Genomic DNA, 57671 nt, shown 5'->3' with positions numbered 1-57671 from the left:
TATCTTTGTCGAGCGCGATACTCACGTCGCGGCGTTGATTCGTGACAACCTCGCTACCCTCGGTGCGTCCCAGGGGCAGGTAGAGACCGCCGATGCACAGGCATTTCTGGCACGGCAAGGCCAGCCTGTCGACCTTGTCTTTCTCGATCCGCCCTTCCACCAGGGTTTGGCAGCCCCTTGCTGTACCGCCCTGGAAGCGGGCGGTTGGCTGGCCAGCGATGCGATGATCTACCTGGAAACCGAGCAGAGCCTAACGCCAACGGTACCGGCTAACTGGCAGCTATACCGAGAAACCCAGGCGGGCGAAAGTATTGCCAGGCTCTATCAACGCGTCCCCGCCTAAAGCGCTTGCCGCCGCCTTGCAGCGGCGTTACGCTCGCCTAACCGGATACACTTTTCTTATCACTCTTTTTTATTCCCATCGCGGCGGGCCATCGCCTGCCGCTAGTTACCGGAGGTAGGCATGAGCCTTGAGCTTTTCAATCAATTAGAACAGAAAGTCACCGACACCGTTGAGGCGTTGGAGATGATGAAGCTGGAAAACGAAGAGTTACGCAACGAGAACGCTCAGCTCAAACAGGAGCGCGAAGAGTGGGAGCGCCGTTTACAGGGCGTACTCAGCAAGTTCGACGGCATGGATACCAGCAGCGACGCTTAATCCAACTTCAGCGACATTAACAGCGCATCCTCCCGCCCGGTCGCGCCGTTAGCGGCCGGGTAGTACCCCTTCCGACAGCCATCCTCTTCAAACCCCGCCTGCCGATACAGCGCAATAGCCCGCTGGTTACCGGCGCGCACCTCCAGCAGTAGCCGCTCCGCTTGCCACCGTTTCGCCACCGCAACCGCTTCATTAAGCAGCCGCTGGCCTATCCCCTGCCCTTGGCGGGCGGGCAGCACGCCGATGGCCTGCAGCTCTGCGTCAAACGGCAGTTTAGCCACCAGTGCATAGCCCTCTAGCGCAGCTTCCTGCCAGTCGCCCACTACCCAAGCCTGCCCATCGGCCAGCGCTTCGTCCAACTGCTGCGGGCTTGCCCCGCTGTGTGCGGCGGCTTCTACGTCGTGTAGCTGAGCCCTATGCTCCACGCTAAGCCTACTGATCATCACTACCCCACTGCTTACCCAAGGCAACCAGCCGTGGCCATAGCGCGCGTTTAGCGCTGGCCTGCTGGGTCAGTGACGCCAAGGCAGGGCCTTGCCATACCGGCAGCTCCAGGGTTTGACTCTGCCCGTTGGCAACCGCCAGCACCCGCGCAAAGGGGGAAGTTAGCGCGGCCTCTTCCGATCCCCACCAGAGCACTTTCTCCAACTGCCAGCCTTGGCGACTGGAGATACCAGCGATAAACGCCGCGACGCCTTCCTGGGCCTCTTCTAGGGGTTCTTCCGGGGTGAACGCAGTCACCATGGGCGGCCATTTGAAGTAGGTCACTGCTGGCAATGCACCGCTGAGTACGCCCGCCGCCCGCAATATATTGGCGAGTAGCTGTTGTTCAACTGGCGTCATTTCCCCTTCACAAACGTTAAGCCAGCGCCCGCCTATGCACAGGCAGGAGAGGCTAAAATCAAGCGGCTTAACGGGTTCGGCGGGAAGCGAACGGGGCTCGGGGGCTGTGCTCGTTTCCAACGGCGGCTCAGGGGCAGGTGTGTTACCCAGTAGCGCCTTGATGGCCGAGGGTGAAGCCGCTGGGGAAGAGGTGCCTGGTTCACCAGCGCCGGGCTGACTGTGCAGTCGCGGTGCTGGGGCGTCGTCCAGCAGCGCATGCAACCGCTCCCGAGGGGGTGTTTTGGCCGGTGTTTCTTCCCACTCGCAGGCTTCCGTCGGGCGGGCGTTGGGCAGCTGATAACGGGATGCCCAGGCGGTAATGCCCATGGCATCCAGGTAGTGCCGGCGAATAACCTCTGGGGTCACTGGCCGCCGCCACGGCAGTTAGGAGAACTTGGGCGCTCACCGCCCCGTGCCTGCCACTCTTTGGGTGTGTAGAGGTGCAGCGCCAGGGCGTGCACCGGACCGGACAGTTCATCAGCCAGCAGAGCGTAAATTTGTTGGTGGCGCTTGACCGGCATCATGCCATCGAAGCTATCGCTTACCAGCGTCACTTTGAAGTGAGTTTCAGAGTTGGCCGGTACATTGTGCATGTGGCTCTCGTTTTCGACCTGGAGCACCTCGGGGGCTAGTGCCGCCAATTTCTGCTCTATCTGTGTCTGTATCGCCATGGGACTCTCCTTCAGTCAGCAACCGGCTTATTGTACGCCCTTACTTCCCAACAGACGATGCCCGCCGCTCATCCAGCGCCCGCTGGGCGAGCGACACCCGCGACAGGCTCACCAGCAGTGCCAACACGGTAGTGCCCGCACCTAGCCAGAGCGTGACCTGAATTGGCGAGCCCAGTGCCAGCGCCGCTCCTACCAGTGCGACACCAAACGACTGCCCCACCGTGCGTGTGGTACTCATCACCCCAGACACGTTGGCACTGCGCTCCGGCGGTAGGCTGCCCATCATTTCGCGGTTATTCGGCGGCTGAAAAAGCCCGAACCCGATTCCGCACAGCGCCGTGCGCCACAGGCTACCCGCCACGCCGGTGCTCTCATCCACCAATGCCAGTGCGACCAGGCCAATCGTCAGCAGTATCAGCCCGGCACTGGACAGCAGGCTGGGATTAACCCGATCCGCCAACCGCCCTGCCAGCGGCCCCACCAGCATGATCGCCAGCGGCCACGGCGTGAATAGCCAAGCGGTTTCCAGCGGCGAAAAGCCCATCTGCTCCTGGTAGAAAAACGATAGCGCCACAAAAGTGAGTCCCTGGCCGATAAACGCCAGGCCAGATGCCGAGACCGCCAGCGTAAAGCGCTTCTCGGCAAACACACTCAGCGGCAGCAGCGGGTAAGGCGCGCGGCGCTGGCGATGAATAAACAGCGCGCAGGCCCCTACCGCTAATATTGCCCAGCCGCCGCTTTGCCAGAGTGGTGCAGCGTGGCCGACGGCATCCATGGCAATAAAAAAACTCGCCAGCATCAGCATGGAGTAGAGCGCCCCCAGCGTATCGAAGCTGCCCTGGCGAGGCGTCTCCCGTGGCAGCGCCCGGCTAGCCAGCCAGAGCGAGCACACTCCAAGGGGCACGTTAAGCGCAAACAGCCACGGCCACTCCACAAACGAGAGGATAACCCCGCTTAACGTGGGGCCTGCGGCATAGCCACCCGCTACCACGAGGGCACTGAGGCCAAGCGCGCTGCCTAACAAGCGGGAAGGAAAAATAGCGCGATAGAGCGACGGCCCAATGGAGAGCGTCGCCGCCGCCCCCAAACCTTGCAGCGCGCGAAACACCAGCAACGTTTCTAAATTGCGCGACAGCGCTGCCCCCAGCGCGGCCGCCACAAACGTCCCAAGGCCAAACAAATAGAGCCGCCTGCGGGTAACTAGCTCGCTGATACCGGCAAACACTAGCAGGAAGGCGGCGCATACCACTTGAAACAGGTTGGTAACCCATACCGCCCTGGAGGCCGGCACATTCAGATCGGCGGCAATGGTGGGCAGGGCGAGGTTGATCATGGTGGTATCGACCACCGCCATCAACGTGCCGGTGACCAGCGCCAACACGGCGAGCAGGCGCTCAGGCCCTGGCAGCCCATCGTCGCCGGGGCGGGTTTCAAACAGTCGCATGGTAGTGAATTCCTAAACAGACCCCTTACAAACGGCGAAACCGGCCGAAGCCGGTTTCACTGTGCGCTTACGCTAAAATAGTAGCACGCTAATCTTGTTCGTTGTCGAGCAGCAGCGCGTCGTCAACATCCGAGATTTCCAGGGCGGTCTCGTCGTCCAGGTCAATGGCCAAGTAACTGTGCTCCACGCGCAGGAAGTCCTGGAATAGCGACCAATCTAATTTTTCTGGCCACTGGCGCTCATCCTCTTCCCAGGCGCGCAGCTCGGTCTCCAGGATCTCCACATGGCGCTCGCGGACAAACGTCTCTAACGCCTCGGGCGTGTCCATCTCGGGGATCAGGTATACCGTACTTTCACGTTCGACGTCGTCCAGGGTCAGGTCGTCGTCTCCCAGGGTGGGTTCGAGCGCATTGATCCAGTCCACAAAGGTCTGGGTCGGCCTGACGCTCAGGGCAGAGCGATTTAGCAGTTTCATGGGATTCTCCTCGCCGTCGAAACGTGGACCATTATGGGCGCTAAATCGCGCCCTTACCAACTTTTCGTCCGCTACCGCTTGGTTGAGCGTTAATCCACCTCGGGGCGCATGGCCGGAAACAGCAGTACATCACGAATGGAGGGGCTGTCGGTAAACAGCATTACCAAACGGTCAATACCGATGCCCTCGCCCGCCGTGGGCGGCAGGCCGTACTCCAGCGCACGCACGTAGTCGGCATCGTAATACATGGCTTCCAGGTCACCGGCGTCTTTCTCGGCGGCCTGCTCGCGGAAGCGCTCTGCCTGGTCTTCGGCGTCGTTTAGCTCCGAGAAGCCGTTGGCAATCTCGCGGCCACCGACGAAGAACTCAAAGCGATCGGTCACGAAGGGGTCCGCATCGTTACGACGTGCCAGCGGGCTGACTTCTGCCGGGTATTCAGTGATGAACGTGGGCTGGTCCAGTTTGTGTTCCGCCACTTCTTCAAAGATCTCGGTTTGAACTTTACCCAGCCCCCAGCTCTCTTTGACCTTAATGCCCAGTTTTTCCGCTAAGCCACGGGCAGCATCCAGCGACGCCAGGTCAGCGTCGGTAATACCGTCGCCATGCTCAAGAATTGCTTGACGTAAGGTCAAGCGCTTGAAGGGCTGGCCGAAGTCGTAGCTGGCCCCCTGGTACGTGATCGTAGTGGTACCCAGCACTTCCTGCGCCGCTGTGCGCAGCATGGCTTCGGTCATGTCCAGCAGGTCGCGGTAATCCGCGTAAGCCCAGTAGAACTCCACCATGGTGAACTCGGGGTTGTGCCGTGTGGACAAACCTTCGTTACGGAAGTTGCGGTTGATCTCGAACACTTTCTCGAAACCGCCCACCACTAGGCGTTTCAAATAAAGCTCCGGCGCAATACGCAGATACATATCGATATCCAGCGCATTGTGGTGAGTGATGAACGGACGCGCCGCCGCGCCGCCGGGAATCGGCTGCAGCATCGGCGTTTCCACTTCCATAAAGCCACGGGCTTCAAAGAAGCGACGCATGGAGCTGATCACCGCCGCGCGGGTCTCGAATACCTTACGCGACTGCGGGTTCATGATCAGGTCCACGTAACGCTGGCGGTAGCGCGCTTCTTGATCGGTCAGGCCGTGGAACTTATCCGGCAACGGACGCAAGCTCTTGGTCAGTAGCTGCGCCTCGACCATCATCACGTACAGGTCGCCTTTGCCGGACTTGTGCACCGGACCACGGGCGGCGACGATATCACCGATATCCCAGCCCTTGATGTCTTCCAGTACGTCTTCCGGCAGCCCTTTTTTATCCACGTAAAGCTGGATCTGGCCCGCCACGTCCTGAATCACGATGAAAGGGCCACGCTTACGCATCACGCGCCCGGCCACCGACGCTTGGTGGTTTAGCGCTTCCAGCTCGGCTTTGTCTTTCTCGCCCAGTAGGTTATGCAGCTCAACGGTGAGGCTGTCGCGGCGGAAATCGTTCGGGAAAGCGCTTTTTCCCTGCTCGGCCGCCCGCTCACGGCGGGCCGCTAGCTTGGCACGGCGCTCGGCGATCAGGTGATTTTCGTTATCGAGAGAAGACGCGTCTTGGTTAGCCATCGGGCACCCTATTCATGTTCAAACGCTAAAAAATTACAAACCCTGCTTCAGGCTGGCGACGATAAACTGATCTAAATCCCCGTCGAGCACCTTGTCGCAGTTGCTGGACTGAACGCCGGTACGCAGGTCTTTAATGCGCTGATCATCCAGTACGTAAGAGCGAATTTGGCTACCCCAACCGATATCGGCTTTGGAGTCTTCCGCTTCCTGCTTGGCCGCATTGCGCTTTTGCATCTCAAACTCCCACAGCTTCGCCTTTAACTGTTTCATGGCGAAGTCGCGGTTCGCGTGCTGGCTACGCTGGCTCTGGCACGCCACCACAATGCCGGTCGGCTCGTGGGTGATCCGCACCGCTGAGTCGGTGGTGTTAACGTGCTGACCACCGGCGCCGCTGGAGCGGTAGGTATCCACGCGCAGGTCGGCGGGATTGATCTCGACCTCGAAGGTGTCGTCGATTTCCGGCGACAGAAACACCGATGCAAACGAGGTGTGGCGGCGACCGCCGGAGTCAAACGGGCTTTTACGCACCAAACGGTGAACGCCGGTTTCCGTACGCAGCCAGCCAAAGGCGTGGTCGCCCTGGATATGCAGCGACGCCGATTTGATGCCCGCCACTTCGCCTGGGGAAATTTCGATGATCTCGGTTTTGAAGCCGTGGCTCTCTGCCCAGCGCAGGTACATACGCAGCAGAATATTGGCCCAGTCCTGGGCTTCGGTGCCACCGGACCCCGATTGAATATCCAGGTAGGCGTTGTTCTCGTCCATTTCTCCCGAGAACATACGGCGAAACTCGAGCTTTTCCAGAGCGTCTTGCAGGCCGTTAAGCTCTTTACGCACTTCCTCGACGGTGCCTTCATCCTCTTCCATCTCGGCAAGTTCCAGCAGGTCGCGGCTATCCGCCAGGCCCTGGTCTAGCTCGTCGATGGTCGCCACGATGGCTTCGAGGGAGGCGCGCTCTTTGCCCAGTTTTTGGGCGTAGTCCGGGTCGTTCCAGACATTGGGGTCTTCGAGTTCGCGGGAGACTTCTTCTAGCCGATCTTTACGCTCGGCATAGTCAAAGATACCCCCTAAGAACGTCTGTCCGCTCAGACAGGTCCTTGATCTGGTGATGAATCGGGTTGGTTTCCAACATGGGTCGCTCTAGCCTTGGTCAGTAAATAGCGAAGTCTCGTGCGCGCTATATCGCGGCTTAAAAGAGACAGGCGCCGCTGGGGCGGCTCACGGTTTTGGTGCTAAACACCTGCGCGAGCTACCCCAGCGGCGATATTCTGGCACGCATTGTAACGAAACCCAGCGTAGACCGCACCCACCCTGACAGGCGTTCACCATGTAAGAAACCCGGCCGAAGCCGGGTCAATGGGTCGAAGAACGATCAGTAAGCGCGAGCAGCCGATCAGAACCGATAGGTCAGCTGGGCACCGAAGCCGTGAGCTTGGTTTTTGTAGTCAGCCGAGTAAGTAGCACCACCGACGGCGACACCACCCGTTTGAGCGCTAGCAAGCAGATCTTGACGATCTTGCTCAACAAAAGTGCTGCGCTCGGTCAGATAAGAGTATGCGAAGTCCAACGTTAGGTCTGGAGTCGGACTCCAGCCGGCACCGATAGAGAAGATACGGCGCTCATCAGACGGGATACGCACGCTACGGTCTTGGTCATTGGTAGGAGTGAAGTCCAGCGTTACACCCGCGCGCAGCGCCAAGGTCGGCGTCAGTTGATACTCGCCGCCCGTCGCGAAGGCCCAGGCGTTTGAGTAGTTTTGCTGCTCGTTGGTGATTTCATTGCCCTGGCTACCTAAGATCGAAATTTCCTCAAACTGGCTCCAGCGCACCCAAGAAGCACCAAACATCAGCTTCAAGCGGTCGGTCATCTGCTGGGTCAGCGAGAAGTTAACCGTTTCAGGGGTGGTCAAATCCAGGTTAGCGGTATCAGCACGTACCACGTTGCCCAGCGGGTCTGTCGCGCGGAAGGTGCCTTCCAGTTCATATTCCACCGCAGAGCGGTAGGTCAGGCCCAGCGTTGTTTCTGGCACCGGCTGATAAATGACACCCAGGTTATAGCCCCAGCCGTCATCGTCGCCCTCCACTCGTGAATCCACATCACCGGCGGCATTGAAGGCAGCACTAGTGGGCAATTGACGACGCAGCTCGCCTTCCACCTGGTTATATGTCACACCAATACCCGCCGACCACTGATCGTTAAAACGGTAAGACACGGTTGGCTGGGCGCTCACCACGCGCAGCTCGGTATAGTCACCGAAATAGCGGCCTTGGAAGGTATCTTCATACTCAGTTTTAGAACCAAACGGCGCATAAATACCGAAGCCAAATGCCAGACGCTCATTCACGGGCTGGGCATAAAACGCAAAAGGTATCAGTGTACCCGGCACCATATCGCCATCGTTAGTGCCCGGAATCGCGCCTACCGGCACTTGAACACCTGCCGGAGCGCCGCCTTGGGCAACACCGGCATCCAAGGTGCGGTTCGCCGTGACATTACTAATATCCGTATCGACGCTTAAAAAAGTACCGCCCGCTGTAATCTGTGCACGGTCGAGAAACGACATACCCGCCGGGTTACCGTACACAATCGTGGCGTCGTGTATGTTGGAGCTACGCCCCGCGTGGCCATACCCCTGCCCACTGACGCTCTGCTCGTTGATTTGATATCCGCCTGCGTTGGCTTGGCTAGCAAAGGTAACTGCTGCAACCGCGGCCGCTAGGGTTACTTTCTTGAAGTTATTATGCATTGTGGGCCTCTCTTCCTATGATCCGGCGGACTCAGCCATCCACCTGCGTCGTTATTACACCTCAGTTTTCGCCCAATGACGGGTTCGGTTCAAGTGCAAACGAGCGTTTTATTTTGTTTTTTGCTTATACATTAGTCGCACGACCGTTTTAAATCAGTGTTTTAGTGCTTTCGACTGAGTCGCTCGCGCCTGCTTGACCTATGGGTTACCCAAAGGTTTTACACTGCAGTGTGAACGTTTACCACCAACTGGGGGGAGGTTATGTCGTTAAGCGATTTGAAAGTTGGCGAACTCGCCAAACGCGGTAACGTCACCGCGGAAACCGTCCGCCACTACACCCGAGAAGGGTTGCTATCGCCCCAACGGCACCCTGATAACGGTTACCAGCTCTATTCCGCTGCGGATCTGGAGCGCCTGCACTTTATTCAGCGGGCGCGCAAGCTAGGGTTTAGCGTAGCGGAGATCCGCGACATCCTGGCCCATGCCGACCAGGGCGACTCCCCCTGCCCGCTGGTACGCGACCTGCTTGCCCACCGGCTACCGCAAATACGCGCACGGATTGCCGAGCTGGAAGCGCTCGCCCAGCGTATGGAGCAGGCGTTGGAGAGCTGGCAAGACATGCCCGATGGCACCCCCGACGGCCATAGCCTGTGCCGCTTAATCGAAAGTTTTCCTGAGGAGGCACCATGCAGTCACACCCCCTGCAGTCACAAACGCTAACGCGCACCGTGCCCGGCATGAACTGCCAGGGCTGCGTCAAGCGTATGCGCGAGGCTATTCACACCAAAGATCCGTCGGCCAGTGTGGAGGGGTTTCCCGCCGAGAAGCGCCTAGAGGTCACAAGCTCGCTGGATGGCAACGCGCTAGATAGTGCGCTTAGCGAGGCAGGCTACCCACCCGATGAAGCGCCGAGTGAAGATCCTTTACCTGCCGAGTCGGCCCCAACTTCCGAGGTGGCCGAAGGCCAAAATGCGCCTACTGACGCCCCCCAACAGCGGCTATTGATTAGCGGCATGACCTGTGCGGGCTGCGTGAAAAGCGTTGAGAAAGCACTGGCGAATACCCCTGGGGTGAGTGCTGCGTCTGTGAACTTTGGCACCCACACCGCCCAGGTCACGGGCAGCGCCAAGCGCGAAGCGCTGATTGACGCCGTTGCCGCAGCGGGCTACCACGCTGAACCCATCGTGGATATGCGCGAAGCGGAGCGCACCCGTGAAGCCCAGGAAGCGGCAACCTACCGTCAGCGCCTCAAGGGCAGCATTCTATCGCTTGCCCTTGCGATTCCATTGATGCTGAGCATGTTCGTTTACCATCCGCACCCAATGGGCCTGGGCCGCCTCTATTGGCTAGTAATAGGCCTACTGACCCTGGCTATTTTGGCCTTTCCTGGGCGGCACTTTTTCACCAATGCTTGGAAACAACTCAAGCACCACCAAGCCAACATGGACACCCTGGTGGCCATGGGCACCGGCACCGCCTGGCTCTACTCGATGATGGTAGTGCTCTTCGCCCCCTGGCTACCCGAAGTGGCCCAGGGCATCTACTTTGAAGCCTCCGCCATGGTCGTGGGGCTGATACTTTTAGGCAACGCCATGGAGCTACGCGCCCGTGGCCGTACCAGCAGCGCCCTTAAACGGCTGCTCGACCTGCAGGAGAAAACCGCCCGGGTGATACGCGACGGCGTTGAACAAGAAATCGCGGTGGACGATGTAACGCTGGATGACCATATTCGCGTTCGCCCCGGTGAGCGGCTGCCGGTGGATGGCGTAGTACTCAACGGCCAGAGCTATATCGATGAATCCATGCTCACCGGCGAACCGGTGCCCGTGCATAAAACAGCGGACGATGACGTAAGCGCGGGCACGGTGAACGGTAACGGTAGCTTGGTGTACCGCGCCACGCGCATCGGCCGCGATACCCGTTTGGGGCGCATTACCGAGCAGGTGGCCAGCGCACAAAACTCCCGCCCACCGATTGGCGAGCTGGCCGATAAGATCTCGGGCGTATTTGTACCCGCCGTGATGATTATTGCGGTGCTAACGGCCCTTGCCTGGTACAACCTGGGGCCTGCCCCGGTGGTTATTCATATGCTGGTCACTGCCACTACCGTGCTGATTATCGCCTGCCCCTGCGCGCTGGGCTTGGCCACTCCCATTTCCACCATGATTGGTGTGGGTAAAGCCGCCGAGCATGGCGTGCTGGTACGCAGCGGCGAGGCGCTGCAAACCGCTAGCCGCCTGACCATGCTGGTGGTGGACAAGACCGGCACACTGACCGAAGGCAAACCGCGGGTGACCGAGGCAACGGTGCTGCACGATGATAGCGCCCAAGTGTTGGCCTGGGTGGCCGCCCTAGAGAGCCGCTCGGAGCACCCCCTTGCCAAAGCGCTGACAGCCTACGCCGACGAGCACGACGCCCGCCCCGATACGCTGGCTAGCTTTGATAGCGTGACCGGCGGCGGTGTTAAAGGCACCAGCCAAGCCAATGACACGCTGCTGCTAGGCAATGCGCGCTTATTGGAAGAGGCTGGTGTTGACCTCTCCCCGGCAGAGGAGAGCATCCGCCAGTTGGAAGCCAAGGCGCGCTCGCTGGTCTATTTGGCCGTCAACGGCAAGCTGGCCGCCCTCTTCGGCGTTAGCGACCCGCTACGCACCGACGCCGCCGCAGCCGTAAAGCGCTTACAGAACGATGGGTTAACCGTTGTGATGCTGACAGGCGATAACGAGCATACCGCCGCTGCGGTGGCCCGCGAGGTAGGCATTAGCGAGTTCAAGGCAGGCATGACGCCTGACGACAAGCACGCAGAAATTGAGCGCCGCCAAGCGGCGGGCGAAGTGGTCGGCATGGTGGGCGACGGTATTAACGACGCCCCCGCGCTGGCCCGGGCCAACGTGGGTTTTGCCATTGGCCAGGGTACCGATATCGCCATGGAGAGCGCTGGCATTACCCTGATGCGCGGTTCACTGCATGGCGTGGCCACAGCGATTGAACTTAGCCGGGCCACGCTCACCAACATCAAGCAAAACCTGGTAGGCGCCTTTGGCTATAACGTGCTGTGCATCCCGATTGCCGCCGGTGTGCTCTACCCCGTAACCGGCATGCTGCTGTCACCGATTATTGCCGGCGCGGCCATGTCGCTCTCCTCCATCACCGTGGTCAGCAACGCCAACCGCCTACGGTTATGGAAGCCCACCCAGCAGGAGGCCGTATGAGTTTATTGATCAACCTTGCGGGTATCGCAGCCATTGGCTTGATCGTCTGGTGGTTTTGGCTTAACTAGCAACCGCTTAGCTAACCCCGATATAACGCCCTGGCTTGTGGTTCAGGGCGATAATCAAGTTGAGCATCAGCGCCCCCAGCACCGAATAGCCCACACGGTCTAGCGGTAGCTGGGTGAGCGCCACCAGCAGGATCACCGCGTCGATGCCGAGCTGCACATAGCCTGCCCGCAGGCCATGCTTATCCTGCAGGTAGAGGGCAAGAATGTTGATTCCGCCGAGACTGGTGCGGTGGCGAAACAGCATCAGCATACCGATTCCCATGAGCGCGCCGCCCATTAACGCGGCATAAAGCGAAGGCACATTGGCAAAGGTAACCCACCCCTGGGTAAGTTCCGAGAACAGCGACACCAGGCCAATCGCGACAAAGGTGCGTAGCGTAAAGCTCCACCCCATGCGCTTAATCGCCAGATAGTAGAACGGCAGGTTAATGGCAAAGAACCAGATGCCGAACCCCCATCCCGTTAGGTAGTTAAGCAGCAGCGCCATGCCCGCCGTGCTGCCGGTGAGCAGTACCGCATGGGTGTAAAACGTTACCCCCAGCGCGACAAACAGCGTGCCCAACAGCATCGCCATGACGTCCTCATAAGGCTTATGAGGGTCTTTAGGAAGATCTTCCATATTCATAGGTGCGTCCTTTTTAGGATGATTCGAGCGGCCGCTTGTGCGGCCAAGGACGCGAGGATAGCGGAGCGCGTTAGATGGGGCTAGCGTGCTCCACCATCAGTTGCAGTGACTCACGACCCCGCCAGCGGTTGCGATTCAGCTTATAAGCGCAGTGCAGGGTATCGCCAACCCCAAACGAGGGCAGCTCCCCCGGCGTTAACGCACGGAACCAGATCGCTTTGCTGGTCACCGCCCCCATAGAGAGCTCCATCATCAGGTGCGAGCCCTCTGCGCCGACCGGGCGCAGCGCTTCCACAATGAAGCGCCCTTCAAACAGCGGCGGGTCGAACTCCCGCCCGTAGGGGCCCAGCGTCTCGATTTCAACCAGCGTCGCCAGTGAGAGTTGTGCGGTGGAGAGTTCGCCATCGGTCCACAGGCGCGGGTAGAGCGGCGTGTCGCCAAGCTGCTCACCGATCGCCTGCAAAAACGCGGCTTTGAAGGTGTCGAGCTGCTCCCGTGGCACGCCCACGCCTGCAGCGCCACTGTGGCCCCCAAAGCGCGGCAGCGCCTCTGGGGCAAGCTCAAAGGTGCGCTGTAGTGCGTCCCGTAAATGCAGCCCGTCAATAGAGCGGCCGGAGCCGGTAAGCATATTGGGTGCCGCCGCCCGCGTGAGCACTACGGCTGGGCGACCGTAGGCCTGGACCAACCGCGAGGCCACAATACCCTGCACACCGGGGTGACCATCTTCCAGCAGTACGACCACCGCAGGTTCATTGGCCTCCAAGGCGGGAGCGGCCAGTGCCCGCGCCTCCTCGGCCATATCCGCCTCAATCGCCTTGCGGGACTGGTTATCCTGGTCAAGCACCTCTAGCTGCCGGTTAGCGACGCTGTCGCTCTCCGCCAGCATAAAGTGCAGCGCCGCATAGGGGTCATCTAGCCGTGAACGAGCGTTGATCCTCGGGCCCATCTGAAACGCCAGCGTTTCAGCGTTAAAGGGGACGCTGTCGGCCCCTAAGCGCGCTGCCATGGCCCGCCAGCAGGCGGCGTCCATGCGGTTAATCAGCGTCAAGCCGTGGCTCACCACCGCTCGGTTGGCGGGGCTGCCGCCGAGCGAGACACAGTCCGCCACGGTGCCTAGCGCGACATAAGAGAGCCACGGCGAAAGCTTCGGCGTGGCCTCGGGCAGTACGCCCCACTCGACCAATACGCTACGGGCGAGCGACATCAATAGCCACGCCACCATGCAGCCCGCGATGGTTTTATCAGGGTAGTCGCAGTCGCTACGGGTCGGGTTCACACAGGCGTAAGCAGAAGGCGGCGGGCCTTCCAGCGGCAGAGCGTGGTGATCGCTGACCACCACATCGATACCCGCCGCGCTTAACCGCGCAATGCGCGGCTCATCGGAGCTGCCGCAGTCGGCGGTAATCACCAGCGTCGGCAGCGGTTTTAAACCGAGGGTTCGCTCCACCAGCGGCAGGCTGATGCCGTAGCCATCGTGAATACGGTGGCCAATCAGGCTGTGCAGCTTATGCTCGGGCACGCCGAACAGCTCGACCAGCGTGCGCCGAATCACCACGTGGGAGGTGATTCCATCCACATCGTAGTCGGTCAGAATGCCAATGGATTCGCCCTCAGCGACCGCCTGGGCGATCCGCTCAGCGGCGCGGCGGCCATCGGCAAGCTTTTCGGGATGCACCAGATAACGCAGGCTTGGCGATACCAGAGGCGCCAGCTCCCCGGTGTAGCCTGGAAGCCGCGACGCCAGCAGCCGCGCCTGCAGCTCGCTCAAACCTTCGGCCTGAGCACGGGCATACACGGCCTCGTCCAGGGGACGAGGCTCTAGGCGGGGACGGCTATTGTGTGCAGCGAGTGTTCGCGCAGAGAGCGGCACCTGGGTCATGCCACCTCAGCGACGGTTATCGGCAATGAACCGCTGCACCGCGCTCAGCTCTGCCGGTAGCACCGTGTAGCGCTCTTCACGCTCCAGCAAGTCGTCCATGTGGGTCGGCAGCGGAACGCCCTGGAAGCCCGCCTTAACCACCGCTTCAGCGAATTTCGCCGGGTGGGCGGTGGCCAGGGTGATCATTGGTGTGGAGGTATCCACACGCGCCCGCTCGGCGGCGCGGTAGCCGGTGGCCGTGTGCGGGTCGAGAATCTCCCCGGTGCGGTGGTGGGCTTCCCGAATCACTTCCAGAATCGTCTCATCATCCACGCTATGGCTGGCGAACTTCTTGCGCAGCTTGGCCAGCGGCGCGTCGGCAAGCGCGGTGGGCTCTTGCTGGAAGCGCTCCAGCAGCGCGGCCACAGCGGCACCGTCACGGTCGTAAGCGTCAAACAGCAGACGCTCGAAGTTGGACGACACAACGATATCCATGGAAGGCGCCAGCGTGGCCGCCAGCTCTTTCTTGGAGAAGTCGTTGGCCGCCAGGGTGCGGTGCAGAATGTCGTTGGCGTTGGTGGCGATAATGAATTGCTTCACCGGCAGGCCCATCTTGTACGCCATGTAGCCCGCAAAGACGTTGCCGAAGTTGGCCGACGGCACGCAGAAGCTCACTTCCCGCTGGGGGGCACCCAAGGCCACGCCTGCGGCCACGTAGTAGACGATCTGGGCCATGATACGCGCCCAGTTGATCGAATTCACCGCCACAAGCCGCGTGCCATTCAGGAACTCCTGGTTGGCAAAGCTGGCCTTGACCATCGCCTGGGCATCATCGAAATTGCCCTCAATAGCGATGTTGAAAACGTTATTCGCCAGCACCGAGGTCATCTGGCGGCGCTGCACTTCGGACACGCGGTTATGGGGGTGCAGAATAAAGATATCGAGGTTGTCGCAGTGGCGGCAGCCTTCGATGGCTGCAGAGCCGGTGTCGCCGGAGGTGGCCCCCATAATCACCGCGCGCTCGCCGCGCTTTTTCAGGAAGTGGTCCAGCAGGCGGCCAAGCAGCTGCAAGGCAACGTCTTTAAACGCCAGGGTGGGGCCGTGGAACTGCTCCAACAGGAAGTGGTTGGCATCCAACTGTTTTAACGGCACCACCGCGTCGTGATTGAACGTGGCATACGCCTCGGTTACCAGGCGGCGGAAGGTGTCATCGTCGATCTCACCGTTTACAAACGGCTTCATCACCCGGAAGGCGATCTCGGCATAAGAGAGGCCGGCCATGCTGGCCAGCTCCTCTTGAGAGAACTTGGGCAGCGTTTCCGGTACGTAGAGGCCGCCGTCGCTGGCCATGCCGGTGAGCACCACCTCTTCAAAAGAGAGGGCAGGCGCTTGGCCACGCGTGCTGATATAGCGCATGGGTTACTCTCCTTCGTCCAAGCTTTCCACGCGAATACGCGTCACGGGGCCTGCGATGTCCGCCATGGCTTCGATTTCGCGGATCGCTTCGTTCATCTGCTTCTCTTTAGTGCTGTGGGTCAGCAGAATGATCGGTACCAGTTCACCTTCGGTGGCCTCTTTCTGGATCAGCGCTTCAATGGAGATGCCCTGCTCGGCCAGGATGGTTGCGACACGGGCCAGCACGCCGGGGCGGTCAACCGCCAGCAGGCGCAGGTAGTAGGCCGTGGTGATCTCTTCCATCGGCATAATCGGCAGCTGGCTAACATCTTCATCGATGCCGCTAAACGCCAGGTAGGGCACGCGGTAGTGGTGGTCGGTGGCAATATCCCGCGCCACGTCCAGTAGGTCAGCGACCACTGCCGAAGCCGTTGGCTCGGCACCGGCACCGGCACCGTAGTACAACGTGGGGCCAACCGCATCGCCCATCACCGCAATCGCATTCTTCACACCGTGCACATTGGCCAGCATACGCTCTTTAGGAATCAGCGTGGGGTGTACCCGTAGCTCCAGCCCTTGATCGGTGCGCTTGGAGATCCCCAGGTGCTTGATGACGTAGCCCAGGTTATCGGCCTGCTCCACGTCTTCGGCAGTAATGCGGGAGATCCCTTCGGTGAAGGCTTTTTCAAACTGCAGCGGTACGCCGTAGGCAATCGAGGCCAGGATGGTCAGCTTGTGGGCTGCGTCGATCCCTTCCACGTCGAAGGTGGGATCAGCTTCGGCGTAGCCAAGCGCCTGGGCTTCCGCCAGCACGTCTTCAAAGGCACGGCCTTCGTCGCGCATATGGGTCAGAATGAAGTTGCCGGTGCCGTTGATAATACCGGCCACCCACTCGATACGGTTGGCGCCCAGGCCTTCACGCAGCGATTTAATGACGGGGATACCGCCTGCAACAGCAGCTTCAAAGGCAACAATCACACCTTTTTCATGGGCTGCGCGGAAAATCTCATTACCGTGAACCGCGATTAGCGCCTTGTTAGCGGTCACTACGTGTTTGCCATTGGCAATCGCAGTGAGCACCAATTCACGGGCGATATCGTAGCCGCCAATCAGCTCTACCAGCACATCCACGTTGGGGTTGTTAGCCACTTCGAATACGTCGGTGGTGGCGTTAATGCCGGTAATATCGCAGTCGGGATGGATACTGCGGTGGGCAACCTGCTCAATGACAATCGGGCGGCCTGCGCGGCGACTAATATCGTCGGCGTTACGCGTTAATACGTTGAAGGTGCCGCCACCTACCGTACCTAACCCACAAATGCCTACTCTTACCGGTTTCAAAATACTTCCCCTTTCGTGTTGGGCACCCGCAGGTGCCGCTTCTTAAATCAGTGTCTCAGCGTTTTCGTTCGTCACTTAGGTGACGTTATTCATCTTCCAAGCCTAACATGGCAACGAGCCGGTCGGGGGGTACAAACCCAGGTACCATTTGCCCATCGGGCAGGATGATGGCTGGTGTGCCCTGTACACCCAACGCTTGCCCCAGGGCGTACTGCTCAGCTACCGGATTATCACAGCTAGCCGACGCGGCAATGGTTTGGCCCTGTTTCGCTTGATTCATCGCCTCGCTGCGGTTATCCGAGCACCATACCTGCTCCAGAGTGTTAGCCGCACCGCTCCCCATACCGGCCCGCGGGAAGGCTAGGTAGTGTACCGCAATCCCACGCTCGTTGAGTTCGGGCACGGTCTCATGGAGGCGCTCGCAGTAGGGGCAGGTGGGGTCGGTAAACACCACCACCGTGGCCTTGGGCTCATCGACACTGCGAAACACCACCCGTTCGCTCTCCGAGACGGTGGCCAGCGCCGCGGCACGCTCTTGGTTGCGAGACTGCTCGGTTAAATTCACCAGACCATTATCCGCATTTTGGTAGAGGTCACCTACCAGAAAATGGCTGCCGTCCGCATTGGAGTAAAACGACTCGCCGCTCTCAAGGCGAACATGGTAAACCCCTTCCATCGGCGTGGCGCTCACTTGCTCTACCGGCATTGATTGGCCGTTAACTTGCAACGTCTCAGCAAGACGCTCGGCGGCATCATCGGCGTTGGCAAAGGCAGGCAGTACACTGCCCGCCAGCAACAGCCAGAGGGCACAGGTTTTCGCAACTGAGGGCATACGTTGGCGCATTGTTTCATTAACCTCGCGGATGGTGTTCGGCATGTAGCTGCTCCAGGCGCGCCTGGGCAACGTGGGTATAAATTTGCGTGGTGGATAGGTCGCTATGGCCTAACAGCAGCTGTACGACCCGCAAATTCGCCCCATGATTCAATAAATGGGTTGCAAAGGCGTGGCGCAGCGTGTGGGGCGACAGCGGACGCGAAATCCCCGCCGTGATAGCGTGGGCTTTGATGCGGTGCCAAAACGTTTGCCGTGTCATGGCGTTATCGCCCCGCCCTGGGAACAGCGCCGGGCGCGTCGGGTCCTGCATTAATGCCGGGCGTGCGGTTTTCAAGTAGCGCGCTAGCCACTCGGCGGCCTCTTCCCCCATGGGCACTAGGCGGTCTTTATCCCCTTTACCGCGCACGCGCACCACCCCTTGACGCAAATTCACTGCGTCACTGGTCAGTCCCACCAACTCAGATACCCGCAGCCCGCAGGCGTAGAGCAGCTCCAGCATGGTGCGATCACGCACGCCAAGCGGCGTGCTCACATCCGGGGCCAGCAGCAAGCGCTCTACTTCCTCCTCCTCCAGCGTATTGGGCAGGCTGGGGCGCACTTTAGGAAGTGACACATTAGCGAGCGGGTCGCTGTCAATATGGCCATAGAGCCGTGCCCAACGATAGAAGCCGCGTAGCGACGAGAGCATCCTAGCGTTGCTGCGCAGCTGGTAGCCCTGCTCGCGACGCTGCTCCATCCAAGTGCTAAAACGCGTTGGCGAGGCTGTGAGCAGCGTTTCATCATCGCGTTCAAGCTGCTGCTGCCAGGCGGTTAAATCGCGCCGGTAGGCCGCTAGCGTATGGTCGCTGGCTCCCTGCTCTAACCACAGGGCATCCAGATAGGCATCAATCACGCTCATAGGCTAACGGTCTCACGGTGAGGCCACAAACAAAAACCCCGCCCCGCAAAGCGGTGACGGGGTTTTCCGTACCCGAGCGCCAGGCGCCCGTGAAAAAGTGGCGATTAAGCCAGCTTTTCCTTGATACGCGCCGACTTGCCGCTGCGCTCGCGCAGGTAGTACAGCTTGGCTTGACGAACGTCACCACGACGCTTGACTTCGATAGAGTCAACCAGCGGGCTGTAGGTCTGGAAAGTACGCTCAACGCCAACACCGTGGGAGATTTTACGCACGGTGAAAGCGGAGTTCAGGCCACGGTTACGCTTGCCGATCACCACACCTTCAAACGCCTGCAGACGCTCACGAGTACCTTCTTTTACTTTAACCTGAACGACGATGGTGTCGCCCGGTGCAAAAGCAGGAATCTCTTTGTTCATCTGCTCGGCTTCGATCGCCTGGATCACCTTGTTCTTGCTGCTCATCTTCATACTCCTAAATAACGTAATGGTTTGCCACGCAGTTGTGGAAGGGGCAAACCGTGATCCCGGCGCTCGAAGCGAGCCACGCGGGAGTCGTTATGGGTGACGCAGGTACGCACGCTAACTGCGTATTCGTCCTGCACCGCCGCTCTGCGCTACTCGCTGCTATCCGAGGTAGTGCGCAGAGCGTGTTCCTCGATAAACTCGTCTAGCAGCGCTTGCTGCTCGGCGTTAAGAGTGCGCCCTGCCAATAAGTCAGGACGACGCTGCCAGGTACGCCCCAGCGACTGCTTCAACCGCCAGCGCTTGATGGCTGCATGATTTCCGCTGAGCAGCACCTCAGGCACTTGGCGCCCGTCGATCACTTCTGGACGGGTATAGTGCGGGCAGTCTAACAAGCCGTCATTAAACGAGTCCTCGATAGCGGAATCCTGGTGGCCCAGCACGCCGGGTACCAGCCTTGCCGCTGCGTCGATCAGCACCATCGCGGGCAGCTCACCGCCACTCAGCACATAGTCGCCAATCGACCACTCTTCATCGATGTCACTCTCCACCACACGCTCGTCGATGCCTTCATAACGCCCAGCAACCACGACCAGCGGGCCTGCCGAGGCGAGTGCTTGCACCCCTTGCTGATCCAACCGGCGCCCTTGAGGCGATAGGTAGATCACTGTCGGCGTAAGGCCGGTGGCCTGCTCGGCACGTTGGCGAGCATCAAAGATAGCCGCCCTGAGGGTGTCTACCTTCATCAGCATGCCAGGGCCGCCGCCATAGGGGCGGTCGTCCACGCTGCGGTGGCGGTCGGTGGCGTAATCCCTCGGGTTCCAGAACTCTAGGGCAATGCGCTGCTTCTCTACCGCCCGACCGATGACACCCTGCTGGGTAATCGCATCGAACATTTCAGGAAACAGTGACACAACCCCAATCCACATCGCTGGTGCGTCTGTTTGACTACCTGCGGCTTCCTCTGCTGCCACCGTTGTATCCGTCGCCGTAAGTTCGTTCAAAGCGTCTGGGCTCATCAAAACTCAGGGTCCCAGTTAACCACCATACGGCCGTCTTCCAGGCTGATATCAACAATCACATCATCGGGCAGAAAGGGTAACAGCCGCTCGCGCTTATCGATTGAGTCGTTATCGCCGCGTACCACCATGACATCGTTTGCGCCGGTTTCAAACAGGTAGCTGACCTGCCCTAACCGCTCGCCTGACTGAGTGAAGACAGTAAGACCTTCAAGCTCATGCCAGTAATATTCGTCATCGGAAAGCTCAGGCAGTGCCTCTTTAGGCATGAGGATGTCCGCTTGCGCCAGCCCCTCGGCTGCCGTTCGGTCATCGATGCCCTTCAGCTGCACGACAAGCCCTTTGCCTTGCCGACTCCCCTGAATCACGGTCATGCGCGTCAAGGTTTCCCCTTGGCGCACCCACCACTCGGGGTAATCTAAAATGCTGTCCATGGGATTGGTATAGGAGTACACCTTTAGCCAACCTTTAATCCCGTGAGGGCTGGTGAGCTTACCAAGCACTACGTGCGTGTCGTCAGTATGGCTAGTGTTAAAACGCGTCATTGACGACTACTCCGGCTACAACAGCATCTATTGCTATGACTTGCGACGAGCAACAGGCTTAGGCCTGTTTGCGCGCTTCTTTAACCAGCTCAGCAACACGACCAGACAGCTGGGCGCCTTGGCTCTGCCAGTGAGTCACGCGATCCAGATCAACGCGCAGACGCTCTTCCTGACCACGGGCAACCGGGTTGAAGAAACCAATACGCTCGATGAAACGGCCGTCACGGGCGTTGCGAGAGTCGGTAACAGTCAGGTGATAAAAGGGACGCTTTTTGGCGCCACCACGTGCCAAACGAATGGTAACCATACGATAACTATCCTTCGGTTGAGGTTACGAGAGTGGGACATAGCGCTAACCGCTATCAGAACACTCGTCATACTGTTTTCTTGGTGCACCACCTGCTTATATAAGCCTTGGCAACGCACCATCAGGACCTTCACTGGCAAGCATTGGAGCCGTGCTAACGCACATTTTGCCAACACCCACGCATGAAGAGGCCGCATTCTACGCAAATGCGCTCGGCTTGGAAAGCCTGGCAGCCAGAAAACTCACAGGCCGTCAACCTTGCCAAGCGCTCAAAATACGTAAGGGGCGCCGCTTACCGCCAGGGCAAACCGCCGCCGCCGCCCATTCCGCCCATGCCACCAGGGCCGCCACCACCGCCCATCATGCCTGACATGCCGCGCATCATTTTCTGCATACCGCCTTTCTTGCCCGCTTTCTTCATCATTTTCTGCATCTGCTTGTGTTGCTTTAGCAGGCGGTTAAGGTCCGGCACCTGAAGGCCGGCACCTGCGGCAATACGGCGCTTACGTGAGCCGTTAATAATCTCTGGCTTACGGCGCTCTTTGGGCGTCATCGAGTTAATCAGCGCTTCCAGCTTGCCTAGCTCTTTTTCAGGGCCAGGGCCCTGGGCCAGTTCAGCCATTTGGCCCATGCCCGGCAGTTTGCCCAGCAGGCCACCCATACCGCCCATTTTCTTGAGCTGCTGAAGCTGGTCGCGGAAGTCTTCCAGGTCAAAACCATCGCCTTTTTTGACTTTGCTGGCGAGCTTGGCAGCTTTGTCTTTATCGACGGCGCGCTCGGCCTCTTCAATCAGCGACAGCATGTCGCCCATGCCCAGGATGCGCGACGCGACGCGGTCGGGGTGGAAAGGCTCTAGCGCATCAACCTTCTCGCCCACCCCCATGAACTTGATGGGCTTGCCGGTAATATGGCGCACCGAGAGCGCGGCACCGCCACGGGCATCGCCATCTGCCTTGGTGAGGATGACACCGGTGAGCGGCAGCGCGTCGTGGAACGCTTTCGCCGTATTCACCGCATCCTGGCCGGTCATGGCGTCGACGACGAACAGCGTTTCCTGGGGGGAAATCGCCTTATGCAGCGCCTGAATTTCCGCCATCATCGCTTCGTCAATGGCTAGGCGGCCTGCGGTATCCACCAGCACGACATCATGGAACTGTATTTTGGCGTGCTTGATGGCCGCATTGGCAATGTCGACCGGCTTCTGGTCCGAGCGCGAAGGGAAGAAGTCGACCTGGACCTCTTTCGCCAGGGTTTCGAGCTGGTCGATGGCCGCCGGGCGGTAAACGTCCGCCGAGACCACCAGCACCTTTTTCTTCTCGCGCTCGCGCAGGTAGCGGGCCAGTTTGGCGACGGAGGTGGTTTTACCCGCCCCCTGCAAACCCGCCATCAGCACCACGGCTGGGGAACCTTTTAGGCTGAGGCCTTCGTTGGCCTCGCCCATAATCGCTTCCAGCTCCTGCTGGACGATTTTAACGAACTGCTGGCCCGGCGAGAGGCTTTTAGAAACCTCTTGCCCCACCGCCCGTTCGCGCACCCGCTCAATGAACGCTTTGACAACCGGCAGCGCCACGTCGGCTTCCAGCAGCGCTTTGCGTACTTCGCGTAGGGTATCTTTGATATTGTCGTCGGTTAGCCGTGCTTGGCCTTTGATCGACTTCAGCGTCTGGGAAAGACGCTCGCTCAGATTCTGAAACATGGGGCCTCTGCCTCCGTCGCTGTCGCCGGGCGTATTCACCGGACGAATGTGGTCGCGATTATACGCGCTCGTGGCGCGAGTCTCCATGGGCGTCACCATTGGCGCTTGATGGCTGTGCGACGCCGCTTTGATTGGTTATAGTAGGCAAGCCGTCCTAAATGGCCAGATGTTAACTTTGCTGGACTTATTTGCTGGACTGATCAGCCGTTTTTCAACCATTGTCTCAACAACGCGCTGCAAGGCGCACGGATAGCATCATGCAGGCGCTCCCTTTCGCCACGATCGCTTTTATACTTTACGTCGCTGCTGCTATTTGGCAGGGCATGACACTGTTTCGCCGGGTGCCTCCCCGCCAGGGCATGGTACGCCTACTGGGCGCGCTGGGCCTGCTGCTGCATATCCCGGTCGTTGTCCAACTGGTTGGCGAATCGCCTGGGCTACTGCCGGGTTTCACCACCAGCGCGACGCTGCTCATGGCAGTAGCGGTCAATGTTGTGCTGGTGGCCAGTCTGTTCAAACCTGTGCTCAATGCCGGCATTGCCCTGTTTCCACTGGCTGGGATCGCCCTGATTGTTGCCACCTGGCTGCCTAGCCAGGGCAGCCATAGCGGCTTAACACTAGGCATCCTGCTCCATGCCGTTAGCTCCGCATTGGCCTTTGCCGTGCTGGCCATTGCTGCCGTTCAGGCGGTATTGGTAGGACTACAGAATCAGGCACTGCGTCACCACCATATCCGTGGCATTGTGCAGTCTTTGCCGCCGCTTACCACCATGGAGCGCGTGCTGTTTGAGCTGATATGGGCAGGGGTTGTACTGCTGACCCTTTCGATTATCAGCGGTTTAATCTTCCTCGATAACCTGTTTGCTCAGCACCTGGTACATAAGACCGCTCTTTCGCTGGGCGCGTGGGTTATTTTCACGACGCTGCTAGTGGGCCGCTATCGTTTTGGCTGGCGCGGCATGCGCGCCGTACGCTGGACATTGGGTGGCTGCGCCCTACTACTGTTGGCCTACTTTGGTAGTAAGTTTGTGCTGGAAATCCTGCTGAATCGCTAGGCCCACGCGCTTAGCGGTTAACGCCCCCGCACACGTGCGCTTGACACGCCACTGCCATGCTTCTACAAATCGAGCTTAATACGTCATAAAGGAATTTTCGACTTGAGCGACGACTTCCCTCTGGGGTTACTGTTCGGCCTGCTAGCCTTACTCATCCTGCTATCTGCCTTCTTCTCTAGTTCTGAAACGGGCATGATGTCGATCAACCGCTACCGGCTTAGCCACCAGGCTAACAGCGGCGACCGTAGCGCCAAGCGCGTGATGCGTCTTCTCACCCGCCCCGACCGCCTGATTGGCGTTATTCTGATTGGCAATAACTTCGTTAATAACCTCGCGGCTTCCATTGCCACGATTATTGCCATCCACTTTTTTGGCGATGTGTCCGGCCCTGCCATTTCCACGGCGCTGCTCACCATCACCATTTTGATTTTCGCGGAAGTGACGCCCAAAACCTACGCAGCCATCAAGCCTGAGCGTATCGCATACCCCACTTCGTTTGCCCTGGAGCCGCTGCTCAAGCTGCTCTATCCCTTAGTGTGGCTGGTCAACGTGATGTCGAACGGACTGCTGCGGCTAGTGGGCGTCAAAAGCGTGGATAACGGCGGCGACAGCCTGACCCGTGACGAGCTGCGTACCGTGGTACATGAGGCGGGTACGCTGATCCCCTACCGCCACCGGGCCATGCTGCTGTCGATACTTGACCTCGAAAACGTGACGGTGAACGACATTATGGTGCCCCGCCATGAAGTGCTGGGCATCGACCTGGATGACTCGCTGGAAGATATTCTGACCCAGATCCGCACCAGCCAGCATACGCGCCTGCCGGTGTATAAGGGCGATATCAACAACATTATTGGCATGCTGCACCTGCGCAACGCGGCGCGCTTTTTATCCCGCAGCGAAGTCACCAAAGCGGCCATCGTGCAAGAAGCGCGGGAACCCTACTTCATTCCCGAGTCTACACCGCTGCATACGCAGCTGTTGAATTTCCAGAAGCAAAAGCGCCGGATCGGCATCGTGGTGGATGAGTACGGCGACGTCGAGGGCCTGGTCACCCTGGAAGATATTCTGGAAGAGATTGTGGGCGAGTTCACCACCGACGTTTCCGAAGACGACGAGATTCATCAGCAGGACGACGGCAGCCACGTGATTGAAGGCACAGCGAACATCCGTGAAATCAATAAGATGCTGGGGTGGCAGCTGCCCACCGATGGCCCGAAGACGCTAAACGGGCTCATCCTTGAGCACTTGGAGGCCTTCCCAGAAGGCCCCGCCTGCCTGCAAATCGGCAATACGCGGATGGAGATTCTGGAAATCCGCGACAACCTGATTACCTCAGCACGCTGCTGGCAAAAGCTCCGCTTGCCACGCCGCTAGGGCTTTTAACCCAGACGGCTTTTTTGGCAGCGGGCGATTTCGCTATCACCCGCTGCCTTCAAGGCTCTGACGCGCTGCTCCAAGAAACGCCTTAGCGCCACGCCTTCAGCCTCATGTACGGCAATGGGCGGGCCAAAGTGTAGGCTCACCGGCGCCCTAAACCGCGACGGCCATTTCTTGAGCGCTTTGCCGCCGTAGTGGGAGGTCCACGAACCCCACAGCCCCGCTAAACCTGCCGGAATCACCGGCACGTTGTCGCGGGCGAGAATCGTCTCAAGCCCACGGCGGAAGGTGTGAATCTCGCCATCCGGCGTTAACCGCCCTTCTGGAAACACCATCACGATATCACCCTGACGCAGCGCTTTGCTTACCTCATCCAACGTGCGCCGCAGCGCGCCCGGGCTGTGGCGCTCAGACTCAATCGGGATAGCGCCGACCAGTTGAAACCACCACTTCAGCCAGCGGGATTCAAAAATGGGCTGGTCCATCACGAAACGCAGCGGGCGCGGGCTTCCACCGCCCAGCACTAACGCATCCATAAAGCTAACGTGGTTACATACCACAAGTGCCGCACCCTGCTTGGGCACATGCTCCTGGCCATGCACCGACAGCCGGTAACAGCCTCGCATGGCCACATAGATAACGCGACGCAGCAAACAGCGGATAGTGTTGATCCCCCATGTCACGCCCTTGCACCTCGGTGACGCAATCCGGCCAGCATGGTGCTCATTAGCTGGTCCAGCAATTCATCCACCTTGAGCTGCTGCCCCTGCCAGTAGCCTAGCCGCTCGTTCAAACCCAACTGCACTAGGCCGTGGACGCTACCCCAAAGGGTGCGGCCAAGACGGCGTGCCTCTAAGTCGTCCAAAGCGGGCTGATACTGTTTTAACGATGACTCTACCTGAGTAAACAGGGCTTCAATCAGGTCGCTCTGGCGCTGGTCCAGCTCCCCTTCCTGGGCGAGCGGGTAATCAAACAGCAGCTGCCAGCGGTAGCAGTCCTGCTCAGCAAATCGCCAATAGGCATGCGCCAGCGAACGCAGCCAAGGCTCTGGGTCATCCTCAGCCAAGCTGGTAATGGTATGCTGCAAACGTGCGAGGGTTTCGACGTTGACGTGCTGCAATAGATTATTAAAGCTGCCGTAGAGTTTTAGCAGCGTACTGGGCGCGCAGCCCACCTCTCTGGCCAAGGCACGCAGTGATAAGCCATGGACTGGCTGTTTAGCCAACCACTCATCACATGCGTGCATGACCTGCGCGTGGAGGGCATCGGGCGCATGCTGTCTAGGACGGGCCATGGCGATCTCTTCAGGTCAACGGCAAACAGGGAAGAATGCCTCATCGCGCTTTAGCGTGAGCAAGGTATACGATAGGATACCTTACATCGAACACTGTTTTCGACACTAAAACACGACATTTAACGTATTAATACTCCCCCTCTGCCATTTTGCACCAGCGCCGCAGGCATTGCGCACTAAGGAGACCGGCATGACGGGACGCCTACACGTACAGCGCCTATCGCTCGCCCGCCTTGCGCCAGATCTGAAGAGCACCGAGCCACTTATTGAGTCGCCCAATTTAGCGCCTCGTCAGCCTGTGTCCGCCCTCCGCCTTGAGCAAGGGCGCTTAACGCACACCCCTCTTTTTTGGGGGCTGACGCCGCCGTGGCTCAAAGTGCTCGACCATGCCCCCCACTGCGCGCGAGCGGAAACCTTGGGCAAACGGGCCATGTTTCACGAGGCCTTCAGCGCTCGGCGCTGCGTGATTCCGGTCAGCGGCTTTTACGTCTGGAAGCCCCAGGCCCGCAGCAAACAGCCGTTTCTGGTCACCCAGGTGAACCGTGCGCCCCTACTGCTCGGCGCGCTATGGTGCCGTTATCACACCACGTTAACTACTTTTACCGACTCGACGGCACTGATCAGCGTGCCCGCCAACGCCTGCCTGTCGTCCCTCACCGACCGCTTGCCGGTGGTCATACCACCAGAGGCGCTGATGCGCTGGTTAGACCCAAGTACCGACCTAGACACGCTAACACCGCTATTGATGCCCGCACCGTTGGAACTGTTGGGCGCTTTTCCGGTATCAAAGCATGTTAATAACCCTGCCTACCAGTCACCCTCTTGCGCGCACCCGATTGGGCCAATGCTGCGCTGGACCGTGTCACAGGAGCTGTAATGTTGCGACCTACCGATGTTACCCCGCCCCGCCTTGCAGCGCGGCGAGCCATTCTGGGCCTAACCCTCAGCCTGCTATGGGTCTCTGCCCCCGGCGCATGGGCAGAAGAGAACCCAGTGGCGGATGTCATCACCCCCAAGGTGAGCCCGTTTGATGACCGCGACTACCGCGTTTTAACCCTAGAGAACGGCCTGCAGGCGCTGCTGGTCAGCGACCCCGATGCCGACAAAGCTGCCGCCTCCATGAACGTGCGGGTCGGTAGCGCCCAGGACCCGGACGACCTCCAAGGGCTGGCGCACTTTTTGGAGCATATGCTGTTCTTGGGCACCGAGCCTTACCCGCAGTCGGATGCCTACCAGCGCTATATTTCCGATAACGCTGGCTCTCATAACGCCTTTACGGCCCAGCAGGACACCAACTACTTCTTCGATATTGAGCCATCCGCACTGCCCGGCGCCCTGGACCGCTTTAGCGAGTTCTTCCTTTCGCCACTGTTTAACGCCGACCATTTGGAGAGCGAGCGCAACATCGTTCACTCCGAGTACATGGCGCGCATCCGTGATGAATCCCGGCGTGAAAACGATGTGTTGAATCAACTGCTGAATCCAGACAACCCCACCACGGGCTTTGCAGTGGGCAGCCGCGATACCCTGGCCGACCCGGACGGCGAGGCGACACTGCGCGAGCGGGTAATCGACTTCTACCAACGCCATTACGATGCCAACGTGATGAACTTGGCGGTGGTCGCCCCCCAGCCATTGGACGAGCTGGAAGCGCTAGTGGTGGAACGCTTTGCCGACATTCCCGATCACGACCTCAGCGCCCCCACCATTGACGAGCCGCTGGTAGACCCGGACACGCTGCCGCGCTATATCGAGCGCCAGTCGCTGCAGGACCGCCGGCAGCTGCGCTTCTACTTCCCCATTCCAGATCCCACCGATGAGTATCGCACCAAGCCTACCCAGCTCATCGCACATTTGCTGGGTGACGAAGGCGACGGCAGCTTGCTGTCGGTACTGCGTAAGGCAGGCTTGGCCGACGCGCTCTCGGCGGGCGTGGGCCGTGGCGATGGCAATCAGGCGCTGTTTACCATTTCCATCAGCCTCACCCCGGCGGGTGCCGAGCGGCTGGAGGATATCGAGGCCACGCTATTTGCCGCCATTGAGCAGATCCGTGAAGAAAGCCTGGCCGAATGGCGCTACGAAGAGCAGCAAAGCCTCAACGAGCAGGCGTTTCGCTTTCAGCAGCACGGTGCGCCCCAACAAGAGGCAACCCGTTTAGCGATGAGCCTCTCCCGCTATCCGGTAGAGGATGTTCAGTATGCGGCTTACCGCATGGACGGTATGGATAGCGAGCGCCAGCAGCGCTACCTAGATGCGCTAACGCCTGACAACATGCTGCGCTTCTACTCCGCGCCGGATGTGGAGAGCGAAACCGTATCGCCGTGGTTTAACACCCAATGGAAAGAGCAGCCGCCCACCGAAACAGGGCAGATGCTGAGCGGCTTGGCTCTGCCAGAGCCCAACCCCTTTATCGCCAATGATTTAACCCTTCAGGCAGGCCAGGATGAGCAGCCCTCCACGCTGATCGAGACGCCTACCTTCACCGCCTGGCATATGCAGGACAGCCGTTTCAATACGCCCAGCGTAGAGTGGCGGGTTAGCCTGCAGCACCCCAGCGCCAGCCACTCTGCCGAAGAAGCAGTGCTCACTCGCCTATTGGCAGGCTGGCTCAACGACAGTCTCAATGAGTCACTCTATCCCGCCTGGATTGCCGGGCAGTCGTTTAGCGCCTACGCCCACGCCCGTGGTATCACACTCTCTTTCTCCGGCTGGCGTGATGGCCAAACACCGCTGATTGAGCAGGTGATTGACCAGCTCCAACAGGCGAATATCTCTTCCGATGCGTTTGAGCGGGTGCGTTATCAGCTACAGCGGGAGTGGCGCAATGCCCCTCAATCGTCGCTTACCGGCCAAGCGAGCCGTGCGCTAGGTGAGGCGCTGCTGTCACCGCAGTGGTCTACCGAGGAGCTACTGAAAGCGAGCCAACGGCTTGAGAAGCACCACCTGGAAAACTTCCGCCGGCGCTTCTTGAACGGCCTTTATATTGATGCCATGGCGGTGGGCAACTTGAACGCTGAACAGGCGCGGGAACAAGCCAGTCTGGTGCGTGGCGCATTAACGCCCCGCCTAACACGGGACGATATCCCACCGCTACAACCGCTGGTAGTGAGCGAGGAGCCTGCCGTACTGCATCCACACAGCACCCGTGAAGAGTCGCTGGTGTTACGCTACCTGCAGGGGCGCGATACCAGCATTGAGGAGCAGGCCCGCGTGAGCGTGCTGGCCCAGTGGCTGGATACACCGTTTTATCAGCAGTTACGCACCGAAGAGCAGCTTGGCTATATCGTCAATGCGGGCTATTCGCCGCTGCTGGAAGCCCCTGGCATCGGCCTGATTGTGCAGTCGCCGGATACAAACAGCGACACCATTGCCGAACGCATAGATGCCTTTATGGAAGCCGCAGAAGCACGCCTTCAGACGCTGAGTGATGAAGAGCTGGCTGCCCACCGCCAAGCGGTTCACGACCGCCTGCGCCAGCGGCATACCAGCCTGCAGAGCATGGCCAACCGCTACTGGCAAGCCACTGCGCTGGATGAGGTACGCTTCGACCGCCGCGAGCAGATCGCTGAGCGAGCGTTGGATGTCAGCGTTGAAGAGCTACAGGCGCTTTGGCCTGCGCTACTTTCACACCGGCTAGATATCCGCTTCAACCCCGGCGACTCGCCCAGCGATATCGCTGCCTACCGCGAGGCGCGCACGCCGTTCGACGCGCGCTAGCCCCTCGCCAGCTCAGGCGTCAAACGCCTGGGCTGGCATCATGGATTCAACGTACATCACCAACTCTTCAAGTATCCGGCGATCGTGATCCGTAAGGGATTGCTGGTTATAGCGCTCGATTTCCCGCGCAAACGCCTTGAGGGTAAAGCCCGATAGCGCCGGATCATTCATCCGCATCCAGCGAAACGCCTCCCACTGCTCACGCTCCTCGCCCTCTAAGGTCTCGGGGTAGCTGCGGGCGCGGAAACGGAACAGCATCTCTTCCAGGCGGGGGTCTTGAAAGGCGAAACGCTGGCCCACTAAGTCCCAGGGGTCCATAGCCAGCACCCGCTCCATCTGCTGGCGGTCGGCAGCGGAGAAAAAGCTGCCGGAGTAGAGCATTAAATCGGGGTCTTGGGGCGACTCCTCATAGCCGCCGCTAAACACCTCCGCCACCTTCTGCGCCACGCCGCTGGCCTCGCGCAGTGTTTTCCAGTGCTGACGGCAGGCGGCGATATCAATACCCAGCCGCTCCACAATTACGCCGTACTCCCCCTTGCGCTCGCCCTCGACATCTTTTAACACCGTGGCCGGAAAAAGCACTGGGCAGCGGTTGATATGAATGACTTTGAGCGGAATGCGCGCTTCCCCTTCTGAGAGATCCTGCTGGCTGACAAACACTCGCTCCCGAATCTGCTCGGCGCTTAGCGAGAGCAAATCGCCCGGTTCAACGCTCAAATCGTAAACAATGACGCCATTTGGATTAGTGGGGTGCTCCGCCAACGGCATCACCAAGGCGCTGCAGCCACGGCTTGCCGGATAGCGGCGGGAAATATGCAGCAGCGGCTTGGCACTGGGCAAATCTAGCTGCTTGGCCACAGCCCGCTTGCCGCGCAGGCCCAGCAGGTAATCGAACAGTTTAGGGTTGCGCGTTTTTAACAGCCGCGCCAGGGCGATGGTGGCGCGCACATCTGCCACCGCGTCGTGGGCGCCCTCATGGGCAATGCCATTCGCGGCGGTGAGGTGTTCCAGTTTAAAGCTGGGAGCACCATCTTCCCGCAATGGCCACTCAATACCTTCGGGGCGCAGCGCATAAAATGCCCGCACCACGTCAATCAAGTCCCAGCGGGAGTTGCCGTTTTGCCACTCGCGGGCATAGGGGTCGAGCAGATTGCGGTAAAACAGATGGCGGGAGACTTCATCATCAAAACGCAGGCTGTTATAACCCGCCACGCAGGTGCCGGGTTCGCTCATGGCGCTTTGTACCTGGCGTGCAAACTCGGCTTCCGGCAGCCCTTTACGCTGCGCTTTTTGGGGGGTAATACCGGTAATAAGACAGGCCGCCGGATGCGGCAAGTAGTCATCGGCAGGCTTGCAGTAAAGCTCAATAGGGTCGCCGATTTCATTAAGGTCGGCGTCGGTGCGTAATGCAGCAAACTGAGCGGGCCGATCGCGACGTGGATCGGCACCAAAAGTCTCATAATCGTGCCAGAGAAAACTGGCAGGGGCGGCATTTGGTGGCGCCATGGATGCAAACTCCCTTGAGCGTGACAGCCCACCCACGCGCCGGTGCAGCCTTCGCTGGATGGGAATAAAAGCTCAAGACTAGCACACCCGCGACGCTTCCCGCCGCCCCTCCGAGAACCCGCTAACGGTTAGCTTTTAGGCAGCGTCACGTTAAGCTCCAGCACCGAGCAGTTATCTTCGCTATCCAGCGAAATTTGAATGGCGTCGTCATCGACATGCACATAACGACGGATCACTTCGAGCAGTTCGCGCTCAAGCAGCGGCATGTAGTCAGGCTGACCACGTTGGCTACGCTGATGCGCCACGATGATTTGTAACCGTTCTTTGGCCACCGAGGCGGATTTCTTGCGCTCACGCTTCAAGAACTCCAGCAGTTTCATCGACGACTACTCCCAAACATCCGGCTCAGCAAACCCTTACGCTGCATTTCATGGAAGCGCAGCGGCATCTCTTCCCCTAGCAGGCGTGAAACGGTATCCGTGTAGGCTTGGCCTGCATCGCTTGAGGCATCGTGGGTAACCGGTACCCCCTGGTTAGAGGCGCGCAGCACCGCTTCTGATTCGGGAATCAGGCCGAGCAGGTCGATCGCGAGAATCTCACGGATATCGTCCAGGGTCAGCATATCACCTGATGTCACCCGGGCCGGGTTATAGCGGGTAATCAACAGGTGCTCTTTCACTGGCTCCGAGCCCTGCTCGGCACGCTGGGTTTTCGAGCCAAGCAACCCTAAAATACGGTCGGAATCGCGCACGGAGGAGACTTCTGGGTTGGTCACCACAATCGCTTCATCCGCATAGTACATGGCCAACTGTGCGCCGCGCTCAATCCCTGCGGGGGAGTCGCATAAGATGTAGTCGAAATCCCCCCTTAACTGCTCAAGGATCTTTTCAACGCCCTCTTGGGTTAGCGCGTCTTTATCCCGGGTTTGCGAGGCAGGAAGAATAAATAGGTTTTCGACACGCTTATCACGAATAAGCGCCTGATTAAGGCCAGCCTCACCTTGAATCACGTTTACTAGGTCGTAAACCACCCGACGCTCGCAGCCCATGATTAGGTCCAGGTTACGCAGGCCCACATCGAAATCAATGACAACCGTTTTTTTGCCGCGCAGTGCGAGACCTGTCGAAATCGCCGCAGCGCTGGTGGTTTTACCGACCCCACCTTTACCTGAGGTCACAACAATAATTTTGGCCAAGAGTCACTTCCTTCTTGAAGTCGTTCATCGCGAGCACGATAACGTTGCGCTACGCGCATAACGGGAACATCAATGTCATCAAAACAGCACACTGTAATAGATAGCGGCCGTGGCGTCGCTAGGCATGAAGTACTAACCCTCTCAGTCAAGCGGCTTAACCCAACGGCTTAATTTCCAGCTGCTCTCTTATAAAATGAACTTCCACAGCGCGCCCCAATAACTGTGAATCAATATCTTCCAACCGCTTATAGTTACCCGCCACGGATAAAAGCTCGGCTTCCAGCTCACGGCAATAAATACCTGCATCGGTATTGCCGTGAATACCTGCCAGGGCGCGCCCGCGCAGCGCACCATAAACATGAATGCTGCCTGCGGCTAGCACTTCAGCACCAGCATTGACCGCGCCAATCACAATGAGATCGCTCCCCCCGGCGCTAACCTGTTGCCCAGAGCGCACCGTTCCCCGATAAAGCCGCGTTGTGACGATGCCCGGTGAGGCTGGCTCGCTCTCCTCTTCCTCAGGCTCTACCAACGGTGCTACGCTTCCTAGCGCGCGTGCCCGCCCCTCTTCCACCGGTGCGAACCAACCAAGACCCAATGCCCATGCCGATTGGCGAATAGGTTCGGCACCGCCGCGCACGGCCACCGGTAGCAGCTTATGGTCACGGCATACGGCACAAATACGCTCTAACGCCAGGTGCGGTTCATCGAGTTTTTCCACGCTAAGCACAACGGGTGTATGCTGAAAGAACGCGGGAGATTGCGACAGTTTGCCAGCAAGCTGCCGCCGGATACGCTCCGGATCAGCGCTCGTTAACTCCATGACGGTCATCGGCAGCATGCCACCCTTGAAGTTAAAGGCTACGTCGGCACTGTTGGCGTTGAGGCTCATGGCCGAACTCCATGTCATGTTCAGGTAAGATAAGGGTAGCGCAATCTCGCGCTTTGCGTTGTGACTCGCTAGAAAACTCACAGCGCTACGGCAAAGCTAAGCGACAGCGACGAGGACTGCAACCGCCTGCTCATCGATGTCTGATTTTTTTCACTTTACGCACCTCTTAGCAGGATGATCCATGCACGGACTGTTACGACGCCTGTTCGCTCCTCGGTGGCAACACCCCGATCCCGAGGTGCGCCTCAAGGCACTTTATCAGCTTGACCCTCAACAATCAGAGCAGCGCGAGGCCCTCCACACCCTCGCCCAAGATAGCGATAGCGCCATCCAACTGGCGGCACTGCTTGCTCTTGACGATCTTAACGGCCTATTAGCCGGCTACGAACAGCGTGGCCAGGACGAGGCGTGGTTCAACGCAATTTGCCAGCGGCTCACCGGCGCTGAAGGCCATACTGACCTTCAGCAGCGCCAAGCCTGCGTAGCCACCCTCACCGACCAACGCTTGCTCAATGCCGTCGCCATGCAGGGGGACAACCTAGGGCTGCGGCTTACCGCGCTTGAACAGCTTGGCGATGAAGAGGAGCTTGTCCAGCAGGCGTGTCATAACAGCGTAGCCGCCGTTCGTCACCAAGCGGCAGAGCGTATCAGTAGTGAAGAGAACCTCAAGCGGTTGTTGAAAGAAGCGCGTCGTGACCGTCAGGTAGTTCGCTTTGCCAAAGAGAAACTGACCCAGCTACGCAACGACGCTGAGTGGCTGGCAGAGCAGCAGGCTCAGCGGGAGCACCTACTCACCCAGCTGGAGCAGCACGCCCGCGCCCCCTGGGAACCGCTTTATGGTGGGCGCTTCCGCCATTTAGAGCGGGAGTGGCAACACCTTAGCCACCCACCCAGCGTTAGCCAGGAACAACGCTTCCACCAAGCCGTACTGAGCTGCCGTAAAACGCTTCACGACCACGAAACCCAAGAACAGGCGCGCCAACAGAGCCTTGCCCGCCGCGCCGAAGCAGAGCGCACCCGCGACCAGCTGCTGGAAGGGTTAGAGGAAACGCTAGAAGGGCTGACCCACGCCATCGAACTCACCATGCAGGATATCGATAGCCTGAGCGCCCAACGCCAATTACTAGGCCAGCGCTGGCAGTCGCTGTCGGACCTCCACCCACCCAATGAGGCGACCCAGCAGCGTTACAGCCAAGCATTAAAGCGCTATGAGCAGAGCATGGAGGCGTGGCAGCGCTGGCAAGCAGTGAGTCCTCAAGTAGAGCAAGCGCTAGCAGCCAACGATCACGCTGCACTGGCTGAACACATCACCCAATGCCGCTGGCCAAACACGCTGACACCGCCGGCCCTGCTAGCCCAAGCGCAAAAACAGCTGGCGGCAAAGAGCACGCAAAACGCACAGCCTAGCCCATCGCTGAGCGCACTGGATGGCGAGCTAGATAATTTTGAGCACCTGCTAGAGCGCGGGGCGTTTAAAAGCGCCAGCCGCTTGCACCAGCGCTTAAAGCCAGCCATTGAGGCGTTAACCGGCGATGATGCCAAGCCGCTAAAAAGCCGCTTAAAGCACCTGGGCGCTCGGCTTGCCGAGCTGCGCGACTGGCGCGGCTTTGTAGCAGGGCCAAAGCGTGAGCAGCTATGTGCCAGTATTGAAGCATTGGCGGATGACCAGCACATGGCAGACTCTGCCCTTGACCGGCACCACCGCCAACTTGTTAAAGAGTGGAAAGCACTGGGCGATGCGGCGGCGAACCGTGAGCAGTCGGCACGTTTTCGGGCGGCGTCTGACCGCATCCACGAGCGTCTAGCGCCGTGGCGTGCCCAGCTTGATGAGGAGCGCGATGCCAACCTGCGCGGTCGCGAGGCCTTATGCGAGCAGCTTGAAACTCTGCTGGCCCAACCCGCAGAAGATGCCGACCCCGATGTCCTGCGTGAGATCCGTGACAAGGCGCGCCACCAGTGGCGCCACTACTCGCCGGTTCCCCGGGAGCACGCCGAAGCCATTGGCCGCCGCTTTGGAGCGATTCGCCATCGCCTGCAGGCGCTGATCGATCAGCGCGCAGAACAGATCGCCGCGCAAAAGCGTGAGTTAATCGAGCAAGTGCAGGCACTACAAAACGATACTGAGCACCCGCTGGCGGCGCGTATTACGCGCACCAAGCAGCTACAGCAGCAGTGGCGCTCGCTAGGTCGCGCCCCCAAAGGGGATGAACAGGCGCTATGGAAGACTTTCCGCAGCGCTTGCGACCAGCTGTTTGCCCAGCGCGATGCCCACAAACATGAGCAAGCCGCCCGCCAGCAGCAAACGCTGGACCAGCTCCAGGCGATTATTGATGAGATGGATAGCTGGCAACCCGCCCACGCCGAAGAGGCGGAGCAGCTAGATACCTACCTGGCCAGCATTCACCAGCTAGAACCGCTGCCCCGCAACCGGCGTAGCGAAGGGATGCAGCGCCGCCTTGGCGGCATTGTGCGCGCCAAACGGGAGCGCCTAAGCCGACTAGAGCTTGCCGGCATTGTGCGGCAGTGGCATACCCTCCTGCCGCTGGTGAATGCGCACTTACATGCCGACCAGCAAGCGCTCAACGGCGAAGGTGCTCAGCCAGTCGAGGCCACCCAGGAGATAGCCTCTGAACTGCCTGCCGGCTTTCGCGAGGCGCACCAGCAGCGCAACGATGCCCGTCTTTCCACCACGCCGCCGCTCTCCAGCGAGCAGCAGAGTGAACTGGAAGAGCAGCTGGCGCGCTTGCGGGTTCACCTGTCACTGCTTGCACTGGGCAGTGTCAAACAGCGCGATGAACCGCTGCGGCTCGCCATTCAAGTGGAGCGGTTGAATAGCGGCCTTCATACCGAGCGGAGCAAAGCGGATGAATTGCGCGAGGTGCTGGTGGCACTGCTGGCACTCGGCCCCATGCCGAATGCCCTATGGCAGCAAGAGGTGGATGAGTTAGATAGCCTACTAGGCCGCCTAGCCCGCCCACCTCAGCCATAACTTGACGCCTGAATAGGGCACGTGGCGCACAAAGCAAACGGGAGGCGATGAGCCTCCCGTTTGCATGTCTCTCTTGGAAAAGCAGTGGAATTAACCTGCGGGCTTAGCCCATAAACTGGCCACCATTAATGTCAATGTTAGCCCCAGTGATAAAGCCAGACTCTTTGTCAGCCAGGAACGTCACCAGACGGCCAATCTCCTCTGGCGTACCGTAGCGTTTTACCGGAATCGTTTCGCGGATCGCTTCACGAACCTGCTCCGGAATTTTCATAATCATATCGGTCGCAATATAGCCGGGAGAGACCGTATTGACGGTAATACCCTTCGTGGCCGTCTCTTGCGCCAGCGACATGGTCAGCCCGTGCATCCCTGCCTTGGCGGCCGCATAGTTCACCTGCCCAAATTGGCCTTTACGACCGTTGATGGATGAGATGTTAATAATCCGCCCGTAGCCATTTTCTAGCATCATCTCAATGACACTACGGCAGGTGTTGAAGACACTATTCAAGTTAGTATCAATCACTTGATACCACTGCTCATAGGTCATCTTTTTCATGGTGCCATCGCGAGTAATGCCTGCGCAGTTGACCAGCACACTGATCGGCCCATGTTTTTCATGGATTTCGCGGGCGCCTTCGATACAGGCGTTGTGGTCGGATAAATCAACACCGGATAGCGCGATGTTGTTATAGCCGTCGGCTTGCTGGGTTTCCAGCCAGGTTTTGGCCTTGTCGGGGTTATGATACCCCGCCACTACCAAATAACCCGCATCTGCCAACGAACGACAAATTGCCGTTCCGATTCCACCAGTTCCACCAGTTACCCAGGCGACGGGGGCTTGATTGGCCATTGACTACCTCCCTGATAAGACAAATGGCTTGGACCTTATGCATCGTTATGGCGTCGCAAGCCACTCTGAATAAGCGCTTTCGCACCTCTTTCACTTTCAGCACGCCGCTCGTTTTGTTGAGCGACCCACCGACAGTAAGCTTTTTGTTATACCGATTGAAAGCATAGCTTTACTCTCTCAATGTTGCAGCACGATGAAGATGACTACCAGCAAGAAAGCGATTTGCATGAAGGGTTGACTTAGCGGCAAAAGTGCGTAGAATACGCCACACGTTGATGCGGGGTGGAGCAGTCTGGTAGCTCGTCGGGCTCATAACCCGAAGGTCATCGGTTCAAATCCGGTCCCCGCTACCAATATTTTGAAAGGCAGATCAGTTACTTACTGATCTGCCTTTTTTGTGTTTGTTTGTTGGCTAACTTCCTGTGACACATCTGTGACGTATATGTGACACATTGGCTTTTTTCTCTTCCTCAGAAATTTTCCCCTACGACCTTCAGGCAACCGACTGCCCTATCGCTTTGTGCTTGTTTATTTTTCCTGGTCGTCATCAAATTCGAGCAAATCTCCTACCCCGCAGTTGAACAATTTGCATAGCTTATCCAGCGCGTCCAACTCAATGCGCTGATGGTGATAGCTAAATTAAGAAAATGGTTGGTAATGCGGGAAAATGTGTAACGACACACCACTTTTAAGCCCCAAAGCAGGCGGACACTGTGCTGCCAGCTTATCGATTTCACTCACGGTCCCAATCAGCTGACGTATGTCATAGCAGGGGAAGAGCTGAAGTGTTGTGATCACGTTGATGCCTTGTATTAATCAACCAATAACAACATGAGAACGTGATGAATCACTCAATGTCAGCGCACTCCGAGCGGCGTAGCCCTCCCAATATACCCAAACCGACGGAGAACTCTTGGGTGAGTAACCTATTTAGCCCCTTGAGCGATACCTTAACGGCTCGCCACCATAGTCGCGATTTTGTTTATGCTCACGGCCATTATCTGCGCAGCCGAGTGTTGGCCGTCGGGTTGATTTTCTTGCTGCTCTCTCCGCTGTGGCTATTGATTGATGCGGTGATGCTGCCTAACACCGTGCATCGCTACACCATGCCTGGGCGTGTGGTAATGATGCTTGGTTTTGCGGCGGTCATTTGGTGGGCTTGGCGCCATGAAGAGAATATCCGGCGCATACGCTTTAGTGCCGGGGCGTTGCTGTCACTGCCAGCGCTATTTTACGCGTTAGTGCTGATCGTATTGCCTAGCGGTGATGAAGCCGGGTTGGCCGGCTACGGATTTATCCCTTTCTTGCTTGTCGCTGTGTTGAGCGTGTTCCCGTTCACGCTTTTGGAGTCGTTCCTGGCGGGGGTCATGTTGCAGGTGTTGCTGGTCTTTGCCCATCAGGTAAACGGTATCTGGATGACGCCAGAAGCCATTGAGGCACAGTGGCTTCTGGCGTCGCTGCTGGTCATATCCTTAACGGCCAATCATTTCCAGCTGAGCTTATTGATGCGCCTATACCGACAAGCAACACATGATGCTTTAACGGGCCTGTTAAATCGTGGTGCGTTGGAGCGGCGGATGTCCGAGATCGAGCGAGAGAGGCTACGTACTGGCAAGCCGGTGCCGTATGCCCTGTTGATGTTAGACATTGACCACTTTAAGCGCGTTAACGACACCCACGGCCATTCCGTAGGCGATAAGGTATTACGTGAGTTTGCACGTCTTATCGCCTTGCAGGTTCGCGCCGGCGATTTTGTGGCGCGCTTTGGCGGCGAGGAGTTTGTGGTTGTGCTTATGGGAGTGGACGCCAACAAAGCGGCGGCAGTGGCCGAACGTATTCGCCATGCGGTGGAAGAAGCGACTCTGTTTGATCACGATGGGAACCCAGTGCCCGTTACCACCAGTATTGGCGTTGCCGGCCCTGATGAGGCATTAAGCAATGAGACCGCTATAAAGGTTGCCGATGATCGTCTTTATAAGGCAAAAGAAGCTGGGCGTAATCGTGTATGCAAAGCGTAACCGCTCACCTCTCTTCCGGTGCATAGGCAACAGCATCGGTCAGCCGCCGGTTTCGCGTACTGCGATATGACCGGTAGTATACGTTCCGGCAATAAAAGCCCTGAAGACGCTGCCATTACAGTGGCCTTCAGGGCTTTTAGTTCAGGGCTTTTAATGAGTTGACAGAGAGCAACGGCGAAGCGGCTCTCAGGCGGTTTTACTCAACATCAAGCAAATAGCCATAAAATGCTGTATTGCGCTGCCAGCCTAGCGATTCATATAAGCGCTGGGCGCGCTCGTTTTCAACCTGCGTCATTAATATCAAACGCGCTACGCCATGATCACGGGCCAGTTGGGTCGCGGCTTCCATAAGTGCACGTCCAACCCCTTTCTCACGGCACTCTGGCTGCACAAAGAGGTCGTTTAACGTCCAGCGTGAATTTAAGCCTACGGTAGAGACTCCCGGGTAAAGCTGAACAAACCCCGTTAACGCCCCGTCACTGTTTTCGCTCACCAAAATGCGTGAATCTGCTTGCCCAAAGCGCTGGCGTAGAAAAGCATGCGCAGCTTGAATATCACTAGGCTGCTGATAAAACTGCCGATAACCGTCTAGTAGCTCGGTTAAGGCATCGAGGTCATGAATCGTGGCAGAGCGGATCTGGGTCATACACTATCTCCCTAGTTCGTGCGGTGACACGCCGTGGCAATGTAGTGAAGCGTATACGCCGCATATTGCCTGACGGTTTTCTTTTAGAGCAGTGTATCGTCTTTTGAACGCCCTTTGTCCTACACCAATTATCTCCGTGACCTGCTCGCCACTAAGCCACGCCAAACGCCAGTAGACGGCGCACAGCGCCACGCTCTTCGTCTAATGCTAACTAGCCACTTTCGCCAATACACTGTAGCCTCACAGCTTTTTTAAGCAATAGAGGAATTTCCTATGACTTGCACTCGTTGCTTTGGCACCGCTTCTATCAGTGGCGTGCTGCTCTCGTCCGTGCTTTTGAGTGCCCCCACCTTCGCTCAAGATGATGCTGACACCGTTCGCTTTGCCGTGCCCGCTTGGCCCGGAGTAACTGTCAAAACAGCGCTAACAGCACAGCTATTAGAAGCGCTGGGTTACGAAGTTCGTAAGCAAGAGCTTGGGTCTACCATTACCTATGAGGCTATGAATCAGGGCGAAATCGACGCCTTTATGGCGGCATGGCTCCCCGCACAAAATGGTATGTACGAAACGGCGATGGAGCGCGGTACGATCGTAGATTTGGGCAACAATGTTGACGGTGCGCGGTTAGGCTTCGCCGTTCCGGCCTATGCCTATGAGGCAGGTTTCACGTCCGCCGAGCAGTTCACCAATGACGCATTTGCCGAGCGAGTTAACCGTACTATTTACTCCATTGAAGTCGGCTCCGGCATGAGTGATTTGCTCAACGCCGCCGTCGAAGACAATGTCTATGGCCTGAGTGAATGGAAGCTCTCCGAAACCTCGACGCCCGGTATGTTAAGTGCCGCTGCGGATGCCATGAGCCGTAATGAGTGGGTTGTGTTTGCTGGCTGGACCCCTCACTGGATGAACATCGAATACGATATTGAATATCTTGACGATCCCGAGAACATCTGGGGCGAAGGGGGTGGCCGAAGCGATGTAAAAACGTTGGTAACCACCGAGTTTTCTGAGGAGAACCCCAACGCTACGCGCCTATTGGATCAAATTACCTTTACTGCCGATGATCAAAGCGCAATGATTTACGGTTTTAGCTATGAGGAGCGCGAGCCGGAACAAGTGGCGCTTGAGTGGATGCGTGACAATACTGAGCGTGTCCAAGCATTTCTTAATGGTGTCACCACGCGCAACGGCGAGCCAGGCTGGCAAGCGGTAGAGCAAACGCTGAAACTCGAAAAAGATGAGAGCTGATTAACAAAGATGGTATGCGCCCGCTATTAGGCGCGATCTTAAAAGTAGCGCATACCATCAACAACGGCAAAATGCGTTATTCAAAATCGCGGCTCCTTTGCTGAATCATAAAACACAAAGAAAGGAAGCATAAGCGCGTCCCATCATACACCTCGGCTCCTGAGGGCTTACATCCCCAGCCCCTCACCACACCGGCATTATTATGGTGTTTATGCCTCGGTGACATCATTGCCTTGAAAATGCGTACCTTTTCAGATTCTGTCTTCAGAGTTGCAACAAGCCTTTTATAATAACCCAGTCGTCTCATAGCCTTCTGAAATATATGACTAAAGAGATACTGATTTAGAACAATAGATGAGGCGAGAGCTGAAATTGAAGCGTGGCGAGACCGTTACAATCACACTCTCCCCACCGCCCACTCAATGACTTGCCGCTCACTGAGCATGCTCAAAGAGCGGCATAAGATGGAGAACTTCATTAAGCAAGTATACTAAAAAAGCAAACTAAGCCCGATAGGCATCGAAGCAAGCGTACCCTTCAACGCCAGCGATAAAGAAGATAAATAAAGAACGGCGCTCCTATTCCGGCAACGAAAATTCCCGCTGGTAGGTCACGGGGTAAGAAGGCAAGCCGGCCTATCAAGTCGGCATACAGCAAGATCAAGGCACCAATTAATGCGCTCGCCGGCACCAGGGCGGTATGGCCGCGCGCCAGCAGGCGGCGTGCGATGTGCGGGGCGATCAGGCCGATAAAGCTCAGCCCACCAGCAAAGGCGACCGCCGCACCGGAGAGAGCCACGGCCAGCAGCAATAGGGAGAGTCGCGTGACCGATATGGAGGTTCCCAGTCCCAGGGCCAGATCGTCGCCTAGTGCCAGAGCATCCAGCCGCCGCGCTAAACCGAGTGCCAGAGGGAGCCCCACCAATGCCCAGGGGGCAAGCCATAGGACCTCATTCCACTGAGCTGCATAAAGGCTACCGGTCAACCAAACATAGGCCTGCATCGCCAGCGCATCGGTACTTAGCACCAGCACTAGCGTCGTCGCCGCTCCCAGGGCAGCGGCAATACCGATGCCGGTCAGCACTAGTCGCGTTGGCGGCATGCCGCGTCCGGCAAGTGCGAGGATGCCAAAGGCTACCAGCAGCGCGCCAAGTAATGCCGCCAGCGGCAGCAAGCCCTCTCCCAGGGCTGCCCCACCCAGCGCCAAGAAGCATACCGCCGACAGTGAGGCGCCGCCGGTGATGCCGATCACGTCCGGCGAGGCTAGAGGATTGCGCACCAACCCCTGCAATAGGAGCCCGGCCACCCCCAGGCAGGCGCCGACGAGAATCGCCAACAACACCCGCGGCAAGCGAACCTCGTGCACAATCAGGGCAATGTCGCTGCGACCAGGAAACAGCAATGCCTCCAGCACCTCGGTCGGCGTCGTGGCCTGGCTGCCCAGGCTCAGTGATGCCAGAGTACTGCCCGCGAGCACGAGGGCCAGCAGCAGGATCACCGTCAGTGTACGGCGATCGATACGCAGCGACACGCGGCCATTGGCGGTGCGCAAGACAAGAGGCAGTGTCATGGGGCCAGGCTCCGGCGTCGGGCGAGATAGAGGAAGAAGGGCGTGCCGAGCAGTGCCGTCATGACGCCTACCGGGACTTCCTGGGGCGGCATCAAAAAGCGCGCCAGAGTATCGGCGATCAACAGTAGCGCCGCGCCCAGCAGGGCGCAGCCGGGCAGCACCCAGCGATGATCCCGGCCATAAAGGGCGCGAACCATATGCGGCACGATCAAACCCACAAAACCGATCATACCGGCCACCGCCACCGAGCCGCCGGCCAGCATGATAACGACGGCCCCGGCCAGCAGCTTGACGCGGCCGGTGCGCTGCCCCAGCCCCTTGACCATATCATCATCCAGCGCCAGCAGGTTGAGTTGGCGCACCAGCAGCAGGCAGAGCACAGCGGCGACGGCAAAGAAGGGCAGCAGTGGCGCCAGGATGTCCAGGCTTCGCCCGGCTACCGAGCCGGCAAGCCACAGCAGGAAGTTCTCAAAATTCGACTGATCGATGATCAGTAGCCCCTGCGCCAGGGAGACAAACAGGGCCGTGACCGCCACTCCGGCCAGTACAATCCTCACCGGCGAGAGAGTGCCGCTTCTCTCACGCCCCAGCAGTGCCACCAGCAGCGCCGCCACCAGCGCGCCGAGAAAGGCCACCCAGACCAGCGCCAGAGGGGAGCGCAGGGCAAAGAAGGCGCTAGCCACGACCACGAAGCACATGGCGCCGGCATTGATACCGAGGATGCTCGGCGCCGCCAGGGCATTGCGCGTCAACGTCTGTGTCAGGGCCCCAGCCACCGCCAAGCTGGCACCCACCACGGCGGCAATAGTCGCTCTGGGGAAGCGCTCGGTGAGCAGAATCAGGTGCTCCAGCGAACGCATATCAGGGGCAGTAATGGCTTTTATCAGCGTGGCCGGCTCAATCTCGTTGGCACCCAGCAGAACGCTGGCAAGCGCGGCGATGAGTGTCAGGGCCACTCCCAGCAACAGACCCAGGCTTCGGGAAAAAGAGCTTTTCAGCATGAGCGGGTCTCCTCGGACTGCCGATCAGCCGCCTCAGAATCACTCTCTTTTCTGCCGTTACTTTCCAGCTGATAGTGGGCATAGAGTTCGTCGAGCATGCGATTGGCAGCCGTGATACCGGCGCCCATGTTCCATATCACCGGATCGACGTGATGCACTCTGTCCCCCTTGACCGCACTGAGGTTCTGCCACAGCGGATGCGCGGTCCAGTCGCGGTACTGCTCAGCCACGACTGGGTCGTCGCGCATGAAAACAAAGATCGCATCGGCATCCATGGCCGGGATGTTCTCGCGGCTTACCAACTTGACACCCCAGCTACCCCCCTGATGCGCTTTCGGCTGGAGAAATCCCACCTGGTCGAGAATGTGTCGGGCGAAGCCCTTGTAATAGATACGCACGTGGTCGCCGCGAAAAGAGATCACCGAGACACTCTGTGGCCAAGCATCGCCCAGCCTGGACGCAGCACGGCACTGAAAATCGGCTAGGCGCTCCTCCCAGGCGACGAGCATCGATTTGGCCTCGGCCTCACGGCCTGTGGCCTTGCCCAGCAGTTCGAGCCCAGCTTCGACTTCGTACACATCTCCCACCGCCACTGTCGGCGCAATACGCGAAAGCAATGGGTAAATGTCGGCATGGCGATGGCGAGCGGCGACAATGAGATCAGGAGCGAGCCCCGCGATCGCCTCCAGCTCGGGCTGAGTCTCCAATCCCAGATAACGTACGTCATCAGGCAGGCTGTCGCGCAGATAGTGGTACATGGGCCGCTCCAACCAGGACTCCACCACCCCTACTGGCTCAAGCCCCAGCGCCAGGGCGCTGTCGGTGACACCTTGGTAGAGCGTCACGATGCGTTGCGGCGTGTCTTCAATGCGGGTTTCCCCCAAGGCGTGCTCGACCGTCCGTACAGGCTCGGCCCGAACGACCCAGGGCAGCACCATCAATGCTAGCAAACAGGCAGTGGACCATAGGGCAAAGGGTAACGAACGTATCATGATCGCTTCCTGCTACAGGACAATGGACAGAAGGGCGCAGACAATGCCACACTCGTGCCCACAGATACAAATGATTCTCACTTTTCGAGGTAGCAGCCAGCATGTCTGCCCAGCGCCTGCGGGGGAAGAGCCTCTGCGTCAGCTATGAAGGTCGCCGCCACGTTCTTGACAATGTGGATTTTCAAGTGGCCGAGGGACGTCTCACGATCCTGCTTGGCCCCAACGGCAGTGGAAAGTCCACGCTGCTCAAAACTTTGGCACGCACGCTCGATCCTGAGCGCGGACAGGTGCTGCTTGATGGCAAGGACATCCACCGCACCCCCACCCGCGACGTCGCGCGCAAGCTCGGTATCCTGCCGCAGAGCCCCACTGCCCCAGAGGGGCTGACGGTGCGTGAACTCGTCGGCATGGGGCGCTTTCCTTACCAGCGGCTTTGGCAGCAGTGGTCGCAAGAGGATGAACGCGCGGTAAACGACGCCATGTCCATCGCCCGAGTCACGGAATTCGCCGCCCGGCCCGTTGATGCCCTCTCCGGCGGCCAGCGTCAACGTTGCTGGATCGCGATGGTTCTGGCTCAGGAAACGGAGCTCGTATTGCTCGACGAGCCAACTGCCTTTCTTGACCTGAAAGTGCAGGTTGACCTTCTTGAACTGCTTGTTCAGCTCGCCCACGTTCGTGGGCGCACCCTTCTGGTCGTGCTGCATGACCTGAATCTGGCAGCCGCCTACGCTGACGAGCTGGTAATGATGCGCCAGGGACGCATTGAGCATAGCGGTTCTCCTGAAGCGGTATTCACCGCTGCTCATCTCAAGCAGGTCTTTGATCTTGACGCCAACGTGATTCGCGATCCGCATACCCAAAGGCTGGTCTGCGTTCCCACGCTCACCGGTGCAACACCTTTACTATCGGCTACAACTCCTGTCTCTTCGGCAAGCGTGTCCTTGTCTCCCACATGACCGCTTGATCCCAGCTTCTGCGGCGAGGGGAGCCAGGCCATTGGTGCCCCTTATCTGCATGAAAGCACATCCCAAGCGCTACCTGCTCATCTGGCATAGGGGCTTCGCCACCCGGTGGCGGCTGCTGTATTCCAGCATCAAGTCATCACGGGAAAAATAATACGAATTACTTGCATTTGATATATTGTTTTATTAGTGTCTTGCCTGCTATTCCAGGCAGTACTAAAAACTCATAAAGCTATCCCAAAAGCAAGGAACCTCCATGTCCCAATCCAAGCATCCCCGCGCGGCTTGGCTGCTACCTGCCGTTCTATGCTCTACTTTGCCATCCATGGCTTTCGGTCAATCAGCTACCGATGACACAGCGGCGACCTCCGAAGAGTCCACCTCTCCCCTAGTAGTAACCGCCACGCGCAGCCGCAGCGAAGCAGGGCAGACTCCCCAGAAAATCACCGTCATCAGCCGCGAGCAGATTGAGCAGCAACTGGCCATCACCAGCGACCGCGGTCAGATCCTGAACGCCCTGATTCCCGGCTACTCCCCCAGTCGCCAGAAGCTGACCAATTCAGGTGAGACGTTCCGCGGACGCAGTCCATTGTTCATGGTGGATGGCATCCCCCAGTCCAACCCTCTGCGTGATGGTGCGCGTGACAGCTATACCATTGATCTTGCCATGGTCGAACGCATCGAGGTGATTCACGGCGCCAGCGCCGAGCATGGCCTGGGTGCCACAGGCGGGATCATCAACTTCGTCACCATCGATGCCGAACCAGGTGAAGTCAATCAGCACGTTTCGGCCAGCATCTCCTCGGGTGACGACTTCGAGTCCGAGGGGATCGGGCATAAGCTGGGTTACCATATCAATGGCCAGCGAGGGAACCTAGACTATCTCGCCGCCGTTACACGCCAGGAGCATGGCGTCTTCTTTGACGGAGAAGGCCGGCGTATTGGCGTCGATGGTACTCAGGGTGAGATACAGGACTCCTCAAGCTATGATATCTTCACCAAGCTTGGCTACTGGTTGGACGATAACCAGAACATCGGCTTTTCTTTCAATCGCTTCGAACTGAAAGGCGATGGCGACTACGTTGCTGTCCCAGGCGACCGCGACGCCAGCATTCCCACCACGTCCCGGCGGGGTACCGTGGAAGGCGATCCCCCTTACAACGAATCAACGACCGTCGGCCTGACCTACTCCCATGCTGATTGGTTCGGCAATGAGCTCGATGCCAAGCTTTACCATCAGAGTTTTCGTGGACAGTTCGGGGGTGGCACTTATTCCTCCTTCCAGGATCCGTCCATTGCGCCTGACGGCACGCTCTTCGACCAATCACGCAGCGAATCGGACAAGTATGGCGCCAAGTTGACGCTCAACCGCGATGGATTGCTGGATGACAGGCTGGCGCTGACGACCGGGCTCGACCTGCAGCAGGACGAAACCCAGCAGCTTCTTTCCCAGACTGATCGTGAGTGGGTACCTCCAACCCAGTTTCGCAACGCGGCTGCGTTCCTGCAGGGCGAGTTCAGTCTGACGGATGCCTTGTCAGTGCACTCGGGAGTTCGCCAGGAGTATGCCGAACTCGACGTTGACACTTACCGGACCATTGCTTCAAACAACGGCGGAGTAACTGTCGAAGGCGGTAAACCCAGTTTCGACGAGACGCTCTACAACCTCGGTGCCGTCTACCAAGCCAACGACTGGGCGCAGGTGTTCGCCAATTACTCGGAAGGCTTCGGCATGCCCGATGTGCGCAACCTACGTGATATCGACGAGCCAGGACAAGATGTCGATACACTTTTGGAACTGCAGCCGATCGTCACCGAGAACCGTGAAATCGGCACTCGCCTGAACTGGGAGCGCCTGAGCGTCGAATTGAGCTATTTCGAATCCGACGCCGATTATGGTCAAAGAATGGTGACTAAAGGCGGGACCATCGCCGCCAGTCGCGAGAAAACAGAGATCAGTGGTGTCGAACTGAGCAGTGAAATTCGTGTTACAGACCAGCATCGCGTCGACCTTTCCTATAGCCATGTCGAAGGCAAAACGGATACGGATGACGACGGTCGTGTCGATACGAAGCTGGATGGCATGAATATCCCACCCGATACTTTGCGCGTGGGTTGGGGAGCCACTTGGAACGAGCACCTTTCATCCCATCTGCAAGTAAGCCACTACTTCGATCGCAGCTTCGACGATCCCGAGCTGGAATTCGACGGCTACACCTTGCTCGATGCTTCGCTGGGTTACCGTTTACCAGTGGGAGAGCTCTCATTCGGTATTGAAAACCTGACCGACGAACAGTACATCACCTATTACTCTCAAACAGCTCCGTGGGCAAACAACGACAATTCGCACTTCGCAGGACGTGGTCGCACCTTCACCCTCGGCTACCAGCTCGATTTCTGACCGCCTTGCCTCTCGGGGTCTGGCTTACTGTTTAGCGGCACCCTCGGGTGCCGCTTTTTGTAGAAGAAGCCAACGTTATAGAGGGTGTAATCAGACAGGGTAAAACCTTCCTGGAACGTCTCCCGCTCGCCGCCATACTCGGTGCCCGCGCTCGCGACCCAGGTCGTGCTTGCCCCACAGAGTGGGCCATATGGTGAGGAGTCCTCCCTCCTTGGCCTTACCTACATTTTCGGCAATCTCGTCGTCGGTTACTCTCTTTTTAGCCATGGTGATATCAAATAAAAGAATAGTGCCGTTCTTTGACGTTTTACTGCTTTATTACGAGGATGCCGTTTATACCTACTGATGCACGCTGCATTCTTTTAGCGCATCGGCCAGTAGACGCAATAACTGGTCGTATAACATTGGCCCAAGCGGTAATTCAACGCCCAAAGGGTCGATAACGCCCATAACGGTAGGGGTATCACCAAAGACATTTTCCACCATTCCCGCATTGAATTGGGGCTCACTGAACACGCACTGGATGTCATTTTCCCGCACATGCTGCTGCAGAGCCTCAATACGCGCTGGGCTTGGATCAGAAGCATCGCCAAGCGAAATAGCGCCTTCTGAAGGTACGTTAAAGCGCTGTTCAAAATATTGATAAGCATCGTGAAAGACCACAAAGCGCGGCGCTGGTTGCTCAGCCAACTGGCTTTCCAGTGTCATTTGCAATTCCAGCACATCGGCTTTGGCCTGAGTGGCGTTACTCTGATAGGTCTCGGCATTTTCAGAGTCCATCACGCTTAAACGACGCGCAATGGCATCTAGCCAGAGACGAGCATTTTGTGGGTCTAACCAACCGTGCGGGTCTGCCCCTTCATCATGGTGATCATGGTCATGAGCGTGGTTATGGCTATGGTCGTCATGCGTCCCCATGAGATCAATCGATTGATCACGATAATTCAGCACCTGCGTTTCGTCTAACGCCATCAGCTGTAAATGCTCAGCATCTGACGCTAATGTTGTCAGTGGGCCGGCAAGCCACGGCATCAAGTCATTGCTAACCCACACCACCAGCTCTGCTTCATCCAGCGTTTGTGCTTCTGAAGGACGCAGTGTGTACCCGTGAGGAGAGGCACCCTGCTGCATAAACAACTTGGGCTCTCCGAGCTCTCCCATCACCTTACTGACCAAGGAGTGCACCGGCGGAATGTCTACCGCGACTTTGGGTAAATCGGCCGTGGCCACCAATGGAAATCCCAGCAGGAATGGCCACATTATACGAGTAAGCGTTTTTTTCATTGGGTGATCTCTTTAAAAAGGGGTTTCGGTTGTCTGCCTGATTGGTTTCTTGCCACCAATAAAAAATATGTTATAACATAACAATAAATCAATACGGAGTTTGTCATGTTTTCGCGTCTATCATCAACAGATACGCCTAACTCCTGCGCCTTGTTGACAGACAACGTCCTGCTAAGCATCGATCAGTTAACAGTTAGATTTGGCCAGCAGACGGTGCTGGAAAACATCAACCTGTCGCTAACAGCTGGCCAGATCGTCACTCTTATCGGCCCTAATGGTTCCGGTAAATCCACGCTAGTCAAGGCGCTGATAGGTGCTATCAAACCTTCCTCAGGGCACATCACCTGCTCACGTGACCTGAAGATCGGTTATGTGCCCCAACGTTTGCATCTTGATCCTACTTTCCCAATGACGGTGCATCGTTTTATCAACCTTCCCAAGCGGCATACCCACCGCGACATTGCCGAAGCACTCGCACAGGCAGGAGCCGGACATCTATTGAATGCGGCCATGAATCATCTTTCAGGTGGCCAGCTGCAAAGGGTGCTTTTAGCTCGCGCTCTACTATCACGCCCCTCTCTGTTATTACTGGATGAAGCCACACAGGGGCTAGATCACCGAGGCGTTGCTGAGTTTTACCAGCGTATTGAGCAGATCCGCCAACGCTCTCAGTGTGCAGTACTGATGGTCAGCCACGACTTGCATGTGGTCATGCGCACAGCAGATCACGTGATCTGCCTAAACCAACATGTCTGTTGTGAGGGCCAACCCGAGAAAGTTGCTGCATCGCCGCAGTACCAGGCGCTTTTCGGTGACCAAACAGCTAACACACTGGCTTTTTATCGCCATCAACATGCAACCCCTAACGATAAGGAGAGGCTGCGTCATGCTGGATGACTTTATGTGGCGCGCCGCACTGGCTGGGCTAGGCGTCGGGTTAGCCGCAGCCCCGCTAGGGTGCTTCGTGGTTTGGCGACGGATGGCTTATTTTGGTGATGCCACAGCCCATGCGGCCATTCTAGGGGTGGCCTTGGCCCTGTTGTGGAATCTATCCATTTTCGCCGGTGTGATGGGGGTTGCCCTGCTTATGGCACTTTGTGTGTCAACGTTAAGCGGCAAAGGCTATGCCATGGATACCTTGCTTGGAGTGGTAGCACATTCCGCCCTGGCCATTGGGCTAGTGGCTGTTTCTTTTGTTACCGGCGTGCGCCTCGACCTACATGCTTATCTCTTTGGCGACATTCTGGCCGTGAGCAAAATCGACCTTGCGATTATCTGGTCTGGGGCAGTTTTGGTGATTGGCCTAATATTGTGGCGTTGGCAGGCACTTCTAACCGCAACACTCAACGAAGAACTCGCCTATGCCAGCCACATCAACCCGCGTCGTGAACAGCTGGTATTGACAGTGGCTCTGGCCATTGTCGTGGCGGTCGCCCTCAAGGTGGTCGGCGCACTCTTGATTGCAGCACTATTGATTATCCCAGCCGCTACGGCGCGGCCTTTTAGTCGCACTCCAGAACAGATGGCGCTTATTGCTGCCATCATTGCTATGGCGGCCACTACTGGCGGGCTGCGAGCCGCTTACATGTTGGACACACCAACAGGGCCAACCATCGTTTCTCTGGCCGCTGTGCTGTTTATTTTTGCCATGTTCGTGACCCAAAGTTGGCGTTTTTTGTGCCAACACTTTTCTAAACGCGGCAAATCCTCCTCTGCTGGCATGGACCAATAACACGGTGGGAGGCCTAGCCTAGCTGCATGGGGTCACTGCGTGACTATTTATATCTCGTTTTTTCCATCGCTTATGAAGCTATTTATGTCTTCGCTACCCACTACTCAACCAGTGATACCAGAACATGCCATTAATCATGAAGGGTCGGGCGTCCCGCGACCATCTCGATATCGTGAGGGATGCCAGTGCTATTGAACGCATTTCGCCAGGAGACATAGCGTTAATTAAAGGAAGCGGTTGGGGCGGCCATAAAGAGCGGGGCTTGGTGCATAGAAGCCCCGCACTGGAAGCCAGCAAACATCTATTGATGACGTCTGTTCCTGCCAGTTGTGTAGTCTCGTGAAGCAATGGTTCGGGTCATTGAAAAGCCGTTCAGGCTCTTTTTCTCATTGCTCAAGCGTAAACTCTTTTAACTCCTCTTCTTTAACTCCTCTTCAACGTTGTGAACTGAGCAACGCTTCCATAAACAGCGGATCGTTAAACAGCTCATCTAGGGTCTCCTCCATCGCCATTTCGATAGGTCTGGCAAGGTTAGACGCCGACTGATACATCACACCCTTATGCTCCGGCTGAACGGAGATATTTCGACTGAACAGTCGCTCATTAGATTCTGATATTACATCTACTTTGATTGTCGATTTACCAACTGTTTTGCCGGTAAAAAAAAGTGTCAATCAGGTGCAGGTTTGAGTACAGCTCTAAGATATCCCCCTGAATAATGACTGGCGAATCACCGCCAACGTCAAACCCTCTAGCCAATAATTCCTGTTCAATGGCAGCTTTCAGAAAATCTTCAACAGGCTGCTCACTATGAATCGACGCCATTGGAAAGCCCCAAGCATGTCGCTCGCTGCCTAGCCCAGGGGTAATCAAACAATCAAATAAACTTGACTACAGTGATGCCGGTGCTGACCGGCAAACTTTTTAAATCTGCTTTTTTGGTATGCGCTAAACTTAAACGCAATGCGCTCGCTTGAGTTGCGTCAGTTACCAGTGGAGTAGGCCATGTCACGCTGTCACGATTATTTACGGTATACCCTACCCATCACCTTACCCGCATTGCTGTTCTGGACAGCACCTGCCGCTGCTGACCCTATGGCCAACGATCCATTAAGCGCCGAAGCATCGGATCCTGAGCGCCTTGGCTGGATGCAGGGTTTTCCACCCTCTGCAGAGCGGATCATTAGCCAGCCGGATACAAACTACTTTAGCTTTCCTAAAATGCGTTGGACGGTGTGTCACTTCCGCGAGTTACTCCCTACCACACAGGTAAGTCGAGGGTTGGGAGCACCTTCACCACTCTATTATGCGCTAGATGACAAGATCAACGATGTAACGTTTACCCCCCTAGGTAGTCGAGAACCGATGACGTGGCAGGCGTCGTTGAGCGAAAACTACACCGATGGAATGCTGATTTTACATCATGGGCAGATTGTATATGAAACCTACTCAGGCTGTTTGGACGAGATGGGACAGCACGGAGCAATGTCTGTCACAAAATCAATGATTGGCCTGTTAGGGGAAATATTGCTTGCAGAAGGTGTACTCAACGAACAGGCTTTAGTAGAAGATATTTTGCCAGAATTGGGCGACAGCGCTTTTGGTAATGCCACTGTTCAGCAATTACTTGAAATGACTACTGGATTGGATTTCAGCGAAGATTATAGTGATCCTAGTGCAGAAATCTGGGCCTATAATGCAGCGGCAAGTCCACTGCCAAAACCGGACGATTACAACGGTCCGCGTACCTATTATGAATATTTAGCAACAGTTCAGCCTGAAGGAGTGCACGGGCAGAAATTCGGCTACAAGACGATTAATACTGATGTGCTTGGCTGGGTGATTGCCCGCACAACAGGGGAATCAGTAGCGTCGCTGCTTTCCTCACGCATATGGCAACCGCTGGGCATGGAGCAAGATGCTTACTTTACCGTGGACTCGATTGGAACACCATTTGCTGGAGGTGGGCTCAGTGCAGGGCTGCGCGATATGGCAAGGGTTGGGCAGCTCATGCTTAATAATGGGGAGTTCAACGGGAAACCGCTTTTTCCGGCTGAGGCAGTAGAGCGCATCCGGCAGGGAGGAGACCGGGCAGCATTTGCGCAAGCTGGCTATCATACGTTGCCAGGAGGCAGCTACCGCGGTATGTGGTGGTCACTACACAATGATCACGGAGCATTTACTGCCAGGGGGGTGCATGGACAAACCATCTACATCGATCCAACAGCACAGATGGTCATCGTGCGATTTGCCTCATATCCAGTAGCGAGCAACGCTGCCAATGACCCTACATCATTACCCGCCTATCAGGCAGTGGCAGAATACTTGTTGACTGTCCCCCACCCTTAATCCGCAGGGTGGTATTCACAAAAGTTTAAGCCAGCAGGGTTTATCTAAAATGATAACAAACATTTTCTCAATGTAACCTTGCCGTTCAGCAAAGGTTACAAGAGATGCCTCCCATCAATTCCTTACTTGTAGCTTTATTTACTGCTTGGCCATGTCTGTATCGAAAAAAGACTACCGGTTGATCATATACGATAGCCGACGTGTCGAGGTGCCTGAAACCCGGGGAGTTGGTTGGGCAGCGAGTCGTCAGTTGTTCAACCTGTTGACTTGCATATCCTGATAATTCTTGGCGTTGAGAGAAACGGTACGCAATACGGTACGCAAATGCGAAAAGGAAGGCACGAAAACAAAAAAGCCGCCCTAAAAGGCGGCTTGATCATATTCTCTAACGCTTTGCTTTTAAACCACTTTTAGTGGTGCCGACACCAGGAGTCGAACCCGGGACCTACTGATTACAAGTCAGTTGCTCTACCAACTGAGCTATGTCGGCGCTTCGCGTTTTCTTGAGAATTCGACTGGTTTGCGGTTAAGCTAGTCAGTCGACAAGAAATCTTGTTGGCAATGGCTGGGGTACCAGGATTCGAACCTGGGAATGCCGATACCAAAAACCGGTGCCTTACCACTTGGCGATACCCCAACGTTGTGGTGGCCAGAGACGGAATCGAACCGCCGACACGGGGATTTTCAATCCCCTGCTCTACCAACTGAGCTATCTGGCCCTTGCCAACGGTGCGTATTAAACCAAAAGCTCCTCTTTTCGTCAACACCTTTGTGAAACTTTCTTTCTAGTCACGTGCTTAGAGCACAACAGGCGTTTGCCCGAAAGCGGTAAAAGCCACGCCCGCTGTGGCTTTGCGCGGCCTTACATGGTTTATGCCTGGCTGGGCGGCACGTAACCTTCTGCTTGATCCGTGGTTTCGTTATCTAGAAAGCGCTCCATCTGCTCCATCAGGTAGGCGCGGGCTTCTGGCTCCAGCATGTTGAGGTGCTTCTCGTTGATCAGGCGGGTTTGCAGCGCCTGCCACTCTTCCCAGGCTTGTTTGGATACTGTGGCCTGAATCTCTTGGCCTTGCTTGCCCGGCAGCGGCGGGAACGGCAGCGCGGGTAGCTCTTGTTGGTATTTGCGGCAGAAAACCGTATTGCTCATGGCGTGCTCCTATTGAGTACGTTGTGTGTAGGTGGCTGCCAGCCACATTAGCCCGTGGGCCCAGGGGTGGGGTCGAGGGCAAACGGCGTCAACTGACTTAGCAGTGATTTCACCGGTGCCGCTAAGCCTAGCGCAGGCGGATGGTTAACGTCATACCATACGCCGCTTTCGCGGATGCCGCTGATTCGTTCACAGGTGACGGGCTGTGGCGTAATCATTAGCTTAAAGTGGCTGAAGGTGTGGGTGAAGCCGGGCAGCGCGGCGTGGCGCTCCGGGGCCACGGTGTTATCTTCGAGCCAGTCGTTGAGTTCGCTGTGGCGCTCAAACTGCGGCAGGCTCCACAACCCACCCCATAAGCCGCTGGGTGGCCGCTGCTCTAGCCACACGCGCCCTTTCGGGTCGCGCAGCATCAGCATAATGGTCTCGCGGGTGGGGATGGCCTTTTTGGGCTTGGATTCTGGATAACGCTGAGGCTCGCCTTGGGCGTAGGCGCGGCATACGTCGTTAAACGGGCAGATCAAGCAATCGGGTTTGCTGCGCTTACATAGCGTGGCGCCGAAATCCATCATGGCCTGGGTGTAATCCGCCAGCCGCGTGGTGGGGGTAAAGTACTCGGCCAGCGCCCAAAGCGAGCGCTCTACCGCAGGCTTGCCCGGCCAACCCGATACCGCGTGCAGGCGGGTGAGCGAGCGTTTTACATTGCCATCCAGAATAGCGGCCTGTTGCCCGGTGCTTTGGGCGATAATAGCGCCAGCGGTGGAGCGGCCAATACCGGGCAGCGCCATCAACGCCTCTACGCTCTCGGTGGGCAGCTCGCCGCCGCACTCTTCCATGGCGACCTGGGCGGCTTTGTGCAAATTGCGGGCACGTGCGTAGTAGCCAAGGCCCGTCCAGTGGTGCAGCACATCATCCTGGGGCGCAGCGGCTAGGGCTTCCAGCGTCGGGAAGCGGGCCATAAAGCGCTCGAAGTAGGGAATCACCGTGGTGACCTGGGTTTGCTGCAGCATGATTTCAGAGACCCACACGCGGTAGGCGCTGCGGGGCGACTGCCAAGGCAGGTCGTGGCGGCCATACTGGTCGAACCAGCTCAGCAGCCGGTGTTGGAACTCTTCCGCCGGTAGGCACGGCGTGGGCATATCGGCCATCGTTATTCCTTAAAGCACTCGCTATGAACGACAGCGCCGGCGGTAAGGCCGGCGCGTGCAGGTGGCGGTGTATCAACGCGATTAGTTGAACAGGCGACGAATACCTTCACGTAGTTCTTGGCCTGCGCCTTCCCCTAGACGCTCATCAATACGCTTGATGGATTCGTCGATCCGCTCTTCCAGCTCCTCTTCTACTCGACTACCGGCCTCGTCACGCAGCAGCTCTACCACTGAGTCTTGGAAGGCTGTGCGGTCGAAACGGCACCATTGGGTTTTATCGTCCCCAACATGCCCTTCACAGCGTATCGGTAGCGGCAGCTGCTGTAGCCGTGGGTTAACCTGGCAGGCGGCGTCAGCGGTGTCCACTAGCCGCACGTTCGCCTGGGTAGAGAAGTTGAGGCTGTTGAGGTTGAAACTACCCTCCCCTTGCACGTCGATACCCGGCAGCGTAATCAGTAGGTCGTCGCTTTCAACAAGGCCGTTGCGTACTTGAAAGGTGGCTTCAAAACGCTCAAAGCGGGTATCTGGATGCCATTCACGCTCTACTGGCTGGCCTTCTAGCTGGGCGACCAGCTCGCACATTTCGCGAGAGATGTTGGTGCGGAGAATCGCGCCATCGTTAAGCCGTGCGGTTAACTCGCCGTTGAGGTTGCTGGCCAGCACTTCGCGGCGGTTGCCTTGAGTGGTTAGCGCGCCTTCCAGGTTGAATCGCCCGCGCAGCGGAGCCTCCTCTTCGCTGAAGGTTTCGATCAGCGGTGCGACCTGCACATTGCTGATGCTGGGCGAGAGCTGCCACTCAAGCACATTGCCCGTGGCATCCAGTTGGCCGGTAGCACTTAGCTCGCCCTCATAAAAACGCGATTCAAACGCAGTGAGGCGATGGTTGCCGTTTTCACCACGCAGTGCCAGCTGGGTGTCGTCAAAGGTCAGCCCGGCTAGCAGCAGTTGGTCAACGCTGAGGTCGCCCTGCAGCGAGAGCGTGCTGAGCCACGCCTGGGGCAGCAGCGCTCCGCTGGTTTGGGCAAAGGATTTACGCAGCAGCCCACGGCTGGCTTGCTGAGCAGTTTCTGGGCCGGGTAGGTAGTGGTCCAGATTAAGCTTGTCGCCTTCAAGGTTGAAGGTAAGCTGTGTGCCATCCAACGCGGCGGCAATATCGCCCGTAAAGGTGCTGTCATCTACCACCAGCGAGAGGCGCGGCAGGGAGATACGCTTCAAGCTGCCTTCGATGGGGCTGGTGAGCGCCACATCGCTAAGAGCAGCTTCGCTGGCGGTATTCAGTTTCACGCCCGTGCGTGCAATCCAGGGCCGCAACGTAAACGGCGCGGCGGTGAGCTGCCCGCTGTAGTGCGGTGCCTCCAGCAGCTGCTCGACGTTAAGATGGCCGCTAACGCGCAGGCCATCCGGGCCAGTTAGTTGAACATCTTTTAACTGCACGGTTTGCGCGGTGAGGTCGGCCTCCAGGCCAAATGCTAAAGCAAGCGCGAGGCTACCTTGCCAATTTTCTGGGTGGCGCAGTCCGGCTTCCACCACGCCTTCGGTAACGCTTAGCTGCTGTTCGGCTA

General features: G+C 57.8%; 53 protein-coding genes and 4 tRNA genes (2 of these 57 only partly in view). 18 read left to right on the top strand and 39 right to left on the bottom strand.

The features are described 5' to 3' along the window. Nucleotides 1–343, top strand: the 3' portion of a protein-coding gene (gene rsmD, locus LG300_RS01670; RefSeq protein ID WP_404376680.1) for a 16S rRNA (guanine(966)-N(2))-methyltransferase RsmD. The gene continues 278 nt to the left of window position 1, outside the view; the window shows 343 of its 621 coding nt (coding positions 279–621); its start codon lies off the left edge, out of view; it ends in the stop codon at nt 341–343. 120 nt (nt 344–463) lie between these two features. Next, nucleotides 464–658: a cell division protein ZapB gene (locus LG300_RS01665; protein WP_404376679.1), complete on the top strand. Its 195-nt coding sequence runs from the start codon at nt 464–466 to the stop codon at nt 656–658. On the opposite strand, the gene rimI is transcribed toward LG300_RS01665, so the two are convergent. The 8 genes from rimI to LG300_RS01625 all read right to left on the bottom strand — a co-directional run bounded on the left by rimI (nt 655) and on the right by LG300_RS01625 (nt 8477). Then, complete coding sequence (gene rimI / locus LG300_RS01660) at nt 655–1083, bottom strand: ribosomal protein S18-alanine N-acetyltransferase (RefSeq protein WP_404376678.1); 429 nt, start codon at nt 1081–1083, stop codon at nt 655–657. The genes LG300_RS01665 and rimI overlap by 4 nt on opposite strands. A gap of 7 nt (nt 1084–1090) precedes the next feature. Beyond that, entirely contained in the window at nt 1091–1906 is an 816-nt protein-coding gene (locus LG300_RS01655) for a hypothetical protein (RefSeq protein WP_404376677.1), read from the bottom strand. Continuing rightward, nucleotides 1903–2211 carry a BolA family protein gene (locus LG300_RS01650; RefSeq protein WP_404376675.1) on the bottom strand — a complete coding sequence of 103 codons (309 nt, stop codon included), beginning with the start codon at nt 2209–2211 and terminating at the stop codon, nt 1903–1905. The genes LG300_RS01655 and LG300_RS01650 overlap by 4 nt, the downstream gene beginning before the upstream one ends. Before the next feature lie 40 nt (nt 2212–2251). Beyond that, entirely contained in the window at nt 2252–3655 is a 1404-nt protein-coding gene (locus tag LG300_RS01645; protein ID WP_404376674.1) for an MFS transporter, read from the bottom strand. Between the two features lie 88 nt (nt 3656–3743). Next, nucleotides 3744–4130, bottom strand: a complete 387-nt coding sequence (locus tag LG300_RS01640) for a hypothetical protein (RefSeq protein ID WP_404376673.1) — start codon at nt 4128–4130, stop codon at nt 3744–3746. A gap of 89 nt (nt 4131–4219) precedes the next feature. Further along, the gene (gene lysS, locus LG300_RS01635; protein WP_404376672.1) at nt 4220–5731 is read right to left on the bottom strand and encodes a lysine--tRNA ligase; all 1512 of its coding nucleotides are present in this window, start codon (nt 5729–5731) and stop codon (nt 4220–4222) included. Between the two features lie 33 nt (nt 5732–5764). Further along, nucleotides 5765–6863 (bottom strand): peptide chain release factor 2 gene (gene prfB / locus LG300_RS01630; protein WP_404376671.1). Its coding sequence is split into 2 segments (ribosomal slippage): nt 5765–6787 and nt 6789–6863, totalling 1098 coding nucleotides; the frame shifts between segments, so codons are not numbered across the junction. A 261-nt stretch (nt 6864–7124) separates the two neighbouring features. Beyond that, nucleotides 7125–8477, bottom strand: coding sequence for an OmpP1/FadL family transporter (locus LG300_RS01625; RefSeq protein ID WP_404376670.1), 1353 nt, complete (start codon nt 8475–8477; stop codon nt 7125–7127). Nucleotides 8478–8753: 276 nt separating this feature from the next. On the opposite strand from LG300_RS01625, the gene LG300_RS01620 reads away from it, so the two are divergent. Beyond that, nucleotides 8754–9197, top strand: a complete 444-nt coding sequence (locus tag LG300_RS01620; protein ID WP_404377960.1) for a MerR family transcriptional regulator — start codon at nt 8754–8756, stop codon at nt 9195–9197. Continuing rightward, entirely contained in the window at nt 9164–11689 is a 2526-nt protein-coding gene (locus LG300_RS01615) for a heavy metal translocating P-type ATPase (RefSeq protein ID WP_404376668.1), read from the top strand. The genes LG300_RS01620 and LG300_RS01615 overlap by 34 nt, the downstream gene beginning before the upstream one ends. A 75-nt stretch (nt 11690–11764) precedes the next feature. Here LG300_RS01615 and LG300_RS01610 read toward each other — a convergent pair whose 3' ends face one another. From LG300_RS01610 to ffh, 11 genes are all read right to left on the bottom strand, one after another. Continuing rightward, nucleotides 11765–12382, bottom strand: coding sequence for a YitT family protein (locus tag LG300_RS01610; RefSeq protein WP_404376667.1), 618 nt, complete (start codon nt 12380–12382; stop codon nt 11765–11767). Nucleotides 12383–12452: 70 nt separating this feature from the next. Beyond that, entirely contained in the window at nt 12453–14261 is a 1809-nt protein-coding gene (locus LG300_RS01605; RefSeq protein ID WP_404376666.1) for a DHH family phosphoesterase, read from the bottom strand. A 6-nt stretch (nt 14262–14267) separates the two neighbouring features. Beyond that, nucleotides 14268–15656, bottom strand: coding sequence for a threonine synthase (gene thrC, locus LG300_RS01600; RefSeq protein ID WP_404376665.1), 1389 nt, complete (start codon nt 15654–15656; stop codon nt 14268–14270). A gap of 3 nt (nt 15657–15659) precedes the next feature. Further along, complete coding sequence (locus LG300_RS01595) at nt 15660–16976, bottom strand: homoserine dehydrogenase (protein ID WP_285263789.1); 1317 nt, start codon at nt 16974–16976, stop codon at nt 15660–15662. 85 nt (nt 16977–17061) lie between these two features. Beyond that, on the bottom strand, nt 17062–17853 hold the full coding sequence (locus tag LG300_RS01590) for a DsbC family protein (RefSeq protein WP_404376664.1): 792 nt from the start codon (nt 17851–17853) through the stop codon (nt 17062–17064). Beyond that, entirely contained in the window at nt 17828–18709 is an 882-nt protein-coding gene (gene xerD, locus LG300_RS01585; RefSeq protein ID WP_404376663.1) for a site-specific tyrosine recombinase XerD, read from the bottom strand. Before xerD ends, LG300_RS01590 begins: the two co-directional genes overlap by 26 nt. A gap of 104 nt (nt 18710–18813) precedes the next feature. Continuing rightward, nucleotides 18814–19170, bottom strand: coding sequence for a 50S ribosomal protein L19 (gene rplS / locus LG300_RS01580; RefSeq protein WP_285263786.1), 357 nt, complete (start codon nt 19168–19170; stop codon nt 18814–18816). A 152-nt stretch (nt 19171–19322) separates the two neighbouring features. After that, nucleotides 19323–20099: a tRNA (guanosine(37)-N1)-methyltransferase TrmD gene (trmD, locus tag LG300_RS01575; RefSeq protein WP_404377959.1), complete on the bottom strand. Its 777-nt coding sequence runs from the start codon at nt 20097–20099 to the stop codon at nt 19323–19325. 89 nt (nt 20100–20188) lie between these two features. Beyond that, nucleotides 20189–20734, bottom strand: coding sequence for a ribosome maturation factor RimM (rimM, locus tag LG300_RS01570; protein ID WP_285263785.1), 546 nt, complete (start codon nt 20732–20734; stop codon nt 20189–20191). Nucleotides 20735–20792: 58 nt separating this feature from the next. Continuing rightward, nucleotides 20793–21041 (bottom strand): 30S ribosomal protein S16, encoded by a 249-nt coding sequence (gene rpsP, locus LG300_RS01565; protein ID WP_009098555.1) that lies wholly within the window; start codon nt 21039–21041, stop codon nt 20793–20795. Between the two features lie 292 nt (nt 21042–21333). Next, a complete protein-coding gene (gene ffh / locus LG300_RS01560) occupies nt 21334–22737 on the bottom strand; it encodes a signal recognition particle protein (RefSeq protein ID WP_404376662.1) in 1404 nt (467 codons plus the stop codon). Nucleotides 22738–22994: 257 nt separating this feature from the next. Here ffh and LG300_RS01555 point away from each other — a divergent pair, with 257 nt between their 5' ends. Further along, nucleotides 22995–23792: an inner membrane protein YpjD gene (locus LG300_RS01555; RefSeq protein ID WP_285263784.1), complete on the top strand. Its 798-nt coding sequence runs from the start codon at nt 22995–22997 to the stop codon at nt 23790–23792. A 102-nt stretch (nt 23793–23894) separates the two neighbouring features. Beyond that, nucleotides 23895–25169 carry an HlyC/CorC family transporter gene (locus tag LG300_RS01550; protein WP_159340922.1) on the top strand — a complete coding sequence of 425 codons (1275 nt, stop codon included), beginning with the start codon at nt 23895–23897 and terminating at the stop codon, nt 25167–25169. Nucleotides 25170–25174: 5 nt separating this feature from the next. Here LG300_RS01550 and LG300_RS01545 read toward each other — a convergent pair whose 3' ends face one another. Then, nucleotides 25175–25798: a 1-acyl-sn-glycerol-3-phosphate acyltransferase gene (locus LG300_RS01545; protein WP_404377958.1), complete on the bottom strand. Its 624-nt coding sequence runs from the start codon at nt 25796–25798 to the stop codon at nt 25175–25177. Nucleotides 25799–25851: 53 nt separating this feature from the next. After that, nucleotides 25852–26466 carry a TetR/AcrR family transcriptional regulator gene (locus tag LG300_RS01540; protein WP_404376661.1) on the bottom strand — a complete coding sequence of 205 codons (615 nt, stop codon included), beginning with the start codon at nt 26464–26466 and terminating at the stop codon, nt 25852–25854. A gap of 190 nt (nt 26467–26656) precedes the next feature. Between LG300_RS01540 and LG300_RS01535 the strand changes: the two genes are divergently transcribed. Then, nucleotides 26657–27343: an SOS response-associated peptidase gene (locus LG300_RS01535; RefSeq protein ID WP_404376660.1), complete on the top strand. Its 687-nt coding sequence runs from the start codon at nt 26657–26659 to the stop codon at nt 27341–27343. Further along, nucleotides 27343–30183 carry an insulinase family protein gene (locus tag LG300_RS01530; protein WP_404376659.1) on the top strand — a complete coding sequence of 947 codons (2841 nt, stop codon included), beginning with the start codon at nt 27343–27345 and terminating at the stop codon, nt 30181–30183. The genes LG300_RS01535 and LG300_RS01530 overlap by 1 nt, the downstream gene beginning before the upstream one ends. A gap of 12 nt (nt 30184–30195) precedes the next feature. Here the strand turns inward: LG300_RS01530 and sbcB are convergent, their stop codons facing one another. From sbcB to minC, 4 genes are all read right to left on the bottom strand, one after another. Continuing rightward, nucleotides 30196–31689 carry an exodeoxyribonuclease I gene (gene sbcB / locus LG300_RS01525; RefSeq protein WP_404376658.1) on the bottom strand — a complete coding sequence of 498 codons (1494 nt, stop codon included), beginning with the start codon at nt 31687–31689 and terminating at the stop codon, nt 30196–30198. A gap of 128 nt (nt 31690–31817) precedes the next feature. Further along, a complete protein-coding gene (gene minE, locus LG300_RS01520; protein ID WP_016915987.1) occupies nt 31818–32069 on the bottom strand; it encodes a cell division topological specificity factor MinE in 252 nt (83 codons plus the stop codon). Beyond that, nucleotides 32066–32884, bottom strand: coding sequence for a septum site-determining protein MinD (gene minD, locus LG300_RS01515; RefSeq protein ID WP_404376657.1), 819 nt, complete (start codon nt 32882–32884; stop codon nt 32066–32068). The genes minE and minD overlap by 4 nt, the downstream gene beginning before the upstream one ends. Before the next feature lie 154 nt (nt 32885–33038). Then, the gene (minC, locus tag LG300_RS01510; protein WP_404376656.1) at nt 33039–33776 is read right to left on the bottom strand and encodes a septum site-determining protein MinC; all 738 of its coding nucleotides are present in this window, start codon (nt 33774–33776) and stop codon (nt 33039–33041) included. Between the two features lie 181 nt (nt 33777–33957). On the opposite strand from minC, the gene LG300_RS01505 reads away from it, so the two are divergent. Next, nucleotides 33958–36765: a DUF349 domain-containing protein gene (locus LG300_RS01505; protein WP_404376655.1), complete on the top strand. Its 2808-nt coding sequence runs from the start codon at nt 33958–33960 to the stop codon at nt 36763–36765. Nucleotides 36766–36868: 103 nt separating this feature from the next. On the opposite strand, the gene phbB is transcribed toward LG300_RS01505, so the two are convergent. After that, nucleotides 36869–37615, bottom strand: coding sequence for an acetoacetyl-CoA reductase (phbB, locus tag LG300_RS01500; RefSeq protein ID WP_404376654.1), 747 nt, complete (start codon nt 37613–37615; stop codon nt 36869–36871). 276 nt (nt 37616–37891) lie between these two features. Between phbB and LG300_RS01495 the strand changes: the two genes are divergently transcribed. After that, a tRNA-Met gene (locus LG300_RS01495) sits at nt 37892–37968 on the top strand. Nucleotides 37969–38143: 175 nt separating this feature from the next. On the opposite strand, the gene LG300_RS01490 is transcribed toward LG300_RS01495, so the two are convergent. After that, nucleotides 38144–38227: a helix-turn-helix domain-containing protein gene (locus LG300_RS01490; protein ID WP_404377957.1), complete on the bottom strand. Its 84-nt coding sequence runs from the start codon at nt 38225–38227 to the stop codon at nt 38144–38146. 230 nt (nt 38228–38457) lie between these two features. Between LG300_RS01490 and LG300_RS01485 the strand changes: the two genes are divergently transcribed. Next, the gene (locus LG300_RS01485) at nt 38458–39633 is read left to right on the top strand and encodes a GGDEF domain-containing protein (protein WP_404376653.1); all 1176 of its coding nucleotides are present in this window, start codon (nt 38458–38460) and stop codon (nt 39631–39633) included. 196 nt (nt 39634–39829) lie between these two features. Here the strand turns inward: LG300_RS01485 and LG300_RS01480 are convergent, their stop codons facing one another. After that, nucleotides 39830–40279: a GNAT family N-acetyltransferase gene (locus tag LG300_RS01480; RefSeq protein WP_404376652.1), complete on the bottom strand. Its 450-nt coding sequence runs from the start codon at nt 40277–40279 to the stop codon at nt 39830–39832. 273 nt (nt 40280–40552) lie between these two features. Between LG300_RS01480 and LG300_RS01475 the strand changes: the two genes are divergently transcribed. Further along, nucleotides 40553–41527 carry an ABC transporter substrate-binding protein gene (locus LG300_RS01475; protein ID WP_404376651.1) on the top strand — a complete coding sequence of 325 codons (975 nt, stop codon included), beginning with the start codon at nt 40553–40555 and terminating at the stop codon, nt 41525–41527. 537 nt (nt 41528–42064) lie between these two features. Here the strand turns inward: LG300_RS01475 and LG300_RS01470 are convergent. From LG300_RS01470 to LG300_RS01460, 3 genes are read right to left on the bottom strand one after another with little or no spacing between them, the layout of a single operon-like run. After that, the gene (locus tag LG300_RS01470) at nt 42065–43096 is read right to left on the bottom strand and encodes a FecCD family ABC transporter permease (RefSeq protein WP_404376650.1); all 1032 of its coding nucleotides are present in this window, start codon (nt 43094–43096) and stop codon (nt 42065–42067) included. After that, nucleotides 43093–44097 (bottom strand): FecCD family ABC transporter permease, encoded by a 1005-nt coding sequence (locus tag LG300_RS01465; protein WP_404376649.1) that lies wholly within the window; start codon nt 44095–44097, stop codon nt 43093–43095. Before LG300_RS01465 ends, LG300_RS01470 begins: the two co-directional genes overlap by 4 nt. Continuing rightward, on the bottom strand, nt 44091–45089 hold the full coding sequence (locus LG300_RS01460) for an ABC transporter substrate-binding protein (protein ID WP_404376648.1): 999 nt from the start codon (nt 45087–45089) through the stop codon (nt 44091–44093). The genes LG300_RS01465 and LG300_RS01460 overlap by 7 nt, the downstream gene beginning before the upstream one ends. A 101-nt stretch (nt 45090–45190) precedes the next feature. Here LG300_RS01460 and LG300_RS01455 point away from each other — a divergent pair, with 101 nt between their 5' ends. Continuing rightward, entirely contained in the window at nt 45191–46045 is an 855-nt protein-coding gene (locus LG300_RS01455) for an ABC transporter ATP-binding protein (RefSeq protein WP_404376647.1), read from the top strand. Between the two features lie 262 nt (nt 46046–46307). After that, entirely contained in the window at nt 46308–48452 is a 2145-nt protein-coding gene (locus tag LG300_RS01450) for a TonB-dependent receptor (RefSeq protein ID WP_404376646.1), read from the top strand. Nucleotides 48453–48791: 339 nt separating this feature from the next. Here the strand turns inward: LG300_RS01450 and LG300_RS01445 are convergent, their stop codons facing one another. Continuing rightward, nucleotides 48792–49736, bottom strand: coding sequence for a zinc ABC transporter substrate-binding protein (locus LG300_RS01445; RefSeq protein WP_404376645.1), 945 nt, complete (start codon nt 49734–49736; stop codon nt 48792–48794). A 105-nt stretch (nt 49737–49841) separates the two neighbouring features. Between LG300_RS01445 and LG300_RS01440 the strand changes: the two genes are divergently transcribed. The 3 genes from LG300_RS01440 to LG300_RS01430 all read left to right on the top strand — a co-directional run bounded on the left by LG300_RS01440 (nt 49842) and on the right by LG300_RS01430 (nt 51811). Further along, the gene (locus tag LG300_RS01440) at nt 49842–50633 is read left to right on the top strand and encodes an ATP-binding cassette domain-containing protein (protein ID WP_404376644.1); all 792 of its coding nucleotides are present in this window, start codon (nt 49842–49844) and stop codon (nt 50631–50633) included. Next, entirely contained in the window at nt 50623–51468 is an 846-nt protein-coding gene (locus tag LG300_RS01435; protein ID WP_404376643.1) for a metal ABC transporter permease, read from the top strand. Before LG300_RS01440 ends, LG300_RS01435 begins: the two co-directional genes overlap by 11 nt. A 124-nt stretch (nt 51469–51592) precedes the next feature. Then, entirely contained in the window at nt 51593–51811 is a 219-nt protein-coding gene (locus LG300_RS01430) for a DUF1826 domain-containing protein (RefSeq protein WP_404376642.1), read from the top strand. A 296-nt stretch (nt 51812–52107) separates the two neighbouring features. On the opposite strand, the gene LG300_RS01425 is transcribed toward LG300_RS01430, so the two are convergent. Beyond that, nucleotides 52108–52293 (bottom strand): hypothetical protein, encoded by a 186-nt coding sequence (locus LG300_RS01425; RefSeq protein WP_404376641.1) that lies wholly within the window; start codon nt 52291–52293, stop codon nt 52108–52110. 180 nt (nt 52294–52473) lie between these two features. Here LG300_RS01425 and LG300_RS01420 point away from each other — a divergent pair, with 180 nt between their 5' ends. Continuing rightward, on the top strand, nt 52474–53817 hold the full coding sequence (locus LG300_RS01420; RefSeq protein ID WP_404376640.1) for a serine hydrolase domain-containing protein: 1344 nt from the start codon (nt 52474–52476) through the stop codon (nt 53815–53817). 414 nt (nt 53818–54231) lie between these two features. Here the strand turns inward: LG300_RS01420 and LG300_RS01415 are convergent. From LG300_RS01415 to LG300_RS01390, 6 genes are all read right to left on the bottom strand, one after another. Continuing rightward, nucleotides 54232–54307, bottom strand: a tRNA-Thr gene (locus LG300_RS01415). A gap of 72 nt (nt 54308–54379) precedes the next feature. Then, nucleotides 54380–54454 (bottom strand) — tRNA-Gln (locus LG300_RS01410). Nucleotides 54455–54460: 6 nt separating this feature from the next. Continuing rightward, nucleotides 54461–54536: transfer RNA gene (locus LG300_RS01405), tRNA-Phe, on the bottom strand. Nucleotides 54537–54688: 152 nt separating this feature from the next. Continuing rightward, nucleotides 54689–54964: an oxidative damage protection protein gene (locus LG300_RS01400; protein ID WP_404376639.1), complete on the bottom strand. Its 276-nt coding sequence runs from the start codon at nt 54962–54964 to the stop codon at nt 54689–54691. Nucleotides 54965–55011: 47 nt separating this feature from the next. Then, a complete protein-coding gene (mutY, locus tag LG300_RS01395) occupies nt 55012–56109 on the bottom strand; it encodes an A/G-specific adenine glycosylase (protein ID WP_404376638.1) in 1098 nt (365 codons plus the stop codon). Nucleotides 56110–56190: 81 nt separating this feature from the next. Further along, nucleotides 56191–57671, bottom strand: the 3' portion of a protein-coding gene (locus tag LG300_RS01390; protein WP_404376637.1) for an AsmA family protein. 853 nt of this gene lie beyond the right edge of the window; 1481 of the gene's 2334 nt are visible here — the last part of the coding sequence; its start codon lies off the right edge, out of view; the stop codon is at nt 56191–56193.

Source organism: Vreelandella aquamarina, from assembly GCF_044805175.1.
Taxonomy (GTDB): domain Bacteria; phylum Pseudomonadota; class Gammaproteobacteria; order Pseudomonadales; family Halomonadaceae; genus Vreelandella; species Vreelandella aquamarina_B.
Note: the sequence above shows the minus strand (reverse complement) of the source record. Positions and strands in the feature narration are given on the sequence as shown.

Bases quoted from the DNA above. Each gene is read 5' to 3' on its own strand.
- LG300_RS01665 (WP_404376679.1), top strand. From the start codon at position 464: ATGAGCCTTGAGCTTTTCAATCAATTAGAACAGAAAGTCACCGACACC.
- LG300_RS01650 (WP_404376675.1), bottom strand. From the start codon at position 2,211: ATGGCGATACAGACACAGATAGAGCAGAAATTGGCGGCACTAGCCCCC.
- LG300_RS01645 (WP_404376674.1), bottom strand. From the start codon at position 3,655: ATGCGACTGTTTGAAACCCGCCCCGGCGACGATGGGCTGCCAGGGCCT.
- LG300_RS01640 (WP_404376673.1), bottom strand. From the start codon at position 4,130: ATGAAACTGCTAAATCGCTCTGCCCTGAGCGTCAGGCCGACCCAGACC.
- lysS (WP_404376672.1), bottom strand. From the start codon at position 5,731: ATGGCTAACCAAGACGCGTCTTCTCTCGATAACGAAAATCACCTGATC.
- LG300_RS01625 (WP_404376670.1), bottom strand. From the start codon at position 8,477: ATGCATAATAACTTCAAGAAAGTAACCCTAGCGGCCGCGGTTGCAGCA.
- LG300_RS01615 (WP_404376668.1), top strand. From the start codon at position 9,164: ATGCAGTCACACCCCCTGCAGTCACAAACGCTAACGCGCACCGTGCCC.
- LG300_RS01610 (WP_404376667.1), bottom strand. From the start codon at position 12,382: ATGAATATGGAAGATCTTCCTAAAGACCCTCATAAGCCTTATGAGGAC.
- LG300_RS01605 (WP_404376666.1), bottom strand. From the start codon at position 14,261: ATGACCCAGGTGCCGCTCTCTGCGCGAACACTCGCTGCACACAATAGC.
- thrC (WP_404376665.1), bottom strand. From the start codon at position 15,656: ATGCGCTATATCAGCACGCGTGGCCAAGCGCCTGCCCTCTCTTTTGAA.
- LG300_RS01590 (WP_404376664.1), bottom strand. From the start codon at position 17,853: ATGCCGAACACCATCCGCGAGGTTAATGAAACAATGCGCCAACGTATG.
- xerD (WP_404376663.1), bottom strand. From the start codon at position 18,709: ATGAGCGTGATTGATGCCTATCTGGATGCCCTGTGGTTAGAGCAGGGA.
- rplS (WP_285263786.1), bottom strand. From the start codon at position 19,170: ATGAGCAGCAAGAACAAGGTGATCCAGGCGATCGAAGCCGAGCAGATG.
- trmD (WP_404377959.1), bottom strand. From the start codon at position 20,099: ATGTGGATTGGGGTTGTGTCACTGTTTCCTGAAATGTTCGATGCGATT.
- rimM (WP_285263785.1), bottom strand. From the start codon at position 20,734: ATGACGCGTTTTAACACTAGCCATACTGACGACACGCACGTAGTGCTT.
- rpsP (WP_009098555.1), bottom strand. From the start codon at position 21,041: ATGGTTACCATTCGTTTGGCACGTGGTGGCGCCAAAAAGCGTCCCTTT.
- ffh (WP_404376662.1), bottom strand. From the start codon at position 22,737: ATGTTTCAGAATCTGAGCGAGCGTCTTTCCCAGACGCTGAAGTCGATC.
- LG300_RS01555 (WP_285263784.1), top strand. From the start codon at position 22,995: ATGCAGGCGCTCCCTTTCGCCACGATCGCTTTTATACTTTACGTCGCT.
- LG300_RS01545 (WP_404377958.1), bottom strand. From the start codon at position 25,798: ATGCGAGGCTGTTACCGGCTGTCGGTGCATGGCCAGGAGCATGTGCCC.
- LG300_RS01540 (WP_404376661.1), bottom strand. From the start codon at position 26,466: ATGGCCCGTCCTAGACAGCATGCGCCCGATGCCCTCCACGCGCAGGTC.
- LG300_RS01535 (WP_404376660.1), top strand. From the start codon at position 26,657: ATGACGGGACGCCTACACGTACAGCGCCTATCGCTCGCCCGCCTTGCG.
- LG300_RS01530 (WP_404376659.1), top strand. From the start codon at position 27,343: ATGTTGCGACCTACCGATGTTACCCCGCCCCGCCTTGCAGCGCGGCGA.
- sbcB (WP_404376658.1), bottom strand. From the start codon at position 31,689: ATGGCGCCACCAAATGCCGCCCCTGCCAGTTTTCTCTGGCACGATTAT.
- minE (WP_016915987.1), bottom strand. From the start codon at position 32,069: ATGAAACTGCTGGAGTTCTTGAAGCGTGAGCGCAAGAAATCCGCCTCG.
- minC (WP_404376656.1), bottom strand. From the start codon at position 33,776: ATGAGCCTCAACGCCAACAGTGCCGACGTAGCCTTTAACTTCAAGGGT.
- LG300_RS01505 (WP_404376655.1), top strand. From the start codon at position 33,958: ATGCACGGACTGTTACGACGCCTGTTCGCTCCTCGGTGGCAACACCCC.
- phbB (WP_404376654.1), bottom strand. From the start codon at position 37,615: ATGGCCAATCAAGCCCCCGTCGCCTGGGTAACTGGTGGAACTGGTGGA.
- LG300_RS01485 (WP_404376653.1), top strand. From the start codon at position 38,458: ATGAATCACTCAATGTCAGCGCACTCCGAGCGGCGTAGCCCTCCCAAT.
- LG300_RS01480 (WP_404376652.1), bottom strand. From the start codon at position 40,279: ATGACCCAGATCCGCTCTGCCACGATTCATGACCTCGATGCCTTAACC.
- LG300_RS01475 (WP_404376651.1), top strand. From the start codon at position 40,553: ATGACTTGCACTCGTTGCTTTGGCACCGCTTCTATCAGTGGCGTGCTG.
- LG300_RS01470 (WP_404376650.1), bottom strand. From the start codon at position 43,096: ATGACACTGCCTCTTGTCTTGCGCACCGCCAATGGCCGCGTGTCGCTG.
- LG300_RS01465 (WP_404376649.1), bottom strand. From the start codon at position 44,097: ATGCTGAAAAGCTCTTTTTCCCGAAGCCTGGGTCTGTTGCTGGGAGTG.
- LG300_RS01460 (WP_404376648.1), bottom strand. From the start codon at position 45,089: ATGATACGTTCGTTACCCTTTGCCCTATGGTCCACTGCCTGTTTGCTA.
- LG300_RS01455 (WP_404376647.1), top strand. From the start codon at position 45,191: ATGTCTGCCCAGCGCCTGCGGGGGAAGAGCCTCTGCGTCAGCTATGAA.
- LG300_RS01450 (WP_404376646.1), top strand. From the start codon at position 46,308: ATGTCCCAATCCAAGCATCCCCGCGCGGCTTGGCTGCTACCTGCCGTT.
- LG300_RS01445 (WP_404376645.1), bottom strand. From the start codon at position 49,736: ATGAAAAAAACGCTTACTCGTATAATGTGGCCATTCCTGCTGGGATTT.
- LG300_RS01440 (WP_404376644.1), top strand. From the start codon at position 49,842: ATGTTTTCGCGTCTATCATCAACAGATACGCCTAACTCCTGCGCCTTG.
- LG300_RS01435 (WP_404376643.1), top strand. From the start codon at position 50,623: ATGCTGGATGACTTTATGTGGCGCGCCGCACTGGCTGGGCTAGGCGTC.
- LG300_RS01430 (WP_404376642.1), top strand. From the start codon at position 51,593: ATGCCATTAATCATGAAGGGTCGGGCGTCCCGCGACCATCTCGATATC.
- LG300_RS01425 (WP_404376641.1), bottom strand. From the start codon at position 52,293: ATGGCGTCGATTCATAGTGAGCAGCCTGTTGAAGATTTTCTGAAAGCT.
- LG300_RS01420 (WP_404376640.1), top strand. From the start codon at position 52,474: ATGTCACGCTGTCACGATTATTTACGGTATACCCTACCCATCACCTTA.
- LG300_RS01400 (WP_404376639.1), bottom strand. From the start codon at position 54,964: ATGAGCAATACGGTTTTCTGCCGCAAATACCAACAAGAGCTACCCGCG.
- mutY (WP_404376638.1), bottom strand. From the start codon at position 56,109: ATGGCCGATATGCCCACGCCGTGCCTACCGGCGGAAGAGTTCCAACAC.